The sequence below is a fragment of the Nocardia sp. NPDC041819 genome (genome assembly GCF_055590505.1).
Map to the genome: position 1 here is coordinate 1 of NZ_JBVJAP010000005.1, position 56986 is coordinate 56986.

Sequence of the window (56986 nt, forward strand, 5' to 3'; positions counted from 1 at the left end):
CTGCTCAAGCGGCAAATGTACGGCCGTGCCGGATTCCAGCTACTCAGACACCGGATCCTGCTCGGATAGCCCACCACCGAAAGTGCGACAGAGCCGTTTCGGCGACAGCTGCGGAGCGCAGGCTTTGACGATGGCGTGCAGTCGTTCGGCGATGACCCGATCGGATTCCTGCATCCCCGCGATCTTCGCGAGCACGTCGTTCTCCCCGTCCGCCTTGGCCGCTCGGGAACCGCGGCGCGCGGCCGTCTTCAACTCTTGGGCGTGTTCTTTCATCGCGGCTCGTTCCTCGTCGGTGAATCCGACGGAAGCCTTGGTCTTCGCGGTGGTACGGGTAGCGGATTGCTGCGTGGTCATGAGCTGGTTTCCTTCGCTGCGTTCGTGGATGAGGTGGTGGCGGGGGATACGGCGCTCAGCGGTCCTGGATCAACCCGAGCACGTTGCCGTCGGTGTCGGTGACGGTGGCCACCAGGCGGCCGCCGCCCACATCGTGCGCGTGCTCCGTCACCGTGGCGCCCGCGGCGGTCAACTCGGCCAGCTTCGCCTCGACGTCGAGCACGTGCCAGTAGGCCACCGGTGCGGTCATGCCCTGCGGGCCGCCGCCGGGCACCAGCCCGATGTGCTGGCCTTCGGCCTCGAAACCGACGTAGTAGGACGTGTCGGTCTGCGGCGCCACGCCGAGCAGGGCGGCATACACCGCCTTGGCCGCCGCCAGGTCGGCCACCGGATGCAGCACGGTCTTGATTCCCTGGGTGGAAGAGCTGGTCATGATCACTCCTGAACTCGTCGGTCTGGTTGTTCCCGGTACCCGCCTGTCGAGGCGAACCGAACGTGCTCACAGCATCTCCTTCGGCGCCGCCGGCGCACATCCGTGGCGACCACGGAACCGACCACGGAACGCGGCACGGATCGCCCACGGTGGGTGCTGGGGCGCCGCGCGGAAGTGGTCCGTGGTGAGGGGCGCGGACAGGCCGGAATCAGCTCCCCACCACCGGAAACCGACCGCGGAGTATGAGTGCGGCGCGCGTACGGCAGAATCGGTGCCATGGCGGCGACGGTGGAGATCTCGGCTCGGGAGGCCGAGGTGCTGGCGCTGGTGGGGGAACATTTCAGCAACGCCGAGATCGGGGCGCGGCTGTTCATCTCCGTGCGCACCGTGGAGAGCCATGTCTCCTCGCTCCTGCGCAAGCTGGAGGTGCCGGATCGGCGGGCACTCGCCCAGCGAGCGTCCGATCGGCCTCGCACCGACCGGACGCACCCGGCGCCGGTTCTGCCGACACCGCTGACCTCGTTCGTCGGCCGGGCGCGGGAGCGGGCCGAGCTGACCGAGATGATCACGAAACATCGGCAGGTGACCGCCGTCGGCCCCGGCGGAGTGGGCAAAACCCGGCTGGCGCTGTCGGTGGCCGCGCAGATCGCGGGCGAGTTCTCCGACGGAGTGTGGTTCGTCGACCTGGTCCCGATCACCAGCGCGGATACCAGCGTGGTCGCCGGCACGGTCGCCCTCGCACTCGGCCTCGGCGAGCAACCCGGCCGTGCCATGGACGAGACCGTGCCCGCCGCGCTGGCCGACCGTCGTGCCTTGCTGGTGCTCGACAATTGCGAACACGTGCGGGACGGGGTGGCGCCGTTCGTCGAACGGCTGCTCGCGACGTGCTCTGGCGTCACGGTGCTCGCGACCAGCCGGGCCCGGCTGATGGTTCCGTTCGAACGGGTGTACGCCGTCCCGCCGATGTCACTGACCGGCGAGGGCGCATCGGATGCGGTCGAGTTGTTCATGGACCGCGCGGCCGCGGGCGGCTGGCCGCCGAATCATGCGCTGCGCGACGATGTCGCCGCGTTCTGTGCGAGGCTGGACGGGGTGGCGCTGGCGATCGAACTGGCCGCCGCCCGCTGGACCACACTCGGGCTCGACGGCCTCGAAGCCGGACTGTCCGACCAGCTGCGGATGCTGGCGGGGGGCTCGCGCGCCGAGGACCGGCACCGCTCGGTGCGGGCAGCGCTGGACTGGAGTCACACCCTGCTCGAGCCGGACGATCGAGTGCTGCTGCGCCGGGTGTCGGTATTCATGAAGTCGTTCACCGTCGCGGCCGCGGCACAGGTGGCCGCCAGCGAGAGGAGCGTTGTCGCCGACGGCCTGGCCCGGCTCGCCGAGCAGAGCCTGCTGGTGGTGACGGCATCCCCGAGCGGTACCGCATACCGTGCGCTGGAAACCATCCGCCAGTACGGGATGGAGCGGCTCACCGAAGCGGGTGAGCTGGACGACATCCGGTCCCGTCACCTGAGCTGGTGCCTGGCCGCGGCCGCCGAGCTGGCGGTGGTGGGAGCGGACTGGCGGCCACGATTCGACGCGGTGGCCGACGACTTCCGCGCCGCTATGGCGTGGGCGGGTGACCGGCCTCAGCAGCGCGCGGAGGCCGCCCGCTTCGCCCGGCAGCTGGCGCAACTGTGCTTCACCCGCAATCTGATCGGCGAGTCCCAGATGCGCTACGAGCAGGCGGCCGCGCTCGCGGACGACCCGGCCACCGCCGCCTCGATGCTGCGCCACGCCGCTTCCGCGGCCGGGTGCCAGATGCGGGGCGACGACATGCACCGCCTGCGCCGCGCGGCCGCCGACGCCGCCCTCCGATCCGGTGACCGCGCCGGCGCCGCCCGCGACCTGGCGACCGCAGCCGCCGACGCGTACCGGTTCGCGAGCAAGTTCGTCCGGCCCCTGCCGCCGCAGGAGGCGGCCGCACTCATCACCGAGGCGCGGCAGCTCGCCGGGGACGACCCGGCCGCCCAGGCCGCCGTGGCGCTGGCCGACACCGGGCAGGCGCTCACCGATGCCCTCACCGGCCGGCACTCCCCCGATGATGCTGCGGCGCACACCATCGAGCGTGCCGAACGGGCGGTCGAACTCGCGCACCGCGCGGGCGACCCGCTGGCCGAGTCCGCCGCTCTCGACACTCTCGCCGGTGCCCACAGCTTGGCCGGTGACGCTTTCGCCGCCGCGGACATCACGCGGCGGCGGATGGCGCTGCTGGAGTCCACCACGAACACCCCGGCCGACACCCACGAGCTGATCGACGCGCTCGGGGAGGCGGCCGAGGCCGAGCTCGGCGCGGGGGACCTGCGCGGCGCGCGCCGATGGGCGCGCCAGCTCGCGGATCATCCTTTGCTCGCCGAGGTCGGCCATCGTGCGACGAGCTGGCTACTGGTGACCGACGCCCTGGCGGGCAACGTCGATGAGGTACTCACCCACAGCGTCCGGTTCCTGGACGCGTGGCAGCGGGCAGGCAACCCCGCCAAGTCGGTCCTGGGACCTGCGGTAGCCGGTGTGGCGATGATCCACGACCTGCGCGGCGACCACGCCGCCTGGAGCGAATGGGACGCTGCGCTGCACCGGTTCGGCACGCCACCAGCACAGACCCACGGATACGGCGCGGTCTTCGACGCACTCACCATGCTCCACCGCGGGCAGACAACCGAAGCGCTGCAACGGCTGGCGGCCGAGCCCGGTGAGGTGTGGAGATGGGTCACGTGGATCTGGCTGCACTGGTATGTGGCGCTGCGGGCCGAGGCGGCCGTACTCGCCGGGGCCTCCGATGCCGGCGACCGCTTGGCCGAGGCCAAGACCATCGTCGCCGGAAACCCTGTCGCAGGCGCCATCGTGGAGCGAGCCGAAGCACTGCACGCCGGTGACCGGCAGCGGTTGCTCGCGACCGCAGCCGCGTTCGACGCCGCCGGTAGCCGCTACCAGTCGGCGCGGACCGAGGTGCTCGCCGGCGGCGATCATGCCGCCCGCGGCGCGGCCGCGCTCGCCGATCTCGGCTTGGCCCCGATGGCTCCCCTCGTTTCGTAAGCCGTTGCGGCGCGGGGGCCGGTGGATGGCCCCGGCGGGCGGGGGCGCATCAGAGGTAGCCTGTCCCGGAGGGAGGGAGGGCCCAATGCTGATCGACTTCGTTCCCGACGGGAATCTGTACCCCTTCGAGTCGCGGTGGTTCGACTCGTCCGTCGGCAGGGTTCACTACATCGATGAGGGGTCCGGGCCGCCGCTGCTGTTCTGTCACGGCGCCCCCACGTGGAGTTTCCTCTACCGCCACATCGTGAAGGACCTCCGCGACCGGTATCGGTGCATCGCCGTCGACTATCCCGGTTTCGGATTATCCGAACGTCCCGCTGATTTCGGCTACACGATCGGCGAGCACACCGCGGTCCTCGGCGAGCTGATCGATCACCTGCGGCTCGACGGGTTCGTTGTGATGGGACAGGATTGGGGCGGACCCATCGGGCTGGGCGCGGTCACCGCGCGTGCGGATCGGGTGAGAGGGATCGTGCTGGGCAACACCTCGTTCTGGCCCACCGAAGCGATGGCCAATCGGGTTTTCAGCATGATCATGAGCAGCACTCCGATGCAGCGGCGGATACTCGAGCAGAACTTTCTCGTCGAGCGCGTCCTGCTCGCCGAACTGGGGCGCAAGCTCACCGCGGCCGAGGCCGACCACTATCGCATGGTGCAGCCCACCGCGGAAGCCCGGGCCGCACTCGCCGTGACCCCCAGGGAAATTCGTGCCGCAGGTCCGCTGCTGGACAAACTGGCCCGAGACGTGCCCGTCCTGCTCGGCGACAAACCGACCCTGTTGGTCTGGGGAATGCGGGACATGGTGTTCCGCCCGAACGCCTGCATCCCGCGAATGCGCGCCGCCTTCCGCGATCTCGACGTAGTCGAGCTGCCGCGCGCGCGGCACTTCATCCAGGAACACGCACCGGACGTGATCGCGGCCGCGATCGCGCAGCGGTTCCCGTGAACACGCTCGACGAGCGTCACATCGATCCGGTGCCGCTCGACTCGTCGCGCCTAGTCGTCCTGCTCGGACCGGCGACGGAACCATCGTCGGATACGCCCGCCGATCCCGGTGACGCCCCGCGGTTCCGCGGCAGCGGTGCCGACGGTTTCCGGGACCGATGTCGCCTGGGCGAATCGCGCGTGCAGTTGTTCGCGAACCTGGTCGGGGGTATAGGCGCGGCGGCGGCGCTCGGCGCGCACCACCACGACACCGGTGGCAACCACACCGGCCGCACCCGCCAATCCCACTGCCTTCCACCACCTCATACCGCATAGGCTACGACCATGACGGGGACGGGCATCAGTCTCGACCGAGCGGTCGAGGTCGCCAGAACGGGCGACATCTGGCTTTTCCGTGGGCATTCCACGGCCGACCGGGTGATCCGGATGACGACGAACAGCCCGGTGAACCATGTCGGGATGTCCGTCGTGATCGACGATCTGCCCGCACTGATCTGGCACGCGGAACTGGGACGATCCCTGACCGACATGTGGTCGGGAACCGCCCATCGTGGCGCTCAGCTGCACAACTTGCGTGACGCCGTGCTCGTGTGGGCGCACCGTTACGGTCAGCGGGCCTGGTTGCGCCAGTTGGACCCTTCGGTCAGCCGGGAGATGGAAGACAGCGCGCTGCGTGCCATCGCCCGCCTCGACGGCACTCCGTTCCCGACCACCGCGGGCATGGCGGGGCGCTGGCTACGCGGCCGTGCCCGCCTCCCCCGCCGCGCGCCGAGTCGATCGGCTGCCCGGGAACTGGAGAACGCGTATTGCGCCGAAATCGTCGCCGCCACCTATCAAGCGATGGGACTGCTGCCCTCGCACCGTAGCCCCGACTGGTACGACCCGGGCCGATTCTGGAGCGGAGACGGACTACGCCTGTCCGGCGACTACGCATTGAGCGGCGAGATAGCCGTCCGCACGCCGGCTCAGCCGAGTTCTTGAACCAGAATCGTTCTCTCGCAGCGGACGATTCGTTCGCCGCCCCTGTCACGTCGAGATCAACGACATCCTCGTCGGCCTTCCGCTGACACGGATGACTGTTCGGACCGACCGAGCGGCCCGCATACGACTCGGCCAGTGGTCCGTCTCGTCGCCAGTGCCGCGCCGACGAAGCGGTCGGCTTCGCTACGACGGGTCGGATACCCGGCGGCACGCAGTCGTACGCACTCACAGCCGGTTCGAGACCGCGCGGACTCATAGCCGCGCACCGGTCGCTTTCTCGCGGTGTGCGAAACAACGCCGACCGGGTCGGCCGGCTCACATTGCCAAACCTAGGGTACCTAGGTTATAAACTAGACAGACTAGTTTTTCGGAGGTGTGCACGATGGCTCGAGCAGGGTTGACCGCGGAGCGGATCACGCTCGCCGCGGCCGATCTCGCCGACGAAGTCGGGTTGGACAATGTCACGATGTCGGCGGTGGCCAAGCGGTTCGGCGTCCAGGACGCGAGCCTGTATTCCCACGTCAAGAATCTCCGGGATCTCCGCGCGCGAGTAGCCGCCCTGGCGGCCACGGAGAAGACCGAGCTGATCGCCGCTGCGGTGGCCGGTCGCGCCGGACGCGACGCACTGGCCGCCTACGCCCACGCCTGGCGGGATTACGCCTTGCGTTTCCCCGGGCGCTACGCCGCGACCCAGCTCCCATTCGATCCCGAAATGGCGCACACCACGACCGGCGCACTGCGCGCCATCGAACTGACCTACGGCATGCTGCGCGCCTACGGTTTGGCCGAACCCGACAGCACCGACGCGGTCCGATTGCTGCGCAGCACCTTTCACGGATACAGCGTTCTGGAGGCGACCGGTGGCTTCGGGCACGCCCGCTCCACCGCCGACTCCTGGGAACGCATCATCGACGCCCTGCACCTCACCCTCGAGCAGTGGCCGACCGACGACAACGACAAGGAGCAACCATGAGATCCGGCACCCTGCAGGTTCCGGGAGCGACGCTGTACTACGAGGTGAGCGGCGCCGGACCGGTGCTGCTGTTGCTGCCGGGCAGCGGAGGCGACGCGGCGGTCTTCGATCCCATTCTCGAGCCTCTCGCCCAGCACTTCACCGTGGTCACCATCGACCCGCGCGGTTACTCGCGCAGCGTGCTCGAGCCCGGCCCACCGGCCGATATCGAGGTCGAGGTGCAGAGCGAGGACGCTCACTTGCTCCTCGAGCACCTCACACCCGCGGGCGAAGACGCCTACGTCTTCGGCGGCAGCGGCGGCGCGGTGGTCGCGCTGGACCTGCTCGCCCGCCATCCCCAGCGGTTGGGGCTGGTGATCGCGCACGAGCCGCCGTCTTTCGGCGTGCTGCCCGACGCCGCCGAGCACAAGGCGTTCGTCGACGAAGTGTACGAATTGTTCGAGACCGAGGGCCTCGCCGCCGCGGGCGCGCGTTTTCTCGAGGGGATCGGCGGAGGCGTGCGGATGCCCGATGCCGCCCAGCTCGCACCGCGGGCGGCGGCGATGATCGAACGTCTGCACGCCAACGCGCCGCGCAACATGAGACACGAATTGCGCACGATCACGTCCCACCTCCCGGACGTGGTGGCTTTGGAACCGGTCACCGACCGGCTCGTACTGGGGGCGGGCCGGGAAAGCAGGGGCAAACTCCCGTACCGTCCCGCCCAGACCCTCGCCGAGCAACTGAACATCCCGCTGACCGAGTTCCCCGGCGGGCACAGCGGATTCACCGACGCGCCTGACGACTTCGTCCAGCTGATGCTCGAGTTGCTGCTGGCCGCCCGCGTGAACTGAGCGACAACCGGTCGGGCCCGGATACCCCCGGTCGGGGTGCCGGTAAGAATCGTGTCACCTGGTACATGAAGCTGGCGTAAAAGCGGCCCCGCGCTCGTTGATGGGGGGTGTAGCTTGCCGGCCGTGATGAGGAGCTGGACCAGGACGAGCTGATCGACCGGTGGACATTGCTGGGCAAGGAACCGGAGTTGGTCGCGTGCGAGCGGGGCGCGCAACCTGCGCAAACCGAAATCCCAGGTCGGAACCCGGTGGGGAGTGGTGCCGCTGATCGACATGGTGAAAGAAGCGGCGCTGCGGATCCCACCGGTGGGTCAGCGGCTCGGCAGCATGTGGGCGAGAAATGCGGCTGTATCGTGGCGGGCGTGCGGCAAGAGCGTGAAGTGGTCGGCCGCGGGGTAGACAAGCAGGCGGCTTTCGGTGCCGCTTCGTTCGAGTTGTTGCTGGAGCAGGACGGTGGTCGGGATCGGTTGCACAGTGTCGGCTCCGCCCTGCAGAAGCAGCAGCGGCCGGTCGTAGCCGGTCGTGGGCGCGGCCATGTACTCGCGGAGTGCGGCTGTCAGGGCCGGATCGGACAGGGGTTCGGCGAACAGCTGACTGAAGGGACGACCGGTGAGGGCTTGTTCCGCTGACCTCAGGCAGTCTTCCGCGGACTCCGCGATGGCCACCACATGTTTGCCTCGTTCGCTCAGGTGGTCGGCGACCCCCAGCTCCGGATGCGCGTGGTCGAGGCCGGCCAGGATCATCAAGACCCTGAGCTGCAGTCCCGCGGGGAACGGCACAGCCAGGTCCGGTCCGGAGAGCGCGGAGATCAACTGCTCGTAGTTGCTCGTCGGAGCGAATGCGGCGGTGCCGCGCAGATCGAGTTCCGGTGCGTAGCTCGAAGACAACTGTGCCGCGTGCAACACCGCATGCCCGCCGATCGAATGTCCGGCCAGCGCATAGGAATCCGATAGGTCCGGCTCGACGAGGCGGCCGGCTCGGACGATATCGAGCACCGCGTGTCCTTCCGCGCGCCCGGAAAGATACTCGTAGCGCCCGGGCGCCCCGAGCCCGATGTAGTCGGTGGCCACCACGGCGTACCCCTGGGCTAGCAGGTCGGTCAGCTGCGGTGTTTCGTCGTGTGTATCCGCGATCCCGCCGAGGAGACTGGGTGCACACCCCTGTGCCATCCCGCTCGTGCCGTGCGCCCAGGACACCACCCGCCACCCGCCCGGCGGTGCAGTCCCGGCGGGCAGGTAGACGTTTCCGCCGCTGATCGCCGGCTCGCCGTCGCGGCCGGTGGTTCGATAGACGAGCCGATACCCCTCGCCCGCGGCGGGAATAAGTTCGGTCGCCTCCAGCGACCGGGACGACACGATGGTTCCGGGGCCGCTCGAAGCCACCGGGTCCGCCGCTGCCACTCCTGCGGCCGGTACCGCGCATCCGGCGACCAGCAGCGCCGAAATCGCGCGTAGTACGGCGATCCGCACGCCTGGACCGGTTGTCGTGTTTCGCATAGAACGCCTTTCATGTAATGGGTTGAACGAAAGGAAGGTGCCGGGTATGGCCGCTTCGCCGACCGGCCGTAGCCCTCAACCGGCGGCCGGAGTCGGCACACCGCACTCGCGGGCACGAGCGACTACGGATGTCGGCCCGCTCGCCCGAACGGGAACGGTGCCCTTTCACGAACCGCCGTGAGCCCGCCGGATCGCCGCCGGATTCGGCGACTGAGGCGGGCACGTCTGCTCGCCGGGCCGTGCCAGCAGGTGGGTCCGGAGGTAACCGAGGATCTCGGCGCGGGCCGGCCGGGCCGCGGGAACCAGTCCGGGCATGGAAAGGAAGGCGTGCACCGCCTCCGGATAGTGCGTCAGCGTCGCGTCGACGCCCGCCTGCCGCAGGCGGTCGGCGTAGGCCGGGGCCTGGTCCGCCAGCGGGTCCAGCCCCGCGGCTTGGATGAGCGCCGGGGCCGCCCCCGCGAGGTCGTCACGCAGCAGGGGGGTGATCGTCGTGCGATCGAACGGTTCGGGAATCGCGAAACGCAGCATGGCACGGCAGAAGGCCGGCGTCGGGCTCGGTGCGTCCGCGTTCTCGGTGAACGAGTGATAGTCGAATATACGGTCGGTCCAATCGAGTTGCGGATTTATCAGCACCTGCGCCCGTACCGCCAGCCCGAGTTCGCGGGCGTGGATCGCAGTGAGCGCCGCGAGCGTGGCTCCCGCGCTGGCGCCCAGCAGGGCGATTCGGGCGGGGTCCGCGCAGAACGCCGGGGCTGATTCGGCCAGCTGGGCCGCGGCGTCGTGGGCGTCTTCGACGAATGCGCCGATCCGATGTTCGGGGGCCAGCCGGTAGTCGACGGAGGTGACCACGGCCGGAAGGTTCGCCGCCAAGTGTCCGAGCAGCCAATCGTCCTGATCCGGTGCACCGCCGAGGAATCCGCCGCCGTGGAACGCAATGATCAAAGGCAGCGCCGAGTCTTCCCGGTCGGGCCGGTAGACCCGCACGTCCACGCGTCGTTGTGGGAGATCGAGTGTGTGCGTGGTGATGCGTGCGCGCTGATCAGGCTTGCCGGTGACCAGTCTGCCCAGTGCCGAGCGGCGCTTGTGGGCCTGAGCCTCACGTACCTCGATGATCTGTTCGGGGGTGATCGAATCCCAGTCCGGCTCGGTGGTAAGCGCGGACAGAATACGAACTCGCAGTGGAACTTTGCCTTTCACGCCATCGATTCTCGATCCGGTGGGCACGTCCCGCGTCCGTCAGCGGTCGGCACTGTCTACGTCGATCCCCGTACGCAGATCGCAAACGTCTGCGCGGGAGGTCGTAGCCGCGCGGACGTCGACGAGGACCGAGCCGCGTGGCGGTGGTGCCGGACGAATGCGATCGCCGTCGCGGGCTGCCGCAGCTAGGGCTGGGTCAGCCCGGTCTGGTAGGCGATGGCGACCAGCAGGGCGTCGCCGTCTGCGATCACCCGGATGGCGTGCAGCAGTTCGGCGAGCGCGGGCATCCCTCGATTCCGGATCAGGGCATCTGGATGAATCACTGCCACAACCTGCCGCACGCACATCAGGGGATGATGCTGCACGTACGCTACGTACGGTGTCACCACTCCGTTCGGCGGCATGCGGGACGCAGGCTCCCGACGCCACCATTGACGAGCGCACCGTCCCGCAGCCCTGGCGCGGCGAGGTCCTGCTGCGTCCCGGTGTGCTCGCCTTCAGCGGATCGATCGGACCGACCGGCACCCACGCCCACCACGCCGTCCAGGTGATAGTCGGGGCCGGCCCGATCACCGTTGCCGGCGACCACGCCGAGTGCACCGGTACCCACATGATCATCCCCGCCGATGCATCGCATCGCGTTCTGCGCGGCGCCCCCGCAGGTATCGCGGTGTTCCTCGATCCGGACAGCACCGCCGGCCGTGCCGCCACGCACCGCGCCCACACCGCCGGCTGGTCCGGCGGACCGGCGCTGTCCCTGCCCGATCAGGATGCGCCGGTGGCCGTGGTCGTCACCGAACTGATGGCGATCTTGGCGCCGCACAGCACGGCCGTCTCCCACGCCGTCCGCCACCCGGCGGTGGCCTCCGCGCTGCACTGCCTGCCGGTCGTCGTCGCCTCCGGGACCGTTCGCACCGCCGATCTCGCCGCCCGCGTTGGCATTTCGGCGAGCAGACTGACACATCTTTTCACCGCTCAGGTCGGGCTGCCGCTGCGCCGCTACGTGCTCTGGTTGCGGCTGATGATCGCGCGGGACGCGGTGGCCGGCGGCGCGGACCTCACCACCGCCGCGCACGCCGCCGGGTTCGCCGACAGCGCCCACCTGACTCGCACCTGCCGGGAGACCTTCGGCCTGCCGCCCTCGGCGCTGAGCCGGAACCTGTCCTGGCACAACGATTCGCGATAGCCGATTCGTTCAAGCCGGATGCGGTGTCGAGCCAGCACGCTCAACGCATGCACACGACCATACTGTTGGCGGCACAACGGATCACGCGGTATGCCTATGTACCGTTCATGCTGCTCGGGCTCAACGGGCTCGGTATCGCCCTCTCGGCTGCGGGCGCCCCGAAATACTGGCTCCTCGCGATCCTGGCCTCGGCGATCGCAGCCTCGTTTCTGGCCGAACGGATCATCCCGTACGAGCAGGGCTGGAACCACGACCTCGGCGACAGTCGCCGCGACCGCATCCACGCGACGGTCAACGAAACCCTGATCCTGATCAGTGTCGCCGCCATTCCGCTGCTGGCCGCGATCGTCCCGAACGCGCGGATCTGGCCCGGCGAGCTGCCCTTCGCCGGACAGGTCCTCCTTGCCGTACTGATCGCCGACTTCGGCATCACCACGGTGCATCTGGCCAGTCACAAGATCGGGCTGCTGTGGCGATTCCACGCCGTGCACCACAGCGTCATCCGGTTCTACGGACTCAACGGCCTGATGAAACATCCCGTCCACCAGACCGTCGAGATGGCCGCCGGCGTCGCGCCGCTGATCCTGCTCGGCCTGCCCGTCGACGTGGCCTCCGTCCTCGCCCTCGCCGTCGCGATCCAGCTGCTGCTCCAGCACTCCAATGCCGACTACCGTGTCGGTCCCGCCGGATACGTCCTCGCGCTCAACGCGGGCCACCGCTTCCATCACCTCAAGTGGGCCGGTATCGGCGACGTGAACTTCGGGCTGTTCACCCTGCTCTGGGACCACCTCTACCGCACCTACTCCTACGATCCCGGCCGGCGCTTCACCTCCGAACAGCTCGGCATGGCGGCCAAACCCGACTACCCGGTCGACTACGCCCGCCAGCTGATCCACCCGTTCACCGCCGCGGGCGGCTGCGGGACGACCACCACGAACACATAGACGCGACGCTTCCGATTCCGGCGGCGGCGCAGAACGGGAGGTTCGGGGCGAGAACCGATTCCGCCCGGTGTCGCCCCTGCAGATACCTCCTGACTTGCCGATCCTTTGACCACGCCCAGCGCGCCGTGTCAGCTGTCTGGCAGCCGGCTGCTGGTTCCGGGCGTCCGGCCAGCGTTCCGTTAGACGATCGGCCACCGGAACACCAGGCGGCGCGGGCCCGGTCCCAGCTCACGGGTGTTCCGTAGAGGTGTTCGGTGAACCGTCCCGGTGAACCCCGCTATCTGGAACACTTTCGACATGGGTGAGCTGTTCCGCGTCGGATTCTGCCGCTGCTCCACCGACGAACAAGACGTAGAGATCCAGACCGACCAGCTCCCTCGCGCTCGGTGTTCCGCGCGAACGGATCTACCATCCACCGCATCATCAGCGGCGCCGCGCCACGGACGTAGCACCCACGGCGCTCATGTACCTGGTGACAAGGTTCTTACCAGCACCCTCGGTCGGCGGGCCGCAGCGGATTCCGGCGGGCGGTCAGCCACCACTCGCCTGGGTCCGCGCTCCTGATTCCATTCCAGGCAACTATGTTCTCAGTGAATTCCACCCAGCGGAATCAGCTCTCGCTGCGCGGGCGTACAGGTGTTTCCGAGCGCCACCTCGACGGCTCACCGTGGCAGGATCATCGATTTCAGGTCCGGCAGGTTGCCGATGCGCTGGGATACGGGCCGTTCCGGCGCATCGGTTTGCGGAGAGCCGGTTTCCCGCAGCCGCGTACGCACTTCGGCGGGCGTCTTGCGTCCGGCCGCGGCCGCGCTCATGCCTTGGAAGCTCGTGACGACGCCGACTACGATCGGGGAGGCGCTCGAGGTTCCACTGAACACGTCGGTGTACCAGAGGTCCTCGTCGGGACCGCCTTGCAGATCGCCGTACCCGGTGGTGGTGACTTCCAGACCCCACCCTTGCACGTCGATTCGTTCGCCGTAGTTGGAGAAAGACAAGCGGGAGCGGGGCGGGCCGTAGTCACGGCCGTGGAAACCGGGTGGGGGTGCACCGGCTCCGACGAGGATCGCCCCGGAGTCGGCCTCGCCACCGCGGAACGGATTGCGCCATGTGCTCGGGAACTCCGCCGGGCGGTTGTCGTAGAGCGCGGCGTCGAGGTCTTCGCCGCCGTTCCCGCCCGCCTCCACCACGACCACGCCCTTGCCGATCGCGTACCTGATCGCGGCGAAGTCGTCGGGCCACCACTCGATCGCGATGTAGCCGCGCTGGTCCGGGCGGTTGGCATAGGTGAAACGCGGTCCCGGCCGGTGCAGTTCGAGCAGCAGCACGTCGCCGGGGTTCAGCGTGTCCGCGGCCGAGCGGATCGCGGTCGCCGATCCGGTTCCGAAGATCGACACCGCGCGGATGTAGGCCTCGGGCACGATGCCGGTGATGCCGTGGGCATTCACATCACCGCTGATCACACCGGCGACCGCGGTGCCGTGGTCGCGCCAGCCCTGCTCCGGTGAGGGGCTGCCTCCGATCACACCGCCCTGGTTGACCCGCAAATCCTCGTGGGTGAACCGCCACGCGCCCTCGACATCCACCACTCGCACGCCGGTCCCCCGCCCCCCGGGAACAGTCCAGGCCCACCGCGCGTCGACGCCCTGCGGCGCGGCGTCCAGATACCCCTGCCGCACGACGAAATCCGGCGTCACCGGCGGCGCCTCGGCAGCGGAGCGGCCCGTGATCGCTCGAACGCCCTCCGGTGCGATCGGCGGTTCGGCGGGCGGCTTCACATAGGCTGCCGCCACCTCCTCGGCGGCCCGCAACCGCGCGGCCAGCTCGTCGAGTTCGCCGGTGACACCGGTGACGTAGAAGTAGTTCAGATATTCCGCACCGGTCTCCAGATGCGGGCTACCGGCGAGCCGGCGCTCCAAGCGGTTGGCCGGTCCGAAGATGCGCACCAGTTCGCCGCCGGGCGGCAGCAATTCCTCCAGACGTGCTTGCGCGCTGTGACTGTCGCGCACGGCGATCGGCGTGATCGCGGTGTCGGCGCCGCGGGCGACCACGATCAGCTCGGCGGGTGACCGGAGCTCGGAATGCTGGGATGCCATGGCGCCCAGTCAACCTGGATTCCGCACGCCTCGCCACCGGATGGGTGCCGGGGTCAGCCGTCGAGGCGCATGGTCGCCACCATGCCCGGCATCGCGACAACGCCGCGCCGGGTACCCGCGGCGAACCACGCCTCCATTGTCCCGATCGCGAGCAGGCACGGTCCGGCCACCCAGCCCAGTGCGTCCGGCGAGTCGAACGGCACCGCGGCCACCAGCCCGCCGAGCACCAGCGTGACCAGTCCGAACAGCTCTTGGCGTCCGCGTCCGGGCAGGTCGTCGACCCATACCGCCACGGTGGCGTGACAGATCCCGCGGATCGCCCACGCCAATCCGATCCAGAACGACAGCAGCAGAGTCGAATTCCCACCCGCGAAGCACAGCATCGCCAGCAGGGCCGACAGCCCACCGCTGACCAGCACCAGCACTCGCAGCGCGGTGACGAAGCGGGCGCCGATCGCGACCACCAGCTGTAGGACACCGTTGAGCAGCAGGTAGCCGCCGGACAGCAGTTCCGCTGTCGGCAGCGACTTGTGCGGCCACACCGCTAGGGCCACACCCATGATCATCGAGCAGGCACCGGCCACCAATACCGTCTGCCGGGCTGCGCCGGCCAGTGGCTCCGCACGCCCTCCGATCTCGGTCTCGGGCATAGCTACATGATATGACCGAAGCGGCGGTTAGCGACTCGTTTGCCCCATCATGGCCGCATCGTCGCCCATGCCGGGGGCACAGCCGAAGGTCGCCGTACCCGAATCACTTGATGAACGAGAGGAATACGCCGGTGGCCTCGGCACCGAGGCGCCATGGTGCACTGCCCCGACCGGCGATCCCCGCCTCGGCAGGCGCGCCCCGGGGCCGGCCAAGAGGCGATGGAGTCGTACGACTCGGCCATCTACCGGGATGTCCGTGTTGCGCGCATCGTCCTGCGCCGAACCGAATCCTTCTGCCAGAGAGATGTGTCGGCGGTGCGCACGGAGTCGGAGAAGTCCGTCCATCAGGCGTCGTCGCGTGACACAGGTTCGGTCGCGGGCGATTTGCGGCGCGTTTCGGCGAGGAGTTCGTCGAGTTGGGCTTCGGCGCGTTCGGCGCGGGCGAGGGTCTGCGCCCGGGCCTCGTCGAGCGCTTCCAGACGCTGGGCGGCTTCCGCGCGCACCTTGTCCAGAGCCGCGGCGGCTTCGGTTCGGGCGGTGGCGAGTTCGGCCGCCGCGGTGCGTCGGAATTCGGTGAGCTCGGCGCGGGTGGCATCGAGTTCGGTACGCACTCTGCGCCATTCGGCGCGCGCCTCGTCAGCGGCTTCGGCTCGCTCGGCGGCGGATCTCTCGGCGCGTTCGGCCGTTCGCTCGGCGTCCGCCGCGCGCTGCACGGCGAGATCGCGTTCGGAGTGGGCGGCCGCGACCAGCGCCGACGCTTCGCGCCGGGCGTTCTCGATATCGGTCTCCGCACGGCGTTCGGCGCGCTGAACTCGTTCTGCGGCTTCTTGTTCGACGCGTTCGGCGTGCTCGGTGGACTCGCGGCGCACGCCGCGGATCTCGGCTTCCGCGGCGCTGCGGGCAGCGAACACGTCGTCGGCCGCCTGCTTGGTGACGCGTTCGACTTCGCGTAGCGCGTCCTCACGCGCCGCATTCGCTTCCGCGATCAGCGCTTCGGCTTGCTCGGCGGCGCTGGCGGCGTCGTCGGCGGCGGATTCGGCGAGTTCCCGGGCCTCCTGTGCCTCCCGCCGCGCCTGCTCGGCCGCCACGGCAGCGCCCTCCGCCTCGGCGATCCGCCGGGCCGCGTCCACCTGCACCGCCTGTACCTGCGCCTCGGCGATCGCCGGGTCGGCCAGCGTGGACAATTCCGCGACGGCGGCATTCAGCGTGGTGTTCAACTGTTCGGCCAGTCCCCGGAACTGGGTGAGCAGCTCGTCGGCGCGCAACCGTGCGACGGTCACCGGCCCCGGTTTCGTCACCGTGACGGTAGCGGCCGCGGCTTCGGATTCCTGTTGCTGCCGTTGCCGTTCCCGCCACGCGCGCCAGCGCGTGTGATCGGCCCGGTCGCAGTACTCCGAGGGACGACCAGGCCCTGCCGCGCTCGTGATGGGACGAGAACAACCCGGGTAGTTGCACACCTTCGACACCGCAGAATCGTAGCCCCGGTGGCGTCGCAACCCGACCCGCCGCCTGGCACCCCGGCGCTTCCCCTTGTCCGACAAATCCTAGGGCCGGACTTGTCCTAGGTACGTCATAGTGTGATTCTCATGAGCACAGAGATCACCCCTTTCCGGATCGACGTCCCCCAAGAGCAGCTCGACGACTTGAATCGGCGGCTGGACGCCACCCGCTGGACCGACGCGGATCCCGAGGCAGGGTGGGCGCAGGGCATCCCGCTCGACTACACCAGGGAACTGGCCGGCTATTGGCGCAACACCTACGATTGGCGCGCCCAGGAGGCCCGGCTCAACTCTTTCCCGCAGTTCCGTACCGAGATCGACGGCCACGACGTGCACTTCCTGCACGTCCGCTCGTCCGAACCCGACGCCCTGCCGCTGGTGCTCACACACGGATGGCCCGGATCGATCGTGGAATTCCTCGAGGTGATCGGACCGCTGACCGACCCGGTGGCGCACGGCGGCAACACGCAGGACGCGTTCCACGTCGTCGTGCCGACCATCCCCGGGTACGGGTTCTCCGGCCCCGCCGTGGGCTGGTCGACCGCGCGTGCCGCGCGGGCCTGGGCGGAACTGATGCGCCGCCTCGGCTACGACCGCTACGCCGCACACGGCGAAGACACCGGTGCCGCGATCTCCCGGCAGTTGGCGGTGATCGACGCCGAGCACCTGGTCGCGGTGCATCTGACGATGATCGCCTCCGCCACCGTCACCGCCGAGACCGCCGACCCCGACAACCCTGCCGAACAGCGTGCCCTCGAACTGGCGCGCCGCGCCCAGTACGAACTCGGCGCCTACGCGATGCTGCAAGCCAGTCGCCCTCAAACGCTGTCCTACGCGCTCGCCGATTCGCCGGTGGGGCAATTGGCCTGGATCGTCGAACGATTCAAGGACTGGACCGACTCCACCGACGCACCCGAGGACGCCGTCGACCGTGACGCGATGCTGACCAACGTCATGATCTACTGGCTCAACGCCACCGCGGGCTCGTCGGCGCGCTACTACTACGAAGGCGCCGCCACCTGGGGAATGCCCGAACCCCGGACCGATGTCCCGGTCGCCGTGGCAGTCATGCCGCACGACCTGGGCATCCCGGTCCGCCGCATCGCCGAACGAAACCACAACATCGTGCGCTGGACCGAATTCGAGCGCGGCGGGCACTTCGCCGCCATGGAAGAACCCGACCTCATCATCGACGACCTGCGCGCGACGTTCCGCGCATACCGCAGATAGGAAGCCGACTCGCCGCGATCCGCGCCAGCGCCTGTCTCCGGTCTGCGCGAAATCCTCGGCAGATGCTGTCCGGCAGGCCCGCTCACCGGCGTGATGGCTTTGTCGGCGCTCGAGTCCTGACCCCCGATAAGTGAACCTTATCGGGGGTCAGATCGCGTGTGGCACTTCGATGATCGCGGACTAAATACGTTTCGTAGCGTTGGTTGTGACGAAACGAAATATCAACGGAACGTATCAAAAACTGGGTACCCCCGGGTGGGTGCAGATTTCGTCGAATGAGGATCGACCCGACCGACGAGAGGCTCGGCAAACGGATAAGGCTCGGCATGGGGCCGGATCGCCGCGTCGGCCGGGAAGAAAGTGACGCGGTCCCCCCGCCGCCCGGCATCGGAGGTGCGGTCGCGGCGAATCTGCGCCAGGACGGCGGTGCGGGGTTGTGGGACAGTCTCCCGAGATCCGGCGTGCAGGAAAGTGCCGGCGCTCCGTCGAACCGACCAAACCCGGGCGAGAACGTTCGTACGGAATCCGGCGCTGAGGAGCTATCGCCTTACGGAGCCTCGCGAAGTACGCGCGCGTGTCCGATGAAGGTCTTCTGCGCTTGCAGGCTGATACAGATCCCGCCGCGCGTCGTCATGGCCGATGTGGTCGTGCGAATTGTCTGTGGCCGGGAGAGGAACGTGGATGAGTGAGACATCTATCCCGTTGCACGGCGCGGCATTCTTATGCCCTGCGCTCATGGAGTTGGCCCGCTGCCGACGCTGTGACCTGGGGTGGGACGTCCTCGATGGCACAACGAGCGTGTGACTCCACCGGTGTGGGTGGTCCGTTCGACTTCGCCGTTGTGCGAAGCGGCATTTTATGTCCTCTCCGGCAGGCCAATAGCGTCGGATTTCATGGATCGGAATTTTCAGTCGGCGGAAGAACTCGCGGCTGCGTTGCATGCTGGTGAAGTGACATCGGTGGAATTGACCGAGGAGGCGATCGCGCGTATCGAGCGGGACGACAAGGCGATCAACGCGATCTGCGTACCGGATTTCGACCGTGCGCGGGCCGCCGCGCGCCGTGCCGATGAGGCGCGCGCCCGCGGCGAGGATCGGCCGTTGCTCGGTATTCCGGTGACGGTCAAGGAGTGCTACAACATGTCCGGACTGCCCACGACCTGGGGCATACCGCAATACGCGAACTATGTGCCGACCGAGGACGCGGTACAGGTGTCGCGGCTGAAGGCGGCCGGCGCGGTGCTGCTCGGTAAGACCAATGTGCCGATGATGCTGCGAGATCTCCAGAGCTTCAACGAGATCTACGGCACCACCAACAATCCGTGGGATCACGGCCGCACCTCGGGTGGGTCGTCCGGCGGTTCGGCGGCGGCCCTGGCGGCCGGGTTCGGCGCGCTGTCCATCGGCTCCGACCTCGCCGGTTCGCTGCGCACCCCCGCGCATTTCTGCGGCGTCTACGGACACAAGCCGACACTCGGGCTGTTGCCGACCCGCGGCATGGTCGCGCCGCCCGCGCCGGCCTTGCCGATCGACCTCGACCTCGCCGTCGTCGGTCCGATGGCGCGCACCGCCCGCGACCTCGCGCTGCTGCTCGACGTGATGGCCGGACCGGACCCGCTGACCCACGGCGTCGCCTACGACGTCGCACTGCCGCCCGCGCGCCACGAGCGGCTGTCGGACTTCCGTGTCCTGATCATCGAGGACCATCCGCTCATTCCGACCGGATCGGCGGTGCGGGCGGGCGTGAACCGGGTCGCCGAAGCGCTCGTCGACGAGGGCGCCCGCGTCGAACGGCGCAGTCCGCTGCTGCCCGATCCGACCGAAGCGGCGACGCTCTACATGCTGTTGATGTTGTCGAACGCCGCCACGAGCCTTTCGGTCGACGTGTACGAACAGCTGCAGACCCGCGCCGCCGCCCTGAGCGCGCACGACCGGAGTCTCGATGCGGCGCGGCTGCGCGGCATGGTGCTCAGCCACCGCGACTGGGTCGAGGCGAACAACCGTCGCGAACTCCACCGCCAGGGCTGGCGGCAGCTCTTCGCCGAGTTCGATGCCGTGGTGTGCCCCATCACGCCCACTCCCGCCTTCCCGCACGACCACAACGGAGATCTGGAGGACCGGCACCTCGACATCGATGGCGTCGAGTACCCGTACTTCGACCAGCTCGTCTGGGCCGGTGTGGCCACCATGCCCGGCCTGCCCGCCACCGCCATACCCGCGGGCCGGTCCCCGGAGGGGCTGCCGGTGGGAGTGCAGCTCATCGGTCCGATGTTCGAGGACCGCACCCCGCTGCGGCTGGCCGAACTGCTCGAGCAGAAGATCGGCGGCTTCCGGGCACCCCGAGAGGGCGCACTACCGGGTGCCCGTCGAGGACGAGGCGCGGATGACGAATGACGAGCCGCTCGCACAGACGGTTCCACAGCGCCACCCTGAGAGAAGCGGTTGCCTCCGAGACGCGTTGGCACCTTTCTGATCGCGGGCGTGCTCCCGTGGTGTCGTAGGCTGATTTCTCGCGCCGGACGTTCCGGCGCGGACAGCCGAACACCGATATGAACGCGGGAGCCGAGCCATGGACGATCGTTCCAGCGTGGTCGCGGTTCCCGAGTCCGTGCGCACCGAGTTGCGCCGTGGGGTGCGCAGCGTATTGGTGGATGCCGCGGCGTTGCGGTTGGTGCGTGATCGCTTCGACGACGGCCAAGCCGGTTCGCTGCGCCGCTATCTGGAAGCGTCCCAATCGGCGAACACGCTGCGCGCCTACCGGTCCGACTGGGTGGCGTGGTCGGCATGGTGCGCCACCGAGGGCCGCCAGGCATTGCCCGCCGACGCGCTGGATGTCGCGGTCTATCTGGCCGCGGCCGCCGACGCACGCCGCGACACCGGCGAATGGGCGTTCGGTCCGGCGACGCTGGAACGCAAGTCGGCCGCCATCGCGGCGGTGCACGCGGCCAACGGCCTGCCGTCGCCGACGCGATCGGATGTGGTGCGCCTGACGCTGCGCGGTATCCGCCGTACCCGCCGCACGCAACCCAAACGCAAACGCCCCGTCCTGCTGCACACCCTCGACCAACTGCTCGGTGGGCTCCCCGAACCGGGCTGGCCCACCGAACCCGCCCGCCGCAGGGACGCGCTCGCACTGCTCGTCGGTTTCGCCGGCGCGTTGCGCCGCAGCGAACTGGCCGGTTTGCGCATCGGGGACGTCGAGGTGGGCCTCGACCACACGACCGGCGAACCGATCCTGCTGATCCGGCTGCCCGCGACGAAGACCGACCCGACCGGCGCCGCGGAACAGCGCGTGGCCCTTCCGCGTGGCCGCCGCCCCGCCACCTGCCCGGTCTGCGCCTTCGCCGATTGGTTGCGGCTGCGCGAAGTGCACGCCGCCGCAAGCACTTCGGGCGTTCGCGCTTGGCTCGCCGATCTTCCGGCGAGCTCCGCCGACATCCACCGGTGCCACGGCTTCACCGGCACGACGCTCACCGATGCGGACCTTCCGCTCTTTCCCACCATCACCCGCCACGGCGCGATCGGCGCCCACGCGATGTCGGGGCGCGCGGTCGCCGAACTGGTGAAGCGCTATGCGGCCCGGGCCGGGCTCGACCCCGCCTTGTTCTCCGGCCATTCGCTGCGTGCCGGATTCGCGACCCAGGCCGCGCTCGGCGGCGCCAGCGACCGCGAGATCATGCGCCAAGGCCGCTGGTCCAACCCGCGCACCGTCCACGGCTACATCCGCACCGCCAACCCACTCGAAGACAACGCGGTCACCAAGCTCGGATTGTGACCGCAGAAAGTTTGCCACCCGAGAGATCGAGCGGACAATTCTCACCGATATCCCGACGTAAGTGCAGTTGGAATGCGTGCCGTCGGTCAAATTGCGGTGAATCTGAAGATATGCTGGATGTGTGCTGTCAGTGCCGGCGCCGATGCTGGCCGTCTCCGGACGGCCACCGCGGGAACACGGCCGATGGGCATTCGAGATGAAATGGGACGGCATTCGCGCCATCGCGCGCTGCCGGGACGGGGACTGCCGTTTCTACAGTCGCAACAAACGTGATCTGAGCGGGTCGTTTCCCGAGCTCACGGCGGCGCTGGCGGATCTGGGCGAGCGCGGCGAGCTGATCCTGGACGGGGAGATCGTCGCGCCCGATCCGAGGACGGGGGCGCCGTCGTTCGGTCGCTTGCAGCGGCGGATGCATGTGGTCTCGCCCAGCGCGGAGTTGCTGCGCGGGTTCCCGGCGCAATATCTCGCCTTCGATGTGCTGGCCGCCGACGACGAGGTCCTCCTGAATCTGCCCTATACCGAGCGCCGCGAGCGCTTGGCCGGGCTCGCGCTCGACCGGCCGTCGGCCCGCACCCCGCCGCATTACACCGATGTCGACCCCGACCTGCTGATGGAGGTCGCCCGCGAGCACGGTCTGGAGGGAATCGTCGCCAAGCGTCTGGATTCCGCCTACTACCCCGGCCGCCGCTCCCCGTGGTGGATCAAGACGCCGCTGCGTAGGACGACGGAGGTCGTCGTCGCGGGTTGGCTGCCCGGCACAGGGCGTTTCTCCACGACGTTCGGTTCGCTCGCGCTCGGCGCCTACGACGACCACGACCAGTTGGTGCATATCGGCAACGTCGGCACCGGGTGGACCATGCACGATCGTCGCGCCCTGCAAGCACGCCTGGACGAATTGTCCCGCCCGGATACTCCTTTCGACGTTCCCCCGCCGCGCGTGCTCGCCGCGTCCGCGCACTGGGTGGAACCCGTCCTCGTCGCCGACATCGAATATCGCGAAGCCACCCCCGAGGGCCTGCGCCACCCCAGCTGGCGCGGATTGCGCCCGGACAAGACCCCGCATGAGGCGAAAGTGCCTTCATAGCATCAGGTGCAACGCTGTATTGCTGATTGATCACTACGTTTATACTGGTAGATCGGTTTTCTCGCGAGCGAACCCTTCGATCTCGGCGTTGCCGACCTGCGCTTCTGCACTGGATGCATCAATGTTGGTTGCATCTGATACAACATTCCGGTGGACGAGGCTCCGGGGTCGGCGCGGCTGGTTCTAGCGAGCAACGTGGTGCACTTGAACGCCGAAGAAGCGGTGTTCGAGGCGATGCTGGAAGGCTGGGCGCGCCAACAGCGCGCTCGGTTCCTGAACGAGAAAGGCACGATTCGCCTGCGGCTGCGGCTCGTACGCAGTCTCGCCACGTTTTCGAATCTTTATCATGGCAATGGAATCCGGGTGAGGCCGAGGCATGGGCAAGTCATCTGATATCTGGCCAGACATCGATACGGTTGTCGACGTTGCGAAACTACGAGATCACTACGGCTGTTTTGCGACTGAAGACGTGCTACGCCTTCGGTCTGCGGCGCAGCGAGGTGTCGATGCTGGACATGGTGGATCTGCGCCGCAATCCGCAGGTCCCGCAGTTCGGGCGGTTCGGCTGCGTGTCGGTGCGCTGCGGCAAGCCCACTCGTGGCGGTCCGCCGAAGCGGCGCACAGTGTTGCTGGTCGGGGCGGCGAGCGCTGCGACCCGCACGACCTGCCTTCGCTGCGCCGCCCGTGACATGGGGCGAACACCATTGGCGAGGCTAGTGGCCAGCGCTGGGCGTATCTGAATTGCCGCCGATCCTGCTGTACTCGCGATGTCCTCTGAATAGGTTGGGGCTCCGCGACTTCGGAGTCCCTACCGGACCTGCACGATTTCTCCACACTTGGTCACCTGATCGGACATAACTGGTCGATATAGTGACCGCGTGTTTGCTCGTGATACATCGTGGAATCGCTTGAACCGTCTCGCGTACATATTGCAGGTCGTTGCCGTCGGCGCGCTGGCTGCGGCGTGGCTGACGATCGGGCTCGGACTGTTCTCTGGGCCGGGAGCAGATCTCGAAGCGGGTGGCCGCTTCGCCGCCAACTTCACGGTCTATTGGCCGTTCCTGTTTGTGATCACCCCGGTGCTGGTCGTCACTGGCCTTTTCGGGCTGTTGCCATACTGGTTCGCGCCTGGCGGCACCATCGCGGGTGGAATGATTGCCAGTTTTTTCGCTCAGTGGGTGGGAACCGAGCTGTACTTGTCCGACTACAAGCCGGAGCTACCCGGACGCCTCGACACGAGCGTCGCCGCGGCCTGCTTCGCAGTTGCCGCAGCGTTCACCGCAGCCTTCGTGCACCTGTATAGCAATCGATCCGGTCGGACGCGTGCCGCCTCGATGCGAGGCGGCGCGGTGCTGGCAGTTGCCATTCTCGTCAGTGCGGTGGTCACGATTCCGCCGCTGATCGCAGGCAGCGGCACCCCGTCAGGTGTCCTGGCTGGGCTCGTCACCAACCCCGATTGCGGCAGGAAAGTGTCGGACTGGACGGACGAGGGGCAGACGACCGTCTATACGGGCGACGTGACACAGTGGTATCCGCCGAAGGACGGGCCGGACAACGTGTTCAAGGTCCTGGTCACTCTGGGTAACGGCACGGGCAGCATCGAAACCACCCCGCCGACCGCGATTTCGTTCCGAGACGAGCTGCCATTTCGGTCGGGCCCGCCGGCAACTGAATTGCTGCTGTATCAGCCTGGTACCGGCAACGGGTTCGCGTTTACTCGCCTGCGCGATCCGAAGTGTGAGGCCGGCAGTAGCCGGGTGGTTTCGGCGACCTATCACTATCAGGATTACGGCGGAACGAGCGACTCTCGGCTTCAGGGCAAGGTATCTCGTAGCGAGTAACACGTTGGCAGGTGTGTTGACAGCCGTCGCTGATCCGGATGTCCGCACATGCCGCTGATCGCGCTGACTGAGCACCCATCATGACGCGTGGGAGATCGATCAGCCGCGCCAATCGGATTCGCCTCGCGCCGCCTGCCGGCTCACTCCCCCAGCCCGGGTCCGGTGGCGCGAACGGCGCCGTCCTCGAAGACCAGCCGATAGATCGCGGGCATCGGCATCGCGCTGTGGAACGCCCAGCCCACCTCGCGGCGACCGAACCCGATCAGCGCCCGGGAGATGAAGGTTCCGTGGCTGCCGATGACGACGGTCCGGCCGCGGTGCCGCTGCGCCAATTCCGTCAGGATCGCGGTGGCACGGCCGGTGAGCTGCCGCAAACTCTCACCTCCGGGCCTGGCGAAGGACGGGTCGGCCCAGCTCAGGGCGTAGTAGCGGACATAGTCGGGAGTCGGACCGATTCCGGAATCCCACTCGCGTAATCGGTTGTGGGTGAGGACCGGAAGGCCGGTGAAACGGGCCAGCGGTTCGACGGTTTGGACGGCTCGCAGGTAGGGGCTGGAGACGATCGCGGCGGGTTGTTCGGCGGCCAGTTCGGTGACCAGTCGCTCGGCCTGACCTCTACCCGCGCCGGTCAACGAACGCTCGTGGTCACCCGGTCCGCCCGGTCGCGGGATGAAGGGCTGCGCATGGCGAACCAGAACGAGCACCGATCGCGTGGACACCTGCCGCACTCCCCTTCCCTCCTTCCGGGTCGTCTCATCAGCACGGGGCTCGACTGAAACGACCGCGATGTGTCTACTCCGGTGCGCCGATGACGAACTCGGCCGGTTCGCCGTGGGCGGCGGTTCGGCTCGCACGCACCGAAGGGAACGCCGACCGGTCGTGCGCGAGGCGCCGCACCACCTCGGGAAGCAAGGTGTGTTCGGCGTCGAGGACCCGTGCGCCGAGGGTGTCGGCGGTGTCGCCGGGCAGGACCGGCACCTCGGCCTGGGCGAGGACCGCACCGGAGTCGTATTCGCCGGAGACGAGATGGACGGACGCACCGCTGACGGCGTCTCCGGCGTCGAGGACGGCTCCGTGCACGTGCCTGCCGTACATGCCGGGGCCGCCGTGGCGGGGTAGCAAGGCGGGGTGCACGTTGATGATCCGGTCGGCGAATTCCGCTTCGGTGCGTGGCCCGATCTTCTTCAGGTATCCGGCGGTCACCACGAGGTCGGCAGAGTGCTCGACGAGTGCGGCGCGGATGGCTTCGTCCGGGTCGTCGTGGGTACGCCCGGACAGGTGCCGGGCGGGGATCCGGTGGTCGCGGGCGTAACGCAGCGCACCGGAGTCGCTGTTGTTGCTGATGACGAGCACGATCCGGAACTGTGCACCCGGGTCGAGGCAAGCGTGGTGCAGCGCACGCAGATTGGATCCGTTGTGGGAGGCGATCACCGCGACCCGAAGCTCCGGCATGGTCACTCAGTCTTTCACAGCGACCACCGTGCACAGGCATCGACGCGAGTCCGGGCGTCGCTGCCCGCATCACGGGACGAGCCGGGGTCTTGCCATGCCCGCCGCGGCGGCATAGTGGTCAGTGGTCGGCGTGCGGCCGGTGGGCGTGGTCTTCGAGAGGAGCGGGCCACTGGTCGATGTGGGTGAGGGGGGTGCGGCGGCGGGCCGGCAGCAGGTCGAGGAAGCCGCGATCGGCGCGGATTCTCGAACGGGCTCGGCCGACATAGTATCCGACGTGCTGGGCGCTGGGATGCCTGCGGCGGGCTTCGGCGAGCCATCCGGTGGCCTGGCGCACGGCGTCGGTGCGGGTGAGCGGTGGGTCGGTGGGCAGCAACAGGGTGGCGTGATCGGGGTCGGCGACGATCGCGGAGCCGAGGTGTTGCAGGCAGCGGCCGATGCCGGGGTCGTCGTCGAGCGCGCGGTAGCCGGTCAGGGCGAGTTGCCAGCAGCGCAGAGCTCGGCGGGGTTCGCCGCGGGCCCACCACAGCGCGCCCATGGTCTCGTGGGTCTGCGCGCGTCCGTCGGGATCGAGACCCGCGCGGGTGAGGGATTCGGCGAGTTCGAGACGATCCTGCGCGGCGTCGAGGCGTCCTTGCCGGATGTGCACGACGGCGAGGTTGATCAGGGCGCACACCTCACCGGCGACGTCGTCGCGCGGCAGCAACCACCACGCGGTCTCCAACTGGTCGGCCACCTTGTCGAGATCCGGCGCCGCGGTGGCCAGCGTGCCCAGCGCCGTCTGGTGTTCCCAGCGGGCGGCCAGGCTCGTGGACAACCGCCGCGGCCGATAGCCCCGCGGTCGCGCGTTCAGCAGGCCTGCCCGCAGCATCACCAGGTCCCGGTTCAGCTCGTCGATGCCGGGAAGTGAGCGCAGGTCGTCGGCCAACCCGTTCTCGTTCTCCCCCAAGCCCTTTCGGGCGTACCACACGTCCAAGGCGTGGCCGAGGCGGATGAGATGCTCGACCGCTGCCCGGGGGAATTCCACGCCCGGCTCGGTTTCGGTGTCCGCTGCCGCCGCGCACGCGGCCACCAGGGCGCGCAGGTAGGGTTCCTCGGTCTCGAACCAGCGGCGAGCGCCTACGGCGAAGCGCCGTGACTCCAGCGCTATCGCCCAGCGGCCTGCTCGATCGGCGTAGTGGTGCAGTAGCGCGGTGAGCGCCGCGGCCCACTGCGGTCCGGCGGTCACCGTCGCGCGATCCGGCAACACCGGCACCAGACGCACGCAGTACCGCTGCGCGCCATCGGGGGCGAGGACCCCGCGGCGGCGCAGCCCCTCCAGCAGTTTCGCCGCAGTGCGCGCCGAGGGTTCCCGGGCCAGCGGCAACCGCCCCGGCGTGTCCCGAATGGCGTTGAGCACTGCCAGCAACGCGACGGTTTCGTAGTCGTGCACCGGCAGGTCCCGCAGCACCGCGGCGATGAGATGCCCGTCCAGCGTCGCGACTGCCCGTGGGGACGGCGTGGCCATCCGCGGTCCGGCGTCGGCCAGTGCGGGGCCCGGTTCGACGAGGCCGGCGATCAGGTCCATTTCACGGGCGGTGCGCACCTTGGTGCGATAGCCGCGGGCGAACCGGGACAGCGCATAGGTCGCAGCCGCGGCGATGAACAGCACCGACAACCAGCGCAGCGGCCCGTTGAAGAACTGCACGAGGGCGTTCTCACCGAACGAGTTCACCACCAGGGTGCGCACCAGCTCGAACAGCACGGTGTAGGCCACCAGCGACGCGGTGCCCAGGAAACCGATCCAGATGGACGATCGCGGCGTCGCGCTCTGCCCGACCGGTTCGGTGGGTTCGGTCGATGTACTCACCCGGTTCCTCCCTTGCCACACCGGTGCCGACCGGTGGGGTCCGCTTCATCGCAGCACTCCACCGGTCAGCCCGGGCACGACCCAGCGCCGCCAGGTCATCAGCAGCAGCGCCACCGGCAGCACGGCCGATACCAGCGCTCCCGCGGCCAATTGCGCGATGTTCTCACCGAATTGCCGTGCTTCGCCCCACAGCAGCAGCGACCACGGGCTCGCTCCCGCTCCGCTGACCACGAGGCCGATGAAGAAGTCGTTCCACACCTGGACGAATTCGAGCACCGCCACCGCCCCCAGCGCGGGCCCGGAGGAGGCCAGCACGCGCTGGGCGATGGTGCCCGGACTGGCCAAACCGTGCAGGGCGTCGGAGGCCGTGCTGCCCGGTGGGGCGAGCATCGCGCCGCGCAGCACGAGGATGGCGACCGGCAGTCCGGCGGCGGCGTGCACGAGGATCAGCGGGATCCGCGTTCCCGACAACTCGTAGGCGTCGACGAGACCGTCGAGCGGTCCGAGGTAGGTCTGCGCCGGGATCACCGCGAGCACCACCAGTGCCACGACCGCCAGCCGGGCGGCGGTGCCGTTGGGTCGCAGCGCGGCCAGCCGGTAGGCCACCGGCACGGCCGCGGTCACCACGACCACCGTCGCGATCCCCGCGACCCAGGCGGTGGTCTGCAATGAGCGCCACAGTCCGTCGTCGCCCGATACCAGAGCGACGGCGGAGAATCCGAAGCCCTCGTGTCCGCGCACAGCGGTGTAGGCGAGTACGCCGATCGGGTACAGCACCAGCAGCGAGACCAGCACGATGCCCGCCGCGCGCCCGGGGCCGATGCGCCGCCGTCCCGCCACCGAGATCGCGCGCACCGCCGACCAGCTCGCGCGGTGCCTGCGCACGTCCACTTGCAGCAGCCAGGCGACCGCGCCCACCAGCACCGCCAGCGGCAGCGTGTAGGCGGCGGCGACGCCGGGGTCGGCGTCGGCGGCCAGCCGCCACCAATGCACGGTCGCGCTGTCGACCTGGTACTCGAGCGCCCCGGGCACCCCGATCAGCACCACGTCGAACACGCGCGCGGCCGCGACCCCCACGGCCAGCCCGGCGATCAGCAGCACCGGGCGCAGCAGCTCGTACAGGCGGATCGCCAGCGGCCTGCCGTCGTCGCGGTAGAGGTACCCGGCGCGTGCCGGATCGGCTTCTATCGCATGAATTCCCGCGCGGAACAGCGCGGTGAGGAAGCCCAGCCAGGTCCACAGGAACGCCGACCCGAGCATCGCCGCCAGCCACCACCGGTAGAGCCCGACGTCCTGGATGTCCAGCCATCGGGCGCCGTTGCCGAAGATCACCCGGAACGCCACTCCCGATACGAACGCCGACACGCCGAACGGCACGATCAGCGGCAGCCACAGCCATCGCGCCGCCCGCCCCCACCAGGCGATCGCCAGCGCCAGGATCAGCAGCCCGATCCCGAAGGCCACCCACAGCAGCGTGCGCAGGTAGGCGCCCCGGCCGTCGGCGGTCATCGTGCCGCCCAGCAGCCACAGCCCGCCGACGGTGCCGCCGATCGCGAAGACCCACGCCAGGATTCGTCTCCGCGGCGCCTTCAGCTGTCTGCGCAGCGCCGCGGGCAGCAGCGCACTCGCGGCGACGATCGCGCACGCGAGGACCTCCACCGGGCGCGCCCGTGCGGCGATGAGGACGGTCCATCCGGCGGGCAGCGCCAACAGCGCGACCGTCAGTACCGTCGCGGGCAGTCCCGCCAGCCAACCCAGCCATCGCCGTGGCCTGCCGCCGGGAACCAGCGGTCCGCGCATGCGGCGGGTGGCCAGCTCGATGCGCAGACCGTTGATGTCGAAGTGCGGGGGCGAGGTCATCGGCGCTGCTCGACGTCGTCCAGCGCGGCGATCGCGCGTTCGGTGGCGTCGGTGACCCGCGTCCGCGCACCGTCACCGATCGCGATGAGGAACTCCGTCAGCACCCGCCACAGCCCTTCCCGGCCGCCGACCGGCCCGATGCGGTCGGACAGATCGAAGGTGCTGCGGGCGGCGAGCTCCCGCGCCGAGGGTGTCAGCAGCGGCGAGTAGTCCGCCTCGGTGCGCAGGTTCGGCGCGAGGAAACCGCCGTAGCGCTGGATCCACGGCAGCGGGGCGCGGTCCCCGGCCAGTTTCTCGACCAGTTCCCCGGCGCGCGGGTTCGCCTGCTGCGTCACCACGATCGCATCGCCGCCGACGATCTTCGGCCGCACCGACGCGGCGGTCACCGCCGGGAACGGCACGACACCTACGGCGTCTTCGACCTTGCGCCCGGAGGCGCGGACCGCGCTGCGCACGATGGGTTCGGCGAAGTCGGGGGCGACGACCGCCGCGGCGCGGCGGTGCTGGAACACATCCCGGACGGCGTCGGAGAATTGCCTGGTCAGTGCGACGCCCACGCCACCGGGGAAGGCGTGGCGTTGCCCCCACAACACCCCCAGATGCCCGAACGCGGCCCGCACCGCCGGGTTGTCCCACTCGCGGCTGTGCTTGGTGGCCAATTCGTCGTAGATGCGCGGGGATTCGGCGAGCAGCACATTCTCGAAGAAGTCGGTCAGCACCCATCCGTCGGCGGCGGCCAGCGCGAGCAGGCGGATCGGCGTCTGGGCCAGGACCTCCATCCGGTCGACCCAGTCCGCGAGCACCCAGGCGGCCGGTTCACCCAGGGCGTGGGTGGCGAACTGCTGCCGGTCGAACCACACCAGCGACTTGTCCGCGGCCTTGAACGGCACACCGTAGAGCCGATCGTCGTAGCGCAGCAACTGCTGCCAGGGCTGGGCGTAGCGGGGGCCGAGTTCGTCGGCCCACACCGTCTCGGCGACAGGCCGCAGTTCGTGGCGTTCGGCGAGTTCACGCACCCGTCCCGCCTGCGGAAGCAACACCACGTCCGGCGCGGACCGGCCGCCCGCGGTGAACGCGGTGTCGGTGTTGTCGCCGAGGGGGATCACTTCGACCGCGAAGCCGAGGTCCAGTCCGGCCAGCACGGCGTGGAAGGCCGCCAGTTCCTGTCCGCTCCAGGACACCCCTACACGCACCGCGTCGGAGCTGCCCAACAGCAGGTCCGGCGCGCACGCAGCGGCCAGCGGGACAACCATTCCCGCTCGCAGCACCGCTCTGCGCGTGCTCATCGACCCCCGATGTCATTGCGTGCCAACCGAACCCGATTATGCGACAAAGCCGCCACGCCGGTGGGCACTTCGCGATCTTCGTCCGCCGAAAACTCCCGTGCGCGTCGACGGCTGCCACTGCTACCGTCACCGGTGCGCATATCTTCTGCACCCGCGAGCAAGCCGCGGCCGAGGTCGCCGCGGCGCTGGCGCTGATCGGTAACGCCTACGCCGCGCTGGACATCCGTCCCGCCCGCTACCGGTTGTCGCTGCCCCGGCGCGGCGGGAAATACGTGGCGGCACCGCGGATGTGGGAACGTTCGATCGCGTTGCTCACCGATGTCCTGGAGGACTCCGGGCTGAGCTACGACGCGGTGGAAGGTGAAGCAGCGTTCTACGGCCCGAAAATCGACATCCAGGTGCGCGACAGCGCGGGACGGGAATCCACCCTGTCGACCGTGCAGGTCGATTTCCATCAACCCGAGCAGTTCGATCTGCATTACACCGGCGCCGACGGCGCCCCACACCGGCCGGTCATGGTGCACCGCAGCATCATCGGCAGCGTCGAACGGGCCGTGGCGCATCTGATCGAGTGTCACGGCGGGCGGTTTCCCGCCTGGCTGGCGCCGACGCAGCTGGTGGTGGTGTTGCCGGTGAGCCGGGACCAGCGGGCGGCGGCCGCGCGCTTCGAGCGCCGCTGCCGTGACCATGGGTTGCGCGTGGTGGTCTCACCGCCGGATCGCGGCAGTCTCGGGGCACGCGTCCGCGATCACCGCCTCGTGCCGTATCAGGCGATCATCGGCGCCGAGGAGGCCGCCGCGGCCGAGGTGGCGCTGCGCCTGCGCGACGGGCGCCGACTCGCCCGGATGTCCGCCGCCGAGGCGCTCGGCCGCATCGGAGCCCTGCTCGCGGTGCACAGCACCGAACTGTGGGACGTGGGGTGACCGGGCCCCTCGCTGCGATCGTTTCGGTGTAAGCCTTGTCACAGCCTGGTACACGAGCGTACCGTACGACTGGTACATCGGAGTACCACGCGAGGAGGTGGGCATATGCCCGCTGTGCGACTGCCAGAAGGACCGACTACCCCACCGATCGTGCAGAGCCTGCAAATCCTGACCGGACGCACCCGCACCTGGCGGCGCATGCACGAGCGCTACGGGTCGGCCTTCACCATCCAGATGCCCAGGTTCGGGCGATCGGTGGTGCTCGCCGACCCCGCCGAGATCAAAGCGCTGTTCACCGCGAGCACCGACGTCGTCGACAACGTCGACGTCAACCTCGGCGAGTTCCTCGGGCCCGGATCGTTGTTCGCGCTGACCGGCACGCAACACCGCAAACAGCGCAAACTGCTCACCCCACCCTTCCACGGCCGCCGACTCGCCGTATACGACTCGCTGATCGAAGCCGAAGCCGTCCGCGAGATGCGGTCGTGGCCCACCGGCCGCGAGTTCGCGACGATGGACTCGATGATGCGGATCACGCTGAACGTGATCCTGCGGGCGGTCTTCGGTGCCGAGGGCGCCGAGTTCGAGCAACTACGCCAGTTGCTGCCCAAACTCGTCTTCATCGGATCCGCCCTTGCGGCGTTCCCGGTGCCCAAGGGGGCGCTGGGCAGATTCGGCCCCTGGTCCCGGTTCGCGGCCTACCGCCGCCGCTACGACGAAATCGTGGGCTTGCTCATCGACCGCGCGGTCCGCGACGGAATCGACGAGCGCGACGACGTGCTGGCGATGATGCTGCAAGCGCGCTACGACGACGGCTCCGCCATGTCGCGCAGCGAGATCGCCGACGAATTGCTGACCCTGCTCACCGCTGGGCACGAGACGACGGCGACGACATTGTCGTGGACGATCGAGCGGCTGCGCAGGCACCCGGAAATCCTGCGCCGCTTGGTCGCCGAAGCCGATGCCGGCGGTTCACAACTGCGCGAGGCGACACTGCTGGAGGTACAGCGCGTGCGCCCGGTCATCGACGCCACCATTCGCCAGGTCCGGGCCGATACGTTGCCGCTGGGCCGGTGGACGTTGCCGAAGGGGCAGAAGGTCCTGGTCAGCATCCGGCTGATGCACGACAACGAGCAGCTGTTCCCGAATGCCCGCGCCTTCGACCCCGATCGTTTCCTCGGCGTGCGGCCCGGCACATTCAGCTGGATCCCGTTCGGCGGCGGCAGCCGCCGGTGCATCGGCGCCGCGTTCGCCATGATGGAGATGAACGTCGTACTGCGCACCCTGCTGCGGGATTTCACGCTGGCGCCGACCGACGCCCGCGACGAACGCCCGCACTTCCGCGGCGTCGCTCTCGCCCCGGCCAAGAAGGGCCGCGCCGTGGTGCACCGCCGCACCCCGCGCCCCGGTGTCCCGGCGCTCGACCACGCCGCCGGGGCGACGGCATGAGCGAGCGACTCGCCGACGTCGGCGGCGTCACCCTGGCCTACGAGCAGTACGGCACGGGCGGGATCCCGCTTCTGCTGGTCGCCGGGCTCGGCCAGCAATTCCACGACTGGCCCGACGGGTTGTGCGAGCTGCTGGTGGCGCGCGGCTACAACGTCATCCGTTTCGACAATCGCGACGCGGGCCGCTCCACGCACGGTGACTTCCCGCCACCGGGCCCGGTCGATCTGCTGGCCCGGCGCTGGCACCGCGATCAATACACGCTGGCCGATCTGGCCGCCGACACCGTGGGCCTGCTCGACGCGCTCGAGCTGCCCCGAGCGCATCTGGTCGGCATGTCGATGGGCGGCATGATCGCCCAGACCGTCGCCGCCCGCCATCGCGCCCGGGTCGGTTCCTTGACCTCGATCATGTCCACCACCGGCGCCGCGCGCCTCGGGCGCCCGGCGTGGTCGACCTGGCGATTGATGCTCGGCAGACCCGCCCGCACCCGCGACGAGCACATCGACCGGGCTGTGCGCATGTACCGGCACATCCGGTCGGCCGCCTACCCGTTCGACGAGGCCGCGGTGCGCGCGACGGCGGCCAGGACCTGGGACCGGGATCCCGCCCCCGCCGCGGGCGTCGGCCGTCAACTGGCGGGCATCCTGAAATCCGGCGACCGGACCGGTGAACTGCGCACGGTGACCGCCCCGACACTGGTCGTGCACGGTGACCGCGACCTGATGGTCGCACCCACCGGCGCCACCGCGACCGCTCGCGCGATCTCCGGCGCTCGCCTGCGCACCCTGGCGGGCATGGGCCACGACCTGCCCGCCGAGGTGTGGCCGACTCTCGCCGACCTCATCCACGAACACATCCGCACCTCCGAAACCAGGAGCATCGATGCCCCGCACCCGTAGGCCACTGTCGGGCCGCCCGGTGATGATCACCGGCGCGGCCTCCGGCATCGGCCGCAGCCTCGCCCGATCGCTGTCGGCCACAGGCTCTCCCGTAGCGATCGCCGATATCGACCGAGCCGGGCTGAAGGAAACCGCCGCCGCGCTCACCGGCCCGGTACTGACCCGGGTCCTGGACGTGCGCGACGCCGCCCACCAGCTCGCCTTCGCCGACGAAGTCCGCGACTGGCTGACCGCGCCGCTCGCCGCGGTGTTCAACAACGCCGGTGTCGCGGTGTCCTCCTCGGTGCTCGACGCCGTCCCCGAGGACGACGAATGGCTGCGGCGGATCAACTTCGACGGAGTCGTCAACGGCACGCGCGCCTTCCTGCCCATCCTCGTCGAGCAGGATCACGGCGTCATCGTCAACACCTCGAGCGTGTTCGGGCTGCTCGGCATGCCCAACCAAAGCGCCTACTGCGCGGCGAAATTCGCGGTGCGCGGGTTCACCGACGCCCTGCGCCAGGAACTGCGCGGCACCGGCGTGTCCGCGGTGAACGTCCACCCCGGCGGCATCAGCACCAACATCGCGCGCAGCGCCCGGGTCCGCAAGGACCCCGAGGGCCGGGGCCGCACGCACGAGCAGATGGCGGCGGAATTCGAGGCACTGACCCTCACCACGCCGGAGAAAGCGGCCGAAATCATCCGCCGCGGCGTCGAACACGGCAAATCCCGCATCCTCGTCGGACCCGACGCCTATCTGTTCGACCTCTTGGCGCGGGTGACACCCACCCACTACTACGGTGTGGTCGCGTTGCTCGAGCGGCGCCTGCGCACCCGCGACACCACGGGAGCACCGGCATGAGCGAACACCTCGACGTCCTGATCGTCGGTGCGGGCCTGTCCGGCATCGGCGCGGCTCATCACCTGCAGGCGGCGTTCCCCGCCCGCAGCTACGCGATCCTCGAGGCACGCGACGACCTCGGCGGCACCTGGGATCTGTTCCGCTACCCCGGCGTGCGCTCGGACTCCGACATGCACACCCTCGGATACCGGTTCCGCCCGTGGACGCAAGCCGAGGCCATCGCCGACGGTCCCGCCATCCTGCGCTACATCCGCGACACCGCCGCCGACGCCGGTATCGACCGATTCATCCGCTACGGGCATCGGGTGACCGAAGCGTCCTGGTCCAGCGCCGAGTCCCGCTGGACCGTGCTGGCCGAACACGACGGCGCCACAAGGGAGATCACCTGCGATTTCCTGCTCGTGTGCAGTGGTTACTACCGTTACGACGAGGGCTACACACCGCAATTCGCCGGCGTCGAGGAATTCGGCGGCCGACTGGTGCATCCGCAGCACTGGCCCGAGGACCTGGACTGTGCGGGCAAGCGGGTGGTCGTCATCGGCAGCGGCGCCACCGCCGTGACCCTGGTCCCCGCCCTGGCCCGGACCGCCGCACAGGTGACGATGCTGCAACGGTCACCGACCTACATCCTGCCCGTCCCCGCCCGCGACACCGTGGCCGACCGGCTGCGCCGACTGCTGGGCCCGCGCCGCGCATACACGGTCGTCCGCTGGAAGAACGTGCTGATCAGCACACTGATCTACCAGTTCAGCAGGCGGCGGCCCAGGCAGATGCGCAAGTTCATCCGCGACCTGACCATCAAGCAACTGCCCGACGGCTACGACGTCGACACCCACTTCAAACCGTCCTACCAGCCGTGGGATCAGCGGCTGTGCCTGGTGCCCGACGGGGATCTGTTCCGCGCGATCCGCGACAGCCGCGCCACGGTGGCCACCGATCGCATCGATACGTTCACCGCGACCGGACTGCGCCTGGCCTCCGGACGCGAACTCGACGCCGACGTGGTGGTGACCGCGACCGGCCTGCGACTGCTCGCACTCGGTGGCATCCGGCTCGCGGTGGACGGACACGAGGTCGCGCTGCCACAGACCATGGCCTACAAGGGGATGATGCTCAGCGGAGTGCCGAACTTCGCCTTCACCATCGGCTACACCAACGCGTCCTGGACACTGAAAGCCGATCTGGTCAGCGAGTTCGTCTGCCGGTTGCTGCGCCACATGGACGAGGGCGGCTACCGGCAGACCACCCCGTGGCCGGACCCCGCCGTGGCACCGGAGCCACTGCTGGACTTCCCGGCCGGCTACGTGCTGCGCGACATCGACCGCTTCCCCAAGGCGGGCTCCCGGGCCCCGTGGCGGCTGGGTATGAGCTACGGCCACGATGTGCTCACCCTGCGCTACGGCCGCATCGACGACGGCACCATCCGCTTCACCGGCGCGGACGCACCGGCCCACGATGCCCACGCCGTGGCGCAGGGGCGCGATTCCGGGCAGGTGACGGCCTGACCGCGCGCCGGTGCGCGGCACCCGCCCGCCGGGCGGCTCGGGCCGGGCGCGATGACCCGAGCGGAGAAACTAACCTGATTCTCGTGACCCGCGCCGAGCCCGTACCCCGCACCTCCGCCGACAACGGCTCGGATTCCGGGTTTCGCCGCCGCCTGCTCGACGCCATGGCCGTCGCCGTGCGCGAACGCGGATACCAGGACTCCACCGTAGCCGACGTGGTCCGCCACGCCCGCACCTCGCGCCGCACCTTCTACGAGCACTTCACCAGCAAACAGGACTGTTTCATCACCCTGCTGACCGAGCGCAACAAGGAGACGATCCAGCAGATCGAGGCCGCGGTCGACCCGCACATGCCGTGGCGCACGCAGGTGCGCCACGCCATCGAGGCGTGGATCCGCACCGCACAGGACGATCCCTCCATCACCCTCAGCTGGATCCGCGTCGTCCCCGCCCTCGGCGAGGACACCCGTCACCTGCAACGCGAGGTCGGCGAAACGTTCATCGCCCTGATCCAGAAACTCACCGACACACCGGAATTCGCGGCCGCCGGACTGCGGCCGCCGTCCCGGCAGGTGGCGACCATCCTGTTCGGCGGCTTCCGGGAACTCATCGCCACCACCGTGGAAGACGGCGGCGACATCGGCGGCATGGTCGAGGTGGCGGTCGAATCCGCGATCGCGCTGATCGGACCGCACACCTAGCGCTCGGCCGCCGTCACCGCTTCGAGGTCACCGGGCGGCGTCGACGAATGCTGCGCCGGTCGACACCGGCACCACCGCGCTGGAGTCGAGTTCGGTGGCCACCGCGACATCTTGCGCGAACCCGCCCTCGATCAGTTCCCGGCCGGAGGCGCAGTCGCGAATCAGCGCCGCGACGTCGGCGATCGCGTCGTACGCCACCGCGGCGGCATGCGCCTCCGCCGACAGCGGCCCCGCTCCGTTGCGCGCCAGCGCCGCGGCGACCGCACCCGCACCCAGCCAATCCTCGACCGCGGGCCGCAGCTCCACACCGCCGGGCCACTGCTCGCCCGCGGCGATCACCGCGACCGGCTCCCGCCCGGTGCCCCACCCCTGCCCCGCGATCCAGCGAGCGACCGCGACCGCGTTGCGCAGGCACGCCGCCACCACCGGCACACCGCTGACCGCCGCGGCGATGGCCGAACCGTTCGGAGAGGGCAGTACGAGCCGCTCGGCCACCGGCGCACGCCGCAACCCCGCCGGAGACAGCGACCACGGCTGCTGCTCGGACACCGCCCGCCGCCCCACCGCCAGCACCGCGCCCTGCCGTGCGGCGAACTCCGCGGCTGCACCGTCGCGCCACGGGTAGGGCAGCACCTGTGTCCCCGCTTCGACAGCGACCGACACCGACGTCGTGAACGACAAAACGTCCACCACCACCACGCACGCGCTACCGGGCCCGAGCGCCCGCGCACCGGCCGAACCCCACTCCAGCCGAACCCCCCACGGCCGTTGCCGCGCCCACCCGGCGATCTGCGTCATGCTCGTCCCCCCATCTATGCCGCGCGCGGCGCCGACCTGTGGCACGCGATTCCGCACCTCACAGACTCGCCCACATCGAACGGATCACCATCGCCCGGCCGTGCCACTCCGGTGCCCGACCGGGCACTCTATCCGGCTCAGCCCTGCTCGGGACGGCCCGGTCGGTAGAACCATTCTTCCAAACTGAAATCTTCCCGGATCTTCTTCTGCTCCACGAGGAACTGTTTGGTCCCCGTCAGCAACTGGATGCCGAGCGGAGCGAAGATCTCGTCCGGGATGTAGCTCGGGCGCGCGGTCGCCCGCACGACCGCCTCCGGCGACTTCGACTGCGCGACCTCGTAGTTCACGTAGTCGTCCCAATGCTGCTTCGCATACCGGTTGGCTTCGACCAGGACCGACTGCCACGCGCCGCCGAATTCCGGGTGGCTGTCGAGGAACTCCTGGCTGCTGACCGAGGAGCTGGTGCCCGCGAGATCGGGATGGTTGTCGTGAATCGAGTCCACCTGATGGAAACCTTTGGCCAAAAACGACCGGAAGAACGACGACGGGTTCACATCCGGCAGCGCGACCGCCGCGATATCGCCGCCGTTGAGCGGGGCCTCCGCGTCGGTGGCCAGCAGATGCACCAGCTGCGCCTGAATGCCCTCGGCCTTCAGCGCACCCTGCAGGTAGCGATCGATGTACGAACCGGATTGCACGCCGATCTTTCTGCCCGCCAGATCTTTCAGCGTCCGGATCGCCGGATCCTTCGCCACCACACCGGCGTTGTAATTCACCGCCGCGATGGCCAGCAGCCGCGTGGTCAATCCACTGCCGCGCGCCACCAGAGCGGGCGTGTCCCCGTAGGTGGCGACATCGAGGCGGCCACCGACCAGCGCCTGATTCAAGTCGGGACCGTTGGGGAAGCTGTAGACCTCGATATCGTCCACACCCAGCGACTTCAGCGCAGGCAGCAGGGCCCCGCGCTGGTGGGCGAACCCGACCGGCCCGGTGAGCACGTTACCGGTGCCGATGGTACCGATACGGAGGGTCTTGATCTCGGCGCGGGACGCCGAGCCAGCGTCGTCGGCCCCGCAGCCGATGACGGCCAGCAACAGCGCCGACACCAGAGCGGGCACGATCAGCCTGAATACGCGCATGATTCGCTTTCGTCGTTCAGAGTTCGGACAGTCGCGGCGGCGGAGCGCCGTGCGGCAGACGCGGCCCCACCGCGACGCGACTGCCGGGTGTACGGCCGCGGCCCCACCCCAGCTCTCTGCGGTAACGGCCGATGTGGTCCTCGCCGACCACGCCGGGATCGGCCAGCGGAGTCGACTCCGGGTCGACATACAGCGCGTCCGTGGGGCAGTACGCCTCGCACATGAAGCAGGTCTGGCAATCGGATTGCCGCGCGATGACCGGGATTCCGCCCTCCGTGCGATCGAAGACGTTCGTGGGGCACACGTCCACGCATTTGTCACAGGCGATGCAGTCACCCGCGCGCAGGATCTCGATCATGCCGCCACCGCCGAGGCGCCGGTCGCCGCGGCCGTCGCCGTCCACACCTCGTCCAAACCGCCGGACAGGATGTGGTGATGCTGGCGCGGATCCAGATCCGGGTGATCGGCGCGTTTACTCATCCCGCGCGTCTCCGTGCGCGCCAGCGTCGATCGGTACATCAACCGTCCCACAGCGGTGATCGCGGCGGCCTGCCGCGCCCGCACTCGCTCGTCTCCACTCCCGCCGCCCAGACCGCGCGCCGCGTGCTCCCACACACGGTCCAGCTCCGCGAGCGCGGGCCGGATCCGGTCACCATGGCGCAGGTAATTCTTTTCGAACGGGATCAGCTCCTGCTGCGCGGCCTCCACCACGTCCGCGGCCCGGACCGACCCACCGCGCTCCGGCCGCAACCCGGTGCGCCCGGCACCACGCAGATCGACACTCCGAGGGCCACCCGATCGCAACGCGAACGTCGCCGCTCCGCGCCCTGCCCAACTGCCCGACGACATCGCCCATGCCGAATTGTGGCTGCCGCCACCGGTGAATCCGCCACAGATCCGTTCCCTGGTCGCCGCGTCACCCGCCGCGTACAGGCCCGGCACCGTGGTGGAGCAGTCGTCGTCGACGACATCGATGCCGCCGGTGCCGCGGACGGTGCCCTCGGCGAGCAGGTCCACCTCGAACCGGTCGGTGAACGGGTCGATGCCGCGCCGATCGAACTGCAGGAAGAAATTCGGCTGCCCCAGCCGCATCTGCGCCTGAACCGTCGCGTCGGCACGATCGAGCTGGGCGAACACCTTCTCCCGCAGCAACGTCCGCGCGATCACCGAACGGCCCTTGGTCGAGCCCGCGCCCTCGAGTACTCGCCCGTCCTCGTGGAAGAAGGTCGCATACCCGTAGTAGGCGGTCTTGGTGATCGTCGAACCCTTCGGCACGATCGCGTACGCGTTGGAGAATTCCATGCCCGAGAAGCGGGCGCCCACCTCGGCCGCCATCAGCGCGCCGTCACCGGTGTCGACGTTGGTGCCGAGCGCCCGGGACAGGAACGCGCAGCCCCCGCTCGCGAGCACCACCGCACCGGCCACCACGCGATAGTCCCGATCGGCCTGGCGCTGGTAGCCCGCCGCGCCGCGCACCACACCCTCGGCGTCGACCAGCAATTCCAGCGCCGGCGAGTGGTCGAGGATGCGCACCCCGATCCGTTTCACCCACGCCCGCATCCGGCGCATGTACTCCGGGCCCTGCACGCCGGTACGGATCTGCGCCCCGGTACCGGGGTCCACGGGGAACGGATACCGTCCCTCCACCGCGAGCCGATCCATGTTCGCGTAGGTCTGATCGAGCACCCGGTCCATCCAGTAGTGATCGGCCAGGTGCCCGCCCAGCGCTTCCCGGCTGGCTTTCGCGTTCGCCCGCGCGTTCGCCTCCGGCGCCACATACCACACCCCGGTGCCGGCGGGGGCGGTAGCGCCGCTGGTCCCGCAGTAGCCCTTGTCCACCAACGTCACCTCGGCGCCCGCTTCCCGGGCGTGGATCGCGGCCCAGCAGGCCGCGGGCCCGCCGCCGATCACCAAGACGTCCGTGCTGATCTGCAACGGTTCACTCATGCGTCTGCTCCTGTCGGTGCCTCGGGATTCACGCCGAGTGCGAGCAGCAACCGGCGCCGGAGTGCGGAGAATGCGGGGTCGACCACCGAACGCGGGCGGGCGACGGTGATATCGAAGGATTCGGCGATGCGACCGTCGCGCAACACGAGCGCGCGATCGGCCAGTAGCAGCGCCTCTTCCACGTCGTGGGTCACCAGCAACACCGACTGGCGGTGCAGCGTCCACAGGCGAGCCACGAGGGCTTGTACTTTCAACCGGGTCAGCGCGTCCAGGGCGCCGAACGGCTCGTCGAGCAGCAACAGTTCCGGATTGCGGACCAGCGCCCTGGCCAGCGCCACACGCTGAGCTTCACCGCCGGACAGCGTCGCGGGCCACACATCCGCCTTCGCGGTGAGCCCCACTTCCTCCAGCGCCGTCAGCGCCCGCGCCTTGGAAGCTCCCTCGACGCCCAGAACGACGTTGCGCCACACACTGATCCAGGGAATCAACCGATGCTCCTGGAACACGATCGCCTTCGACCCGGGAACCTCGAACGAGCCGCCGAACCCCCGATCCAGGCCGCCGATCCCGCGCAGCAGCGTGCTCTTGCCCGAGCCGCTGGCACCGAGCAGCGCGACGAATTCCCCAGGCGCGATATCCAAGTCGACCTCGCGCAGCACTGTGCGTCCGGCGAACGCGCGCGCCGCCCCGCGAATGCGGACACCGGCCCCGATCGTGGCGGTCATCTACTTCCCCTCATAGCCGGTACGCCAGGACAGGAACCGGTGTTCCAACACGCGCACGAACAGATCGGTGAGCAACCCGAGCACCGCGTAGATCACCAGGACCAGGAAGATCTGGTCGGTCCGCAAGAACTCCTTGGCATCGTTCATCAGGAAGCCCAGCCCCACCGGTGTGGTCTGCATCTCCGCGACCACCAGGGTGAGCCAGCCGATGCCCAGTGCCTGCCGCAGTCCGACGAAGATCTGCGGCAACGCGCCGGGCAGGATGATCTTCGTGGTCAGCTCGAAACGGTTGAGGCCCAGTGATTCCGCCGCCTCCACCAGCCGCCGGTCCACGCCGCGGATCCCGGCCAGCACGTTCAAGTAGATCGGGAAGATGGGCGCGACGATGATCAACGCGATCTTGAACGAGTCACCGATGCCGAACCAGATGATGAACACCGGCACCAGCGCCAACGTCGGCAGCATCCGCAATGCCTGCAACGGGCCGTTGACCAGATCCTCGGCGATCCGGAACAGTCCGGCCGCCACACCGCACACCAGGCCGATACCGATGCCGATCGCCAGCCCGATCGCCACCCGGCGACCGGACGCGGCCAGATGCTGCCACAACTCACCCGACCGGATCAGCTCCCACCCCGCCTCGAGCACCTCGGTCGGCGCCGGAGTGGTCGCGCCGAGCCACGATCGGGCACCGAGCTGCCAAATGATCACCGCTAGAATCAATCCGGAGGACGCCCTGGCCAGGCCGAGCAACCTACGGGTGAACGGGGCCGGGCTGTCGGTGGCCGCCTCGGCCGGGGTGGAAGGTGGCGCCGATGTGGTCGGATCCAACTGCAATGTCATCGGACACGGTCCTCACACGAGAAGTACTGTCCGGAACAGTAAGGCGCGCGACCGGTTCACAGAATGGTTGCGATCAGCCCGATCCTGAACCCGCGCTCGGCGCGGACACTGTGCTGAGCAGCAAGGACGCGTGCCCGCCTGAGCCCACCCAGTTGATCGCTGTCAGCCTCCGCCGCTGATCGAACATCGCTCGGGAAGGCGCCGCAGGACTCGATCGCGCCAGAACCTCCAGCCCCCGGCATCGTGTCGGCGACCTCGACATCGAGGACACCGCCGCGTTCCCAATGCCCGCGCCACCAGGGGGCGGTAGGCAGACAGCCCATGGCGGCTCGGGCAACAGCGCGTCTACGCCGTCGAGGTGGCGTCGCGGAAAGGTTTCGGCACTACCGCGCCACCGGCTTCACCGAGACGCTCGGCAAGAGCCGGCAGCACAGTCGAGCACCCGGCATCCAGCGTGAGTGCGGCCAGTTCGTCACCGCGCGTCCGGCCACGATTGACGATGACGACGACACGCCCGCGCCTGGCGGCGTGACGCACGAAACGCAACCCGGACATCACCGTCAGCGACGACCCGGCCACCAGCACCGCGTCCGCGGCGTCGACCAGCTCGTACGCCGCGGCGACCCGCTCCTTGGGCACGTTCTCCCCGAAATAGACGATATCGGGCTTCAGCATGCCGCCACAGCGCGCGCAATCCACCATCCGGAAGCTTCCGGTGTCGCCGACCACCGCGTCCGCGTCGGGCGCGACCTCTAGGCCATCGATCGTCGCGGCCTCCGCGAAGCCCGGATTGGCCGCCTCCAGCCGATCGGCCAGCGACATCCGCGAGACCAGGGACGCGCAGCTGAGGCAACGCACCCGCGCGTAGGTGCCGTGCAGATCGATCACCCGCCGATGCCCCGCCTTGGTGTGCAGCAGATCCACGTTCTGGGTGATCAGCCCGGTGACCACGCCCATGCGTTCCAGCCGTGCCAGCGCGCGATGGCCGGGATTGGGGCGCGACCCGTCCATGCGCCGCCAGCCGACGTGATTGCGCGCCCAGTACCGCTGCCGGAACACCGGATCACCGACGAACTGCTGGTAGGTCATCGGGTTGCGCGGCGGCGAGGACGGACCACGATAGTCCGGGATCCCGCTGTCGGTCGAGATCCCGGCACCGGTCAACGCGACGACCCGGCGCCCATCGAGCAACCGCGCCAGCTGCTCGAACCCGGCGCCCAGAGGCGTCCGCGCAAACTCCGACATGCCGTTCAGGGTACGGCGACCGCCACGGCAACGGCCGAACGGCCGCCCCGCGCGGGGAAGAGTAGGCCGAGGTCAGACGCGCCGCATCACCGACACGACCTTGCCGAGCACGACCGCTTCGTCACCATTGATCACCTCGTAGGCCGGGTTGCGCGGCTCCAAGTACACATGACCGTTGCGCCGCCGGTACACCTTCACCGTCGCCTCCCCATCGATCATCGCCGCCACGATCTCGCCGGAATGCGCCTCGTGCTGCTTGCGCACCACCACGAGGTCGCCATCGCAGATGGCCGCATCAATCATCGAATCGCCGCGTACCCGCAGCCCGAACACCGTGCCGCGCCCGACCAGCTCGCGCGGCAACGTCATCGTGTCCTCGCCGTGCTCCTCGGCCAGGATCGGAGCGCCCGCCGCGATGTCACCGACCACCGGTACCGCCACCGAATCCTCCGCGAACTCCCGCCGCGCGGGCGCGTGCAGAAACATCCGCACGTCGATCGGCCGCGACACCGTCCGGCCGCGGCGCAGGAAACCACGCTCCTCCAGGCTCTTCAAATGCTTCGACACCGACGACGCCGACCGCAGACCCACCGCGTCACCGATCTCACGCGTGTTCGGCGGATACCCGTGCCGGACAACCCAGTCCCGAATCGTGGCGAGAATCCGCTGCTGCCGCGGCGGTAACGTCGAGGTGTCGAGATGCTCGAACGCGTCGAGCGGGTCGTATCCGGTCACCCCGGGAATGGTAGAGGCACCAGCGGACACTACCGCCGGGCCACCGCACCGGGCACGCCGAACAACGCCCGATCGGAATCGGGAACCCAGCAGGCGGCGGCGGTATCCCGGTTGTAGTTCTCCGCGACGTGCTCGACCAAATGCCGCAGTCCCGGGTGTCGGTTGCCCGCCGACCACAACAACGCCAGCGGATAGGCGGGGGTGGGATCGACGATCATCAGGCGCCGCACGTTCGGATGCCACGGCGTCTGCCCCCCGTCGCCGCTGAACGTCGTCAACGAGGACGAGTCCGCGATACGTTCGACGATCTCGGCCATACCCACGAGCGGACCCCTGGTATCGACCGGAATCCCGCTGAACGCGCTGAGATCTCGATAGAAGTCGGCCCACTCCGACGGCACGGCCGCACCGGGCACCCACACCGGCTGCCCGGAGATTTCGCGCAACGCGATCGTCGACCGGCCCGCGAACGGATGATCCTTACCCACCAGCAGATACAACGGCTCCAAATACGCGGGAGCGGCGACGATATCGTCGGGCAGAGCCACCGGGCCGCCGTACGCGCGCGCGAGAGCCGCGTCGACGATGCCACCGCGCAACGCTTCCCGCGAGGTCGTGATCATATTCGAGATGACGATCTCGGTGTCGCGGTGCGGATGACGCGCGAGATAGAACTCCATCAAATCGGTCGCGGCCATCCGTTTCCCCAGCACCGCGACCCGCAACGGCCGCACCGCCTCGCGCACCGCCCGCACAGCGGCCTCGGAGCCTGCGAGCAAGGAACGCGCGTACGGCAGCAACCGAGCACCGGCCGCCGTCGGCACACTGCCGCCGCGCCCGCGGTCGAACAGCTCCGTTCCCAGCTGCGACTCGAGCTTCGCGATGCGCTTGGACACCGCCTGCTGGCTGATCCCCAGCACCGAGGCCGCGTACCCGAACTGCTGCTCCTCCACCACCACGACGAACGCGCGCACCGCCGCGAGATCCAGCTCCACCCGCCACCTCCAGCGACAACCTTACGTTGTCCCCCATGCCGTATCCCGAATCCGACATCGACCGTCATCACTGCTCACATGGACGCGTAACCTCGATCGATCGACACAGCCTACAACCATTCGATGTTCCTACGATCGTTCCCGCATCGCCGAGGAACTGGAGCACAGCCGCCCTCCTCCACCGGCCGGACCACCCGAACTCCGAACGCTCGACAGCGCGACGGAATCGTCGGCCCCAGCCGCCCCGCAGCCGAGCGACTCGGCACGCCCGCCATCGGCGACCTCAAAGCGCTCCCGGAACCACCGTTGGCGGCGGTCGCATCACCTCCACCTCCGTGATCGCGCCCGCATAACGCTCCACCTCCACCAGCGTCAGCTGCCCGGCGCACCCCTGGCTGAGCGTCGAAGAGGGACGATCGGCGATGAGCACGTTCGGATTACCGTGGCGGCAGAATGTCGGGTCCGCCGGGTCGGGGTCATACCACGCTCCGGTGGACAACTGCGCGACACCGGCCCGCACCCCGTCGTCGACCACCAGACCGGCCAGGCAACTGCCCCGCTCGTTGAACACCCGCACGATCTCACCGGCACGCAGACCACGCGCGTCGGCGTCCGAAGGATGCATCCGGATCGGTTCCCGCCCGGAGATCTTCACCGACCGGCTGTAGGCACCCACGTCGAGCTGGCTGTGCAGCTTGGTCCGCGGCTGATTCGCCACCAACTGCAAGGGGAACCGGGCCGCCGCCGCACCACCGAGCCACTCCTCCGGCTCCAACCACACCGGATGCCCCGGGCAATCGGCGTACCCGAAGCGATCGATGGTCGCGGAAAAGATCTCGATCTTCCCGCTCGGCGTGCTCAGCGGGTGCCGATCCGGATCGGCGCGAAAGTCCGCGGCCAACACCTGATTCGGGTCCGGAACCGGAAGCTCGAGGACCTCACCGGCCCAGAACGCGTCGAAATCCGGCAGCTCGTGCCCCGCGCGCGACTGCTCGACACGCCATTGCTCATACAGATGCCGCAGCCACTCGACCGCCGAACGCCCCTCGGTGAATTCCTTGCCGACACCGAGCCGATCGGCCGTTTCGGCGAAGATCGAATAGTCGTCGCGCGCCTGCCCATACGGGCGCGTCAGCGCCTTCATCGGGAAGAACGAACGGTCGCCTTCCCCCACGCCATAGTCGTCGCGCTCGATCGACATCGTCGCCGGGAGCACGATATCGGCGTGCCGCGCGGTGGCCGTCCAGAACGCATCGTGCACAACCACCGTGTCCGGGCGACCGAACGCCCTACGCAGCCGAGCCAGGTCCTGATGGTGATGGAACGGATTGCCGCCACACCAGTACACCAACCGCACTTCCGGATAAACCAGCTCCCGGCCGTTGTAGCGGAAGGGCGCGCCCGGCTCGAGCAGCATGTCCGCGATCCGTGCGACCGGAATGAAGGCGTCCACGCCATTGCGCCCCTGCGGAAGTCGCGGCGCAGGCACGCGCGCAGGCTCTCCGACGCCGGCGGCCGAGCCGTACCCGTGTCCGAACCCGCCTCCGGGAAGCCCGATCTGCCCCAGCATCGCCGCGAGCGCCACACCCGCCCACAGCGGCTGCTCACCATGGCGCGCCCGCTGCAGCGACCAACTCACTGTCACCAGGGTTCGCGCGGCAGCCATCTCGCGGGCCAGCGTCCGGATACGGTCGGCAGGCACACCGGTGATGGCCGCGGCCCACTCCGGATCCTTGACCACTCCGTCCACCGCACCGCGCAGGTACTCCGCGAAGCGGTCGCAGCCCACCGTGTACTCGCGCAGGAACTGTTCGTCCGCCAAACCCTCCGCGTCCAGCACCTGGGCGAGCGCCAGCATCATCACCACGTCGGTACCCGGCCGCGGCGCGATCCACTCCGCTTCACTCTCCCGGGGGGTGTCGTCGCGCAGCGGACTGATCGACACGAAACGGCAACCCCGCGCCCGCGCCGCCGCGATCCAGCCGCGCATGTTGTGGCGCGAGACCCCGCCCGGCGACACGGCCGCGTTCTTCGGCGACAAACCACCGAAAGCCACCACGAGCTCGGAGTGTTCGGCCAAGACCGTCTTCGCCGTCGCCTGCTGCGTCACCCAGCCGATCTCACCGATGACATACGGCAGGAACACCGTCGAGGTACCCAGACTGTAGCTGTTCACGTGCCGGACGTAGCCGCCGAGACAGTTCAAGAAGCGGTGCAATTGGCTCTGCGCGTGATGGAATCGCCCGGCGCTGGCCCAGCCGTACGAGCCGCCGTACACCGCCTGCGCTCCATGCTCCTGGTATACCCGGCCGAGCTCGCCGGCCAGCAGGTCCAAAGCGCGCTCCCACGACACCGGGACGAAAGAGTCCGAGCCCCGCACACCCGGGCCCGGCCCGTTCTCCAGCCAGCCCCGACGAACATACGGCCGATCGATACGCGTCGGATGATGCTGCGCCGAAGCGACATTCTCGATCAGCGCCACCGGCTCCGGGTCACCATGCCACGGCCGGACCGCTGTGAGCCGTTCTCCATCGCTGTCCGCCTCGAACGCGCCCCAGTGGGTCAGATGCGTGGTCACCGTCCCACCGTAACCGGCCACCCGAACACCTGGCCGCCACTCGTTTCCGATGCCACCGTCAGTCGGATACGCGGCGCAGCTCGAAGATACGGAACACCCGGCCGCCGGACAGTTCGTACTCCATGGCGTAGCCGGGCCAGAACTCGACCGCCAGATCCCAGACGCGCTTACGCTCCACGCCGGTGATCTCGCGCACCGTGGCCAGGAACTGCTCGCCCTTGTGCCGGACCGAGGCGGTTTGCGCCGCACGCAGATTCGCCGACCAGGCCGGATGCTTCGGACCGCCCCAATTCGAACCGAGGACGATGAAGTCCGCACCGTGCGGCACATAGAGCAACGATGTGGTGCGCGGGATTCCCGTCTTCCGCCCCGGCACGGTGACCTCGACGGACGGCAGCCCCGCCAGATCCAGGACACCTTTTCGGCCGCCGCTCGCCCGCCGGATCAAGCGTTCGACCCGCAGCACGACCGGCGCCGACCGCATGACCCAGCGCCGCTGGGCCAGCCGTCGAGCCAAGGCCGGCACCGGATTCGAGACCATATCAGGACACCTTTCCGTAGCGAACTCGCGACTTGGCAGGCGCTCTAGATCTAACACCTCGTACCGAGGTCTGCGCACGATTGGGTCCGGTCATAAATTACGAAACTCATATTGATCGACGGGGCTCTCGGCATGTAGTATCTAACTCATACGATATGAGTTAGATAGGAGTTGCCATGTATCTGATCACCGGCGCCACCGGCACCATCGGCCGCCCCCTCATCAGCGCTTTGTCATCCGCCGGAACGAGAATCCGAGCCGTCTCCCGACAACCCGTCGCCGACTTCCCCGAAGATGTGGAAGTCGTGGCATTCGAAGAGGTGAACGATGCCCTCCAGGGGGTCGATGCCCTGTTCGTCCACCCGCGGGCCTGCAAGGATCATGTCGGCGAACTGGTCCAGCTCGCCGCGACATGCGGTGTCGGCCGGATCGTCGTCATGTCGGCCTGCAACGCCGACGACGAACCCGCCCATCAGCCCTCCCGATACAACGGTGACCGCAATACAGAGGTCGAGCGGGCGGTCGTCGCGAGCGGACTGCCGTGGGTGAGCGTACGACCGAGTTCGTTCGCCATGAACACATCGGCGATGTGGCGCAAGCAAGTGGCCGCTGGTGACACCGTCTTCGGCCCGTATGCGTCTTTCGCCGAGGCGGTCATCCACGAACAGGATGTCGCGGACGTCATCGCACGGGCCATGTGGGACGACAGCCTCCTCGGCCGCCGCATAACCATCACCGGTCCCGAGGCCGTGAGCCTGGAGCGAATGGTCGCCGTGATCGGCGATGCGATCGACAGACCCCTTCGCTTTCAACAGGTTCCGGTCGAAGCAGCCACCCGCGCGATGATCGGGCAAGGTCTCGACGAGCGCTTCGTGCTCGCGCTCATGGACCGCTACGCTCGTGAACTCGACCGAACGCCCACCGTCACTGACGAGGTGGACGCGATTCTCGGCCGTCCGGCACGCTCGTTCGCGACGTGGGCCGCCGATCACCGGGCGGAGTGGTCGTGACGCCGTCCCCGCTCCGGTCCGGTGACGACGTGGACCGCGCGGTCTGGCACCTCGGCGCGCTGATCCAATTCGACGCCACCGCAAGCCAGACCGACGGCCGGCTCGCCATCACCAGGCACACCTGCCGACGCGGGACCGCGGCTCCGCCGCACCGGCACGAGCACGAGGACGAGATATTCATCGTCTTGGCGGGTGAGCTCACCGTGCATATCGCAGACCAGCGATTTCGGGTCTCCACCGGCGCCACTGTCTTCGCGCCACGCGGATTGCCTCATGCCTACCGCGTCGATTCGGACATCTGCCGGTTCCTGACCCTGATCACACCGGGCGGATTCGAGCAATGGTTCACCGAAACCGGCTGCCCGGCCGAATCCCTGTCTCTTCCTCCGGCACCCACCAGTCCGCCCGACACCACCCTGCTCGCCGCCGCGGCCGCCCGTCACGGCGTCGAAATCCTGGGGCCCTCCCCCCGGGCAGGCTTCTGACGCCAGTGCCGAACGGGTCGCTCTGCCCATCAACGAAGCACCCTTTCCCCGCTTCCGGTGCCGCTTTCCGCGGCCCGCATCAACCCAGAAGGAACATCCATGCGTCTCATCGTCTTCGGGGCGAACGGTCCCACCGGCCGCTTGCTGACCACCCAGGCTCTCGCGGCCGGCCATGATGTCGTCGCCGTCACTCGCAAGCCACGCGATTTCCCGCTCGAACACGACCGGCTCACGACGTTCGAGGGCGACGTCCATGCGGCAGACTCCGTAGAGAGCGCGATCGCGGGCGGCGACGCCGTGCTGTCGACACTCGGTGTGCCCTACAGCAAGCAACCGATCACGACGTATTCGGCCGGGGTCGCCAATATCGTCACCGCCATGCGCAAGCACGCGGTACGCCGTATCGCGGTCGTCTCGTCCAGTGCCGTGGACCCCAAACCACATGCGGACGCGGGCTTTCTGTTCAATCGCGTCTTGCAGCCCTACCTCACGCAGGTCATGGGCAAAACGCTCTACGACGATATGCGCGCGATGGAATCCCTGCTCACAGAAACCGAACTCGACTGGACGGTCGTGCGCCCGAGTGGCCTGTACACCTCCGCGCTCGTCACCGACTACACAGTCGCGGAAGGCCACGCCGAGGGGCGGTTCACCTCCCGAGCAGACCTGGCCGCCTGCCTGCTCCGGCTCGTCGACGAGGACCGATATGTCCAGAAGATCGTCAGCGTCGTCACCACCTCGAATAATCCCAGCCTGCTGCGACTGATTCGCACCGAGGCGCTCGGCAAGCACTGAGCGCACGGCGGCGCTATTCCAGTTGGCGGTGCGTATAATACGGAATCCATACAAAGACTCGTGAAGGTGACTTGGATGAGTTCCGTAGTCGATCCGGCCGCGACCCGGCGACACCGGCGGTTGGTCACGTCCGTCAAAGAGGCGCTACGTGATCTGAACACCCAGCTGTCCGTGCTCAACCGCCGCTTCGGCAACAAGGTGGAACTGAAGGACGCCGACTGGACCTGCCTGGATCTGATCAACCGACACGGGCCGCTGACGCCGACTGCGTTGGCGGCACGTGCCGGTCTGCACCCGGCGACGTTGACCGGCATTCTGGACCGCCTCCAGCGTGGCGGGTGGGTCATCCGCGAGCGCGATCCCGAGGGCGCCGACCGACGCGCGGTCACCGTGCGCGCACTGCACGACCGAAACCCAGAGCTCTACCGGATATTCAGTGGAATGAACGGCCGGATGGACGCCATCTGCGAGGGCTACACAGATGCCGAACTCGAGCTGATCGCGGAATTCCTCCGACGTAGTGCAGCCGCCGGCCACGAGTCGGCCGACGAGCTCGCCTGACCCGAATCCCCGGCCTCAGCACGGACCCCTCCTCTCTTTGCGGGTTTTCTTTGATGTGGACGCGGGGTGGATGCTTTGATGGAGTCACATAATTAGATGCGCATATCTACGTATCCATATTTTTATAAGCCGCACGAGGCTGCCCTCCCACCCCTACGTAGTGATCCGAGCAAGTCGGAGAGTTCGTCTCGCCTGGACAGCCCTCCCCCGTCTTCCTGAAAACGGACAAGCGACCAGTTACCCTGTCCCCCGTGGCCCCCACCCCATCCCTGCGCCGGAGGTCCACGAGCGCCCGTCGCCCCTTTCGGAACAGGAGTTCGATGCGTTCCCACCCCCGCCGCGTCTCGGCCGCCCTCGCGGCTGTCGCCTTGCTCGGAGTCGCCGCTCCGGCGGCGGCTCGGCCCGAGCCACCCGCCGTGGTCACGCCGATGGGCCCGGACTTCCTCTGGGGCGTCGCCGCGTCGGGGTACCAGTCGGAAGGCCATGCCCCGGATAGCAACTGGTCCCGGTACGTCGCGTCCGGCAAGACATCGGACCCGTATCAGGATTCGATCGACTTCTATTCGCGCTACCGCTCGGACATCGCTCTCGCGGCGGGCTTGGGCGTGAAGGTGTATCGCATCGGCATCGAGTGGGCGCGGCTCCAGCCGGAGCCGGGCAAGTGGGACCCCGAGGGATTGCGGTTCTACGACGACGTCGTCGCCGCGATCACAGCCGCGGGCATGCGCCCCATGATCACCATCGACCACTGGGTCTATCCGGGGTGGGCGGTCGACCGCGGAGGCTGGAACAACGCGGGAATCGTCGAGGACTGGCTTGCCAACGCGCGCACGGTTGTCGATCGCTACGCCCCGTACAAGCCGTTGTGGGTCACGTTCAACGAACCGGCCTTCTACGTGGTGAACGAACTGCGCAATGGCGGATTGCCGCCCGCCGCCGCGCCCGCGATGCAGGACCGGATCGCCGAGGCGCACAACAGCATCTACGACTTCATTCACCGAGTTCAGCCGGACGCGATGGTGACCAGCAATGTCGCCTACATCCCGGCCGCCGAGGACGTGGTGAACAAGCCACTGGTGGACAGGATCGGCGCAAAGCTCGACTACATCGGCATCGACTATTACTACGGCCTCTCCCCCGACAGTCTCACCACGGGGAATTTCACCGAATTGTGGAAGAATCCGTTGCAGCCGGAAGGCATCTACTACGCGTTGCAGCACTATGCGCGCCAGTTCCCCGGCAAGCCGCTCTACATCGTGGAGAACGGAATGCCCACCGAGAACGGCCTGCCACGGGCGGACGGATACGGTCGCGCCGATTCCCTCCGCGACACCGTCTACTGGCTGCAGCGCGCCAAGGCCGACGGCATCGACCTGATCGGCTACAACTACTGGAGCCTCACCGACAACTACGAATGGGGTTCCTACACACCGCGTTTCGGCCTGTACACGGTCGATGTCCGCACCGATCCGGCACTGACGCGCAAGCCCACGGACGCGGTGGCCGCCTACACGGACATCACCCGGGCCGGCGGCGTCGCACCCGGGTACCGGCCGACCCGCGCGCCGAAGGATTGCTCTTTCGTGGACGGACCGGCAAGCTGCTCCGACCCGGTCACCGTGCCGCGGTGAGATCGAAGCCGCATGTCGGCGAGCGGAGGTAGGCGATGACCGACGACCCCGTCGCGGTACTCCGGCGCTGGACCGACGCGGGCGGGGTGTGGCGGGTCGCCGCGCGCCGATCCGGTTCGGTCACCGTCGCGCTCTACCAATGCACCGGCGGTGAGGAAGTCGATCGCCTGACCTCCTCCGATCCCGAGCTGCTCCGCTATGTCGGCGAGCGGACCAGCAGCGAGGACTGAAACGCTCAGCCCGCGACCGATCCCGTCGCCCCCGACCACAGCCGCTCCAGCACTCGAGCGGCCGGTTCCACGGAGGTGACCAGATCGACGCTCGAGCCCGCGTCGATCGGCGCGACGGCCGGATCGTTCGCGGCGAGCGCGGCGGCGAGCGCGTGCTTGGCCACCGGATCCATGGCGAGTTCCTCCTCCCGTCCGGCCCATCGGTCGGTGAATCCGGTGCGCAGCACTCGCGCGGGAAACCTCACCGGCCACGGCAATTCCATCCCCACGTCGTAGGCGCGGGTGAGCACGGTGTCTGTACCGCGCGCGTCGAGCAGGGCTCGGCGGCCCGCATCCGACAGCAGCGATTCCGAGCACGCCGCCAGACACGTACCGAGCCATGCGCCACTGGCCCCCGCTCGGAGTACGGCGGCGAGATCCCGCGGTGCCCCGATGCCGCCCGCCGCGAGCACCGGGACCGTCGCCACGGCCAGCACCTCGTCCAGCAGCGGCAGCAGCGGCGCGTTCACGGCGCCGTGTCCGCCGCCCTCCACGCCGCGGGCCACGAGGACGCCGATGCCCGCGTCTTGCGCACGCCGCGCGTCCTGCCCGCCGTAGACCTGGGTGGCCGGGACGATTCCCGCGTCCGCGACGCGAGCCGCCCAATCCAGGTCCGCGCCGAAGCTCACCGAGATCAGGGCGGGACGAGCCTCGATCGCGACCTCCAGCAGCCGCGGCTCCCGTGCAACGACCCAATCGACAAGACCGATGCCGAACGGCCCGTCCAGGCCCCGGATGTGCGGCAGTTCCCGCTCCAGCGCCGCGACCGATCCGGCGCTGCCCATCCCGATCATGCCCAGTCCACCGGCCGCGGTCACCGCCGCGGCGAGCCGTCCGCCCGCTACGCCACCCATCGGCGCGTTGACCAGTGGCATCCGCGCACCGATCCGGCGCGCCCATGCCGTCGCCGCACTGATATCGGGTGCCGGGGGCTGTTCGGAAGAAGTCACGCCTCCCATCGCAACACACGCCGCCACGACCGATCGCGGACTCCCCCGTCGCGCGTGCGGATCACGGCCGGTGACCGAGCATGTCCAACAGCCCGTCGAGTTGCAGTTCGAACAATTCGGCCCGGTCGGCGAAGGTGTCGGCGCCGTACATGTCGAAGACGTCCGCGCTCACCGCCCCGAACAGACCGACCCAGAACGTCACGCCGCGGACGATGAGCCAATCGGGCACCTCCAGCCGGAACTGGTCGCGAATCCGCGTGAAACTGCCCGCGAGAGCGGTGGATATTCGGGGCTCCCCCGCCGGGGCCACGAGTTCGCCTGCTCCGTACGCCCGAGCGAAGAGGGTCAGCATCGTGGCGATCACGCGGGTGCCCGGCGCGATGGTCTCGGCAGCCGGTGCGTCGTAACCGGGGACCGGCGTGCCGAACAGCAACCCGTAGCGGGCGGGTTCGGCCAGCGCCCAGCGCCGTACCGTTCGCCCGAGCACCCGCAACCCGTCGATCGGATCGGCCTCGGCCGCCAGCGCGCCGTCGACCGCGTCGCCGAGCGCGTTGTAACCGTCCACGACGAGCAGGGTCAGCAACTCGTCGCGACTGCGGACATATCGGTACACCGCCGAGGAGACCACGCCGAGGTCACGCGCCACCGCACGCAGCGACAGGGCGGCGGCGCCGTCGGTCGCCAGGTGTTCGCGCCCGATCCGGACGATGTCGTTCATGGTCTGGGCCCTGGCTCGGGCACGCGGTGTCGTCGGCATGACAAAACCATGCGCCATTCAGAGAGCGTTGTCAACTAATGAGAGCATCGCTCTGAAAACGGGCCGGGCAACAGTCGGCAAACCGGGTTACCGCAGTGATCCGCCGTTTCCAGCCGCGTTGCGGACCGTTACTTACCGGAGAGTAGTGTTAGCCGAGTCACTGGCGACACGATCGAGGAGTTCCACATGGACCAGCGGACGACGGATTTCGACGTGCTGATCGTCGGTTCGGGGTTCGGCGGCAGCGTCACCGCGCTCCGGCTGGTGGAGAAGGGTTACAAGGTCGGCGTGCTGGAGGCGGGCAGGCGCTTCGCCGACGACGAGTTGCCCGAGACCAGCTGGGAGCTGAAGAAGTTCCTGTGGGCGCCCGCGCTCGGCTGCTATGGAATCCAGCGCATCCATCCGCTGCGCAATGTCCTCATCCTCGGCGGCGCGGGCGTCGGGGGCGGTTCGTTGAATTACGCGAACACCCTGTACGTGCCGCCGGAGCCGTTCTTCCGCGACGCGCAGTGGCGTGACATCACCGATTGGCGCGACGAGCTGACCCCCTACTACGAGCGCGCACAGCAGATGCTCGGCGTGGTGCGCAATCCGCACCTGACGCCCGCCGACGAGGTCTTCAAGGCCGTCGCCGACGACATGGGCGTCGGCGACACGTTCGTGCAGACTCCCGTCGGCGTGTTCTTCGGCGAGCCGGGCAAGACGGTGCCGGATCCGTACTTCGGCGGCGTCGGCCCCGAGCGCACCGGGTGCGTCGAATGCGGCGACTGCATGGTGGGCTGCAAGTACGGCGCCAAGAACACCTTGGTGAAGAACTACCTCTACCTTGCGGAAAAGGCAGGCGCCGAGATCATTCCGATGACGACGGTCACCGAGCTGCGTCCGCATCCCGACGGCACCTGGGACGTGTCCACCGTCCGCACCGGCGCGTGGCTTCGCAAGCAGCCCCGCACGCTCACCGCTTCGCATGTCGTGCTCGCCGCGGGCACGCGCGGCACGCAGAAGCTGCTGTTCGCCATGCGCGACAAAAAGGTATTGCCGGACCTGTCCGATCGGCTCGGCATGCTCACGCGCACCAACTCGGAGTCCATCGTCGGCGCGGCCACCAAGAAGGTGCGCCCAGGCGTCGACTTCACCAAGGGCGTCGCGATCACCTCGTCCATCCATCCCACCCCGGACACGCACATCGAGCCGGTCCGCTACGGCAAGGGCTCCAACGCCATGGGCCTGCTCCAGACGCTCATGGTGGACGGCGGTGGGCGCATCCCGCGCTGGCTGCGCTTCCTGGGCTTGGTGCTGCGGCATCCGATGAACCTGCTCAGCTTCCTGAGCACCAGGAACTGGAGCGAACGGACCATCATCTCGCTGGTCATGCAGCACCTGGACAATTCGATCACCACCTACACCAAGCGCGGCCTGTTCGGCCGCAAGCTCACCAGCAGACAGGGCCACGGCGAGCCCAATCCGACCTGGATCCCGGTGGGCAACGACGTCACCAGGCGGGTCGCGGAGAAAATCGGCGGCATCGCGGGCGGCAGCTGGGGCGAGATCTTCAACATCCCGCTGACGGCCCATTTCCTGGGCGGAGCCGTGATCGGAGCCGACGCCGAGCACGGCGTGATCGACGCCTATCACCGCGTCTACGGCTACCCC

At 68.8% G+C, this 56986-nt stretch carries 52 protein-coding genes and 1 pseudogene (1 of these 53 cut by a window edge); 26 read left to right on the plus strand and 27 right to left on the minus strand.

The annotated features are described in order from the left end of the window. Nucleotides 1-39: 39 nt before the first annotated feature. Nucleotides 40-354, minus strand: coding sequence for a hypothetical protein (locus ACZ6DL_RS16930; RefSeq protein ID WP_466052022.1), 315 nt, complete (start codon nucleotides 352-354; stop codon nucleotides 40-42). A gap of 55 nt (nucleotides 355-409) precedes the next feature. Next, complete coding sequence (locus tag ACZ6DL_RS16935; RefSeq protein ID WP_466052024.1) at nucleotides 410-766, minus strand: VOC family protein; 357 nt, start codon at nucleotides 764-766, stop codon at nucleotides 410-412. A gap of 276 nt (nucleotides 767-1042) precedes the next feature. On the opposite strand from ACZ6DL_RS16935, the gene ACZ6DL_RS16940 reads away from it, so the two are divergent. Beyond that, nucleotides 1043-3841 (plus strand): ATP-binding protein, encoded by a 2799-nt coding sequence (locus tag ACZ6DL_RS16940; RefSeq protein WP_466052026.1) that lies wholly within the window; start codon nucleotides 1043-1045, stop codon nucleotides 3839-3841. A gap of 85 nt (nucleotides 3842-3926) precedes the next feature. After that, nucleotides 3927-4787 carry a haloalkane dehalogenase gene (locus tag ACZ6DL_RS16945; protein WP_466052028.1) on the plus strand — a complete coding sequence of 287 codons (861 nt, stop codon included), beginning with the start codon at nucleotides 3927-3929 and terminating at the stop codon, nucleotides 4785-4787. Nucleotides 4788-4837: 50 nt separating this feature from the next. On the opposite strand, the gene ACZ6DL_RS16950 is transcribed toward ACZ6DL_RS16945, so the two are convergent. Further along, nucleotides 4838-5092: a hypothetical protein gene (locus tag ACZ6DL_RS16950; RefSeq protein ID WP_466052030.1), complete on the minus strand. Its 255-nt coding sequence runs from the start codon at nucleotides 5090-5092 to the stop codon at nucleotides 4838-4840. Nucleotides 5093-5110: 18 nt separating this feature from the next. Between ACZ6DL_RS16950 and ACZ6DL_RS16955 the strand changes: the two genes are divergently transcribed. From ACZ6DL_RS16955 to ACZ6DL_RS16965, 3 genes are all read left to right on the plus strand, one after another. Continuing rightward, a complete protein-coding gene (locus ACZ6DL_RS16955) occupies nucleotides 5111-5767 on the plus strand; it encodes a hypothetical protein (protein WP_466052031.1) in 657 nt (218 codons plus the stop codon). Between the two features lie 382 nt (nucleotides 5768-6149). Further along, entirely contained in the window at nucleotides 6150-6740 is a 591-nt protein-coding gene (locus ACZ6DL_RS16960; RefSeq protein ID WP_466052033.1) for a TetR/AcrR family transcriptional regulator, read from the plus strand. Next, nucleotides 6737-7573: an alpha/beta fold hydrolase gene (locus ACZ6DL_RS16965; protein ID WP_466052035.1), complete on the plus strand. Its 837-nt coding sequence runs from the start codon at nucleotides 6737-6739 to the stop codon at nucleotides 7571-7573. The genes ACZ6DL_RS16960 and ACZ6DL_RS16965 overlap by 4 nt, the downstream gene beginning before the upstream one ends. 311 nt (nucleotides 7574-7884) lie before the next feature. On the opposite strand, the gene ACZ6DL_RS16970 is transcribed toward ACZ6DL_RS16965, so the two are convergent. The 3 genes from ACZ6DL_RS16970 to ACZ6DL_RS16980 all read right to left on the minus strand — a co-directional run bounded on the left by ACZ6DL_RS16970 (nucleotide 7885) and on the right by ACZ6DL_RS16980 (nucleotide 10589). Beyond that, complete coding sequence (locus tag ACZ6DL_RS16970; protein ID WP_466052036.1) at nucleotides 7885-9069, minus strand: alpha/beta fold hydrolase; 1185 nt, start codon at nucleotides 9067-9069, stop codon at nucleotides 7885-7887. A 165-nt stretch (nucleotides 9070-9234) separates the two neighbouring features. Continuing rightward, entirely contained in the window at nucleotides 9235-10266 is a 1032-nt protein-coding gene (locus ACZ6DL_RS16975; RefSeq protein WP_466052039.1) for an alpha/beta hydrolase, read from the minus strand. 185 nt (nucleotides 10267-10451) lie between these two features. Beyond that, on the minus strand, nucleotides 10452-10589 hold the full coding sequence (locus ACZ6DL_RS16980) for a hypothetical protein (RefSeq protein WP_466052041.1): 138 nt from the start codon (nucleotides 10587-10589) through the stop codon (nucleotides 10452-10454). 56 nt (nucleotides 10590-10645) lie between these two features. Here ACZ6DL_RS16980 and ACZ6DL_RS16985 point away from each other — a divergent pair, with 56 nt between their 5' ends. Next, nucleotides 10646-11452 carry an AraC family transcriptional regulator gene (locus ACZ6DL_RS16985; protein ID WP_466052042.1) on the plus strand — a complete coding sequence of 269 codons (807 nt, stop codon included), beginning with the start codon at nucleotides 10646-10648 and terminating at the stop codon, nucleotides 11450-11452. Nucleotides 11453-11499: 47 nt separating this feature from the next. Next, nucleotides 11500-12396, plus strand: coding sequence for a sterol desaturase family protein (locus tag ACZ6DL_RS16990; RefSeq protein WP_466052044.1), 897 nt, complete (start codon nucleotides 11500-11502; stop codon nucleotides 12394-12396). Nucleotides 12397-13058: 662 nt separating this feature from the next. Here ACZ6DL_RS16990 and ACZ6DL_RS16995 read toward each other — a convergent pair. From ACZ6DL_RS16995 to ACZ6DL_RS17005, 3 genes are all read right to left on the minus strand, one after another. After that, on the minus strand, nucleotides 13059-14489 hold the full coding sequence (locus ACZ6DL_RS16995; protein WP_466052046.1) for a S8 family peptidase: 1431 nt from the start codon (nucleotides 14487-14489) through the stop codon (nucleotides 13059-13061). A gap of 53 nt (nucleotides 14490-14542) precedes the next feature. Continuing rightward, nucleotides 14543-15139: an HdeD family acid-resistance protein gene (locus tag ACZ6DL_RS17000; protein ID WP_466052048.1), complete on the minus strand. Its 597-nt coding sequence runs from the start codon at nucleotides 15137-15139 to the stop codon at nucleotides 14543-14545. A gap of 344 nt (nucleotides 15140-15483) precedes the next feature. Then, the gene (locus ACZ6DL_RS17005) at nucleotides 15484-16437 is read right to left on the minus strand and encodes a coiled-coil domain-containing protein (protein WP_466052050.1); all 954 of its coding nucleotides are present in this window, start codon (nucleotides 16435-16437) and stop codon (nucleotides 15484-15486) included. Between the two features lie 288 nt (nucleotides 16438-16725). On the opposite strand from ACZ6DL_RS17005, the gene ACZ6DL_RS17010 reads away from it, so the two are divergent. The 6 genes and pseudogenes from ACZ6DL_RS17010 (at nucleotide 16726) to ACZ6DL_RS17035 (ending at nucleotide 24567) form a co-directional block, all read left to right on the plus strand. Further along, complete coding sequence (locus ACZ6DL_RS17010) at nucleotides 16726-17868, plus strand: epoxide hydrolase family protein (RefSeq protein WP_466052052.1); 1143 nt, start codon at nucleotides 16726-16728, stop codon at nucleotides 17866-17868. A gap of 800 nt (nucleotides 17869-18668) precedes the next feature. Next, entirely contained in the window at nucleotides 18669-20261 is a 1593-nt protein-coding gene (locus ACZ6DL_RS17015; protein WP_466052054.1) for an amidase, read from the plus strand. A 175-nt stretch (nucleotides 20262-20436) separates the two neighbouring features. Beyond that, nucleotides 20437-21642: a site-specific integrase gene (locus ACZ6DL_RS17020; protein ID WP_466052056.1), complete on the plus strand. Its 1206-nt coding sequence runs from the start codon at nucleotides 20437-20439 to the stop codon at nucleotides 21640-21642. 142 nt (nucleotides 21643-21784) lie between these two features. Further along, nucleotides 21785-22726 (plus strand): non-homologous end-joining DNA ligase, encoded by a 942-nt coding sequence (gene ligD / locus ACZ6DL_RS17025; RefSeq protein WP_466052676.1) that lies wholly within the window; start codon nucleotides 21785-21787, stop codon nucleotides 22724-22726. Between the two features lie 234 nt (nucleotides 22727-22960). Next, nucleotides 22961-23361, plus strand: a pseudogene (locus ACZ6DL_RS17030) (hypothetical protein); the annotation flags it as partial. Between the two features lie 243 nt (nucleotides 23362-23604). Further along, nucleotides 23605-24567 (plus strand): hypothetical protein, encoded by a 963-nt coding sequence (locus tag ACZ6DL_RS17035; RefSeq protein WP_466052058.1) that lies wholly within the window; start codon nucleotides 23605-23607, stop codon nucleotides 24565-24567. 140 nt (nucleotides 24568-24707) lie between these two features. On the opposite strand, the gene ACZ6DL_RS17040 is transcribed toward ACZ6DL_RS17035, so the two are convergent. The 5 genes from ACZ6DL_RS17040 to ACZ6DL_RS17060 form a co-directional block, all read right to left on the minus strand. Next, complete coding sequence (locus tag ACZ6DL_RS17040; RefSeq protein ID WP_466052060.1) at nucleotides 24708-25286, minus strand: histidine phosphatase family protein; 579 nt, start codon at nucleotides 25284-25286, stop codon at nucleotides 24708-24710. A gap of 73 nt (nucleotides 25287-25359) precedes the next feature. Then, nucleotides 25360-26019, minus strand: coding sequence for a phosphoribosylglycinamide formyltransferase (gene purN / locus ACZ6DL_RS17045; RefSeq protein WP_466052062.1), 660 nt, complete (start codon nucleotides 26017-26019; stop codon nucleotides 25360-25362). 118 nt (nucleotides 26020-26137) lie between these two features. Then, nucleotides 26138-27865 (minus strand): tetratricopeptide repeat protein, encoded by a 1728-nt coding sequence (locus ACZ6DL_RS17050; protein ID WP_466052064.1) that lies wholly within the window; start codon nucleotides 27863-27865, stop codon nucleotides 26138-26140. A gap of 45 nt (nucleotides 27866-27910) precedes the next feature. Then, a complete protein-coding gene (locus tag ACZ6DL_RS17055) occupies nucleotides 27911-29725 on the minus strand; it encodes a hypothetical protein (RefSeq protein WP_466052065.1) in 1815 nt (604 codons plus the stop codon). Next, nucleotides 29722-31011, minus strand: a complete 1290-nt coding sequence (locus ACZ6DL_RS17060; protein ID WP_466052067.1) for an ABC transporter substrate-binding protein — start codon at nucleotides 31009-31011, stop codon at nucleotides 29722-29724. The genes ACZ6DL_RS17055 and ACZ6DL_RS17060 overlap by 4 nt, the downstream gene beginning before the upstream one ends. Nucleotides 31012-31049: 38 nt before the next feature. Here ACZ6DL_RS17060 and ACZ6DL_RS17065 point away from each other — a divergent pair, with 38 nt between their 5' ends. From ACZ6DL_RS17065 to ACZ6DL_RS17090, 6 genes are all read left to right on the plus strand, one after another. After that, nucleotides 31050-31934, plus strand: a complete 885-nt coding sequence (locus ACZ6DL_RS17065) for an aminoacyl--tRNA ligase-related protein (RefSeq protein ID WP_466052069.1) — start codon at nucleotides 31050-31052, stop codon at nucleotides 31932-31934. A 105-nt stretch (nucleotides 31935-32039) separates the two neighbouring features. Further along, nucleotides 32040-33383: a cytochrome P450 gene (locus ACZ6DL_RS17070; protein ID WP_466052071.1), complete on the plus strand. Its 1344-nt coding sequence runs from the start codon at nucleotides 32040-32042 to the stop codon at nucleotides 33381-33383. Further along, on the plus strand, nucleotides 33380-34282 hold the full coding sequence (locus ACZ6DL_RS17075; protein ID WP_466052073.1) for an alpha/beta fold hydrolase: 903 nt from the start codon (nucleotides 33380-33382) through the stop codon (nucleotides 34280-34282). The genes ACZ6DL_RS17070 and ACZ6DL_RS17075 overlap by 4 nt, the downstream gene beginning before the upstream one ends. Next, nucleotides 34266-35123, plus strand: a complete 858-nt coding sequence (locus tag ACZ6DL_RS17080; RefSeq protein WP_466052075.1) for an SDR family NAD(P)-dependent oxidoreductase — start codon at nucleotides 34266-34268, stop codon at nucleotides 35121-35123. The genes ACZ6DL_RS17075 and ACZ6DL_RS17080 overlap by 17 nt, the downstream gene beginning before the upstream one ends. Next, on the plus strand, nucleotides 35120-36628 hold the full coding sequence (locus ACZ6DL_RS17085; protein ID WP_466052077.1) for a flavin-containing monooxygenase: 1509 nt from the start codon (nucleotides 35120-35122) through the stop codon (nucleotides 36626-36628). The genes ACZ6DL_RS17080 and ACZ6DL_RS17085 overlap by 4 nt, the downstream gene beginning before the upstream one ends. A gap of 83 nt (nucleotides 36629-36711) precedes the next feature. Next, nucleotides 36712-37329, plus strand: a complete 618-nt coding sequence (locus ACZ6DL_RS17090; protein ID WP_040872295.1) for a TetR/AcrR family transcriptional regulator — start codon at nucleotides 36712-36714, stop codon at nucleotides 37327-37329. A 27-nt stretch (nucleotides 37330-37356) separates the two neighbouring features. Here the strand turns inward: ACZ6DL_RS17090 and ACZ6DL_RS17095 are convergent, their stop codons facing one another. The 11 genes from ACZ6DL_RS17095 to ACZ6DL_RS17145 all read right to left on the minus strand — a co-directional run bounded on the left by ACZ6DL_RS17095 (nucleotide 37357) and on the right by ACZ6DL_RS17145 (nucleotide 48875). Further along, nucleotides 37357-38127, minus strand: coding sequence for a 2-phosphosulfolactate phosphatase (locus ACZ6DL_RS17095; protein ID WP_466052078.1), 771 nt, complete (start codon nucleotides 38125-38127; stop codon nucleotides 37357-37359). Between the two features lie 137 nt (nucleotides 38128-38264). Next, nucleotides 38265-39266, minus strand: coding sequence for an ABC transporter substrate-binding protein (locus ACZ6DL_RS17100; protein ID WP_466052080.1), 1002 nt, complete (start codon nucleotides 39264-39266; stop codon nucleotides 38265-38267). 16 nt (nucleotides 39267-39282) lie between these two features. After that, nucleotides 39283-39624, minus strand: a complete 342-nt coding sequence (locus ACZ6DL_RS17105; protein WP_466052082.1) for a 4Fe-4S dicluster domain-containing protein — start codon at nucleotides 39622-39624, stop codon at nucleotides 39283-39285. Further along, entirely contained in the window at nucleotides 39621-41213 is a 1593-nt protein-coding gene (locus tag ACZ6DL_RS17110; protein WP_466052084.1) for an FAD-dependent oxidoreductase, read from the minus strand. Before ACZ6DL_RS17110 ends, ACZ6DL_RS17105 begins: the two co-directional genes overlap by 4 nt. After that, nucleotides 41210-41938 carry an ABC transporter ATP-binding protein gene (locus ACZ6DL_RS17115; protein ID WP_357118614.1) on the minus strand — a complete coding sequence of 243 codons (729 nt, stop codon included), beginning with the start codon at nucleotides 41936-41938 and terminating at the stop codon, nucleotides 41210-41212. The genes ACZ6DL_RS17110 and ACZ6DL_RS17115 overlap by 4 nt, the downstream gene beginning before the upstream one ends. Next, nucleotides 41939-42781, minus strand: a complete 843-nt coding sequence (locus ACZ6DL_RS17120) for an ABC transporter permease (protein ID WP_466052086.1) — start codon at nucleotides 42779-42781, stop codon at nucleotides 41939-41941. A gap of 345 nt (nucleotides 42782-43126) precedes the next feature. Continuing rightward, a complete protein-coding gene (locus tag ACZ6DL_RS17125) occupies nucleotides 43127-44026 on the minus strand; it encodes an NAD-dependent protein deacetylase (protein WP_466052088.1) in 900 nt (299 codons plus the stop codon). Nucleotides 44027-44098: 72 nt separating this feature from the next. Then, complete coding sequence (lexA, locus tag ACZ6DL_RS17130) at nucleotides 44099-44761, minus strand: transcriptional repressor LexA (RefSeq protein WP_466052090.1); 663 nt, start codon at nucleotides 44759-44761, stop codon at nucleotides 44099-44101. Nucleotides 44762-44790: 29 nt separating this feature from the next. Beyond that, nucleotides 44791-45756 carry a LysR family transcriptional regulator gene (locus ACZ6DL_RS17135; protein ID WP_466052092.1) on the minus strand — a complete coding sequence of 322 codons (966 nt, stop codon included), beginning with the start codon at nucleotides 45754-45756 and terminating at the stop codon, nucleotides 44791-44793. Between the two features lie 283 nt (nucleotides 45757-46039). Next, a complete protein-coding gene (locus ACZ6DL_RS17140; RefSeq protein WP_466052094.1) occupies nucleotides 46040-48334 on the minus strand; it encodes a molybdopterin guanine dinucleotide-containing S/N-oxide reductase in 2295 nt (764 codons plus the stop codon). Between the two features lie 58 nt (nucleotides 48335-48392). Then, nucleotides 48393-48875 carry a nitroreductase family deazaflavin-dependent oxidoreductase gene (locus ACZ6DL_RS17145; RefSeq protein ID WP_051175897.1) on the minus strand — a complete coding sequence of 161 codons (483 nt, stop codon included), beginning with the start codon at nucleotides 48873-48875 and terminating at the stop codon, nucleotides 48393-48395. Between the two features lie 176 nt (nucleotides 48876-49051). Here ACZ6DL_RS17145 and ACZ6DL_RS17150 point away from each other — a divergent pair, with 176 nt between their 5' ends. From ACZ6DL_RS17150 to ACZ6DL_RS17175, 6 genes are all read left to right on the plus strand, one after another. Further along, nucleotides 49052-49885 (plus strand): NAD(P)H-binding protein, encoded by an 834-nt coding sequence (locus tag ACZ6DL_RS17150; RefSeq protein WP_466052096.1) that lies wholly within the window; start codon nucleotides 49052-49054, stop codon nucleotides 49883-49885. After that, nucleotides 49882-50370 carry a cupin domain-containing protein gene (locus ACZ6DL_RS17155; RefSeq protein WP_466052098.1) on the plus strand — a complete coding sequence of 163 codons (489 nt, stop codon included), beginning with the start codon at nucleotides 49882-49884 and terminating at the stop codon, nucleotides 50368-50370. The genes ACZ6DL_RS17150 and ACZ6DL_RS17155 overlap by 4 nt, the downstream gene beginning before the upstream one ends. Nucleotides 50371-50469: 99 nt before the next feature. Beyond that, a complete protein-coding gene (locus ACZ6DL_RS17160) occupies nucleotides 50470-51165 on the plus strand; it encodes an NAD(P)-dependent oxidoreductase (protein WP_466052100.1) in 696 nt (231 codons plus the stop codon). Nucleotides 51166-51240: 75 nt separating this feature from the next. Further along, complete coding sequence (locus ACZ6DL_RS17165; protein ID WP_466052102.1) at nucleotides 51241-51726, plus strand: MarR family winged helix-turn-helix transcriptional regulator; 486 nt, start codon at nucleotides 51241-51243, stop codon at nucleotides 51724-51726. A 320-nt stretch (nucleotides 51727-52046) separates the two neighbouring features. Further along, nucleotides 52047-53357 (plus strand): glycoside hydrolase family 1 protein, encoded by a 1311-nt coding sequence (locus tag ACZ6DL_RS17170; RefSeq protein ID WP_466052104.1) that lies wholly within the window; start codon nucleotides 52047-52049, stop codon nucleotides 53355-53357. A gap of 35 nt (nucleotides 53358-53392) precedes the next feature. Beyond that, nucleotides 53393-53587 (plus strand): hypothetical protein, encoded by a 195-nt coding sequence (locus tag ACZ6DL_RS17175; RefSeq protein WP_466052106.1) that lies wholly within the window; start codon nucleotides 53393-53395, stop codon nucleotides 53585-53587. A gap of 5 nt (nucleotides 53588-53592) precedes the next feature. Here ACZ6DL_RS17175 and ACZ6DL_RS17180 read toward each other — a convergent pair whose 3' ends face one another. Both ACZ6DL_RS17180 and ACZ6DL_RS17185 read right to left on the minus strand, forming a co-directional pair. Then, nucleotides 53593-54501 (minus strand): NAD(P)H-dependent flavin oxidoreductase, encoded by a 909-nt coding sequence (locus tag ACZ6DL_RS17180; protein ID WP_466052678.1) that lies wholly within the window; start codon nucleotides 54499-54501, stop codon nucleotides 53593-53595. A gap of 136 nt (nucleotides 54502-54637) precedes the next feature. Beyond that, nucleotides 54638-55333, minus strand: coding sequence for a TetR/AcrR family transcriptional regulator (locus tag ACZ6DL_RS17185; protein ID WP_466052108.1), 696 nt, complete (start codon nucleotides 55331-55333; stop codon nucleotides 54638-54640). A 186-nt stretch (nucleotides 55334-55519) separates the two neighbouring features. Between ACZ6DL_RS17185 and ACZ6DL_RS17190 the strand changes: the two genes are divergently transcribed. Continuing rightward, nucleotides 55520-56986, plus strand: the 5' portion of a protein-coding gene (locus ACZ6DL_RS17190; RefSeq protein WP_466052110.1) for an FAD-dependent oxidoreductase. 255 nt of this gene lie beyond the right edge of the window; 1467 of the gene's 1722 nt are visible here — the first part of the coding sequence; the start codon lies at nucleotides 55520-55522; its stop codon lies off the right edge, out of view.

What these genes read in the sequence shown, in the direction of transcription:
- ACZ6DL_RS16935 (WP_466052024.1), bottom strand. Translation starts at nt 766, where the DNA reads ATGACCAGCTCTTCCACCCAGGGAATCAAGACCGTGCTGCATCCGGTG.
- ACZ6DL_RS16995 (WP_466052046.1), bottom strand. Translation starts at nt 14,489, where the DNA reads ATGGCATCCCAGCATTCCGAGCTCCGGTCACCCGCCGAGCTGATCGTG.
- ACZ6DL_RS17115 (WP_357118614.1), bottom strand. Translation starts at nt 41,938, where the DNA reads ATGACCGCCACGATCGGGGCCGGTGTCCGCATTCGCGGGGCGGCGCGC.
- ACZ6DL_RS16940 (WP_466052026.1), top strand. Translation starts at nt 1,043, where the DNA reads ATGGCGGCGACGGTGGAGATCTCGGCTCGGGAGGCCGAGGTGCTGGCG.
- ACZ6DL_RS17170 (WP_466052104.1), top strand. Translation starts at nt 52,047, where the DNA reads ATGCGTTCCCACCCCCGCCGCGTCTCGGCCGCCCTCGCGGCTGTCGCC.
- ACZ6DL_RS17070 (WP_466052071.1), top strand. Translation starts at nt 32,040, where the DNA reads ATGCCCGCTGTGCGACTGCCAGAAGGACCGACTACCCCACCGATCGTG.
- ACZ6DL_RS17160 (WP_466052100.1), top strand. Translation starts at nt 50,470, where the DNA reads ATGCGTCTCATCGTCTTCGGGGCGAACGGTCCCACCGGCCGCTTGCTG.
- ACZ6DL_RS16990 (WP_466052044.1), top strand. Translation starts at nt 11,500, where the DNA reads ATGCACACGACCATACTGTTGGCGGCACAACGGATCACGCGGTATGCC.
- ACZ6DL_RS17120 (WP_466052086.1), bottom strand. Translation starts at nt 42,781, where the DNA reads ATGACATTGCAGTTGGATCCGACCACATCGGCGCCACCTTCCACCCCG.
- ACZ6DL_RS17060 (WP_466052067.1), bottom strand. Translation starts at nt 31,011, where the DNA reads ATGAGCACGCGCAGAGCGGTGCTGCGAGCGGGAATGGTTGTCCCGCTG.
- ACZ6DL_RS17080 (WP_466052075.1), top strand. Translation starts at nt 34,266, where the DNA reads ATGCCCCGCACCCGTAGGCCACTGTCGGGCCGCCCGGTGATGATCACC.
- ACZ6DL_RS17055 (WP_466052065.1), bottom strand. Translation starts at nt 29,725, where the DNA reads ATGACCTCGCCCCCGCACTTCGACATCAACGGTCTGCGCATCGAGCTG.
- ACZ6DL_RS17100 (WP_466052080.1), bottom strand. Translation starts at nt 39,266, where the DNA reads ATGCGCGTATTCAGGCTGATCGTGCCCGCTCTGGTGTCGGCGCTGTTG.
- ACZ6DL_RS16960 (WP_466052033.1), top strand. Translation starts at nt 6,150, where the DNA reads ATGGCTCGAGCAGGGTTGACCGCGGAGCGGATCACGCTCGCCGCGGCC.
- purN (WP_466052062.1), bottom strand. Translation starts at nt 26,019, where the DNA reads ATGCCGGAGCTTCGGGTCGCGGTGATCGCCTCCCACAACGGATCCAAT.
- ACZ6DL_RS17010 (WP_466052052.1), top strand. Translation starts at nt 16,726, where the DNA reads ATGAGCACAGAGATCACCCCTTTCCGGATCGACGTCCCCCAAGAGCAG.
- ACZ6DL_RS16950 (WP_466052030.1), bottom strand. Translation starts at nt 5,092, where the DNA reads ATGAGGTGGTGGAAGGCAGTGGGATTGGCGGGTGCGGCCGGTGTGGTT.
- ACZ6DL_RS17180 (WP_466052678.1), bottom strand. Translation starts at nt 54,501, where the DNA reads ATGCCACTGGTCAACGCGCCGATGGGTGGCGTAGCGGGCGGACGGCTC.
- ACZ6DL_RS16945 (WP_466052028.1), top strand. Translation starts at nt 3,927, where the DNA reads ATGCTGATCGACTTCGTTCCCGACGGGAATCTGTACCCCTTCGAGTCG.
- ACZ6DL_RS17075 (WP_466052073.1), top strand. Translation starts at nt 33,380, where the DNA reads ATGAGCGAGCGACTCGCCGACGTCGGCGGCGTCACCCTGGCCTACGAG.
- ACZ6DL_RS17000 (WP_466052048.1), bottom strand. Translation starts at nt 15,139, where the DNA reads ATGCCCGAGACCGAGATCGGAGGGCGTGCGGAGCCACTGGCCGGCGCA.
- ACZ6DL_RS17185 (WP_466052108.1), bottom strand. Translation starts at nt 55,333, where the DNA reads ATGCCGACGACACCGCGTGCCCGAGCCAGGGCCCAGACCATGAACGAC.
- ACZ6DL_RS16930 (WP_466052022.1), bottom strand. Translation starts at nt 354, where the DNA reads ATGACCACGCAGCAATCCGCTACCCGTACCACCGCGAAGACCAAGGCT.
- ACZ6DL_RS16955 (WP_466052031.1), top strand. Translation starts at nt 5,111, where the DNA reads ATGACGGGGACGGGCATCAGTCTCGACCGAGCGGTCGAGGTCGCCAGA.
- ACZ6DL_RS17020 (WP_466052056.1), top strand. Translation starts at nt 20,437, where the DNA reads ATGGACGATCGTTCCAGCGTGGTCGCGGTTCCCGAGTCCGTGCGCACC.
- ACZ6DL_RS16970 (WP_466052036.1), bottom strand. Translation starts at nt 9,069, where the DNA reads ATGCGAAACACGACAACCGGTCCAGGCGTGCGGATCGCCGTACTACGC.
- ACZ6DL_RS17085 (WP_466052077.1), top strand. Translation starts at nt 35,120, where the DNA reads ATGAGCGAACACCTCGACGTCCTGATCGTCGGTGCGGGCCTGTCCGGC.
- ACZ6DL_RS16965 (WP_466052035.1), top strand. Translation starts at nt 6,737, where the DNA reads ATGAGATCCGGCACCCTGCAGGTTCCGGGAGCGACGCTGTACTACGAG.
- ACZ6DL_RS17095 (WP_466052078.1), bottom strand. Translation starts at nt 38,127, where the DNA reads ATGACGCAGATCGCCGGGTGGGCGCGGCAACGGCCGTGGGGGGTTCGG.
- ACZ6DL_RS17145 (WP_051175897.1), bottom strand. Translation starts at nt 48,875, where the DNA reads ATGGTCTCGAATCCGGTGCCGGCCTTGGCTCGACGGCTGGCCCAGCGG.
- ACZ6DL_RS17110 (WP_466052084.1), bottom strand. Translation starts at nt 41,213, where the DNA reads ATGAGTGAACCGTTGCAGATCAGCACGGACGTCTTGGTGATCGGCGGC.
- ACZ6DL_RS17065 (WP_466052069.1), top strand. Translation starts at nt 31,050, where the DNA reads ATGCGACAAAGCCGCCACGCCGGTGGGCACTTCGCGATCTTCGTCCGC.
- ACZ6DL_RS17175 (WP_466052106.1), top strand. Translation starts at nt 53,393, where the DNA reads ATGACCGACGACCCCGTCGCGGTACTCCGGCGCTGGACCGACGCGGGC.
- ACZ6DL_RS17125 (WP_466052088.1), bottom strand. Translation starts at nt 44,026, where the DNA reads ATGTCGGAGTTTGCGCGGACGCCTCTGGGCGCCGGGTTCGAGCAGCTG.
- ACZ6DL_RS17105 (WP_466052082.1), bottom strand. Translation starts at nt 39,624, where the DNA reads ATGATCGAGATCCTGCGCGCGGGTGACTGCATCGCCTGTGACAAATGC.
- ACZ6DL_RS17150 (WP_466052096.1), top strand. Translation starts at nt 49,052, where the DNA reads ATGTATCTGATCACCGGCGCCACCGGCACCATCGGCCGCCCCCTCATC.
- ligD (WP_466052676.1), top strand. Translation starts at nt 21,785, where the DNA reads ATGCTGGCCGTCTCCGGACGGCCACCGCGGGAACACGGCCGATGGGCA.
- ACZ6DL_RS17165 (WP_466052102.1), top strand. Translation starts at nt 51,241, where the DNA reads ATGAGTTCCGTAGTCGATCCGGCCGCGACCCGGCGACACCGGCGGTTG.